The sequence below is a fragment of the Spirillospora sp. NPDC000708 genome (genome assembly GCF_040299565.1).
Taxonomy (GTDB): domain Bacteria; phylum Actinomycetota; class Actinomycetes; order Streptosporangiales; family Streptosporangiaceae; genus Spirillospora.
In genome coordinates this window covers 56,588-99,320 of record NZ_JBEPCJ010000032.1, presented here as the reverse complement: position 1 = coordinate 99,320, position 42,733 = coordinate 56,588, and the positions used below count along the sequence as shown (strand labels likewise).

General features: G+C 72.6%; 34 protein-coding genes and 1 tRNA gene (1 of these 35 only partly in view). 12 read left to right on the top strand and 23 right to left on the bottom strand.

From position 1 onward, the window contains the following. Nucleotides 1-783: 783 nt before the first annotated feature. Together ABT299_RS23295 and ABT299_RS23290 are read left to right on the top strand one after the other, a co-directional pair. On the top strand, nucleotides 784-1,401 hold the full coding sequence (locus ABT299_RS23295) for a TetR/AcrR family transcriptional regulator (protein ID WP_500251968.1): 618 nt from the start codon (nucleotides 784-786) through the stop codon (nucleotides 1,399-1,401). 10 nt (nucleotides 1,402-1,411) lie between these two features. Further along, nucleotides 1,412-2,317 (top strand): SDR family oxidoreductase, encoded by a 906-nt coding sequence (locus ABT299_RS23290; RefSeq protein ID WP_433237721.1) that lies wholly within the window; start codon nucleotides 1,412-1,414, stop codon nucleotides 2,315-2,317. On the opposite strand, the gene ABT299_RS23285 is transcribed toward ABT299_RS23290, so the two are convergent. Beyond that, nucleotides 2,314-3,282 (bottom strand): CapA family protein, encoded by a 969-nt coding sequence (locus ABT299_RS23285; RefSeq protein ID WP_387030015.1) that lies wholly within the window; start codon nucleotides 3,280-3,282, stop codon nucleotides 2,314-2,316. The two genes, ABT299_RS23290 and ABT299_RS23285, sit on opposite strands and share 4 nt — an antisense overlap. Before the next feature lie 23 nt (nucleotides 3,283-3,305). Continuing rightward, entirely contained in the window at nucleotides 3,306-3,884 is a 579-nt protein-coding gene (locus ABT299_RS23280; protein ID WP_433137956.1) for a dihydrofolate reductase family protein, read from the bottom strand. Nucleotides 3,885-3,954: 70 nt separating this feature from the next. Here ABT299_RS23280 and ABT299_RS23275 point away from each other — a divergent pair, with 70 nt between their 5' ends. Beyond that, the gene (locus ABT299_RS23275) at nucleotides 3,955-4,536 is read left to right on the top strand and encodes a TetR/AcrR family transcriptional regulator (protein WP_190866158.1); all 582 of its coding nucleotides are present in this window, start codon (nucleotides 3,955-3,957) and stop codon (nucleotides 4,534-4,536) included. A 56-nt stretch (nucleotides 4,537-4,592) separates the two neighbouring features. Here ABT299_RS23275 and ABT299_RS23270 read toward each other — a convergent pair whose 3' ends face one another. The 3 genes from ABT299_RS23270 to ABT299_RS23260 all read right to left on the bottom strand — a co-directional run bounded on the left by ABT299_RS23270 (nucleotide 4,593) and on the right by ABT299_RS23260 (nucleotide 7,218). Then, on the bottom strand, nucleotides 4,593-5,363 hold the full coding sequence (locus ABT299_RS23270) for a chymotrypsin family serine protease (RefSeq protein ID WP_500251967.1): 771 nt from the start codon (nucleotides 5,361-5,363) through the stop codon (nucleotides 4,593-4,595). A 171-nt stretch (nucleotides 5,364-5,534) separates the two neighbouring features. After that, the gene (locus ABT299_RS23265; protein ID WP_387030028.1) at nucleotides 5,535-6,578 is read right to left on the bottom strand and encodes an SGNH/GDSL hydrolase family protein; all 1,044 of its coding nucleotides are present in this window, start codon (nucleotides 6,576-6,578) and stop codon (nucleotides 5,535-5,537) included. Nucleotides 6,579-6,705: 127 nt separating this feature from the next. Continuing rightward, nucleotides 6,706-7,218: a GNAT family N-acetyltransferase gene (locus tag ABT299_RS23260; RefSeq protein WP_500251966.1), complete on the bottom strand. Its 513-nt coding sequence runs from the start codon at nucleotides 7,216-7,218 to the stop codon at nucleotides 6,706-6,708. Nucleotides 7,219-7,395: 177 nt separating this feature from the next. Here ABT299_RS23260 and ABT299_RS23255 point away from each other — a divergent pair, with 177 nt between their 5' ends. After that, complete coding sequence (locus ABT299_RS23255) at nucleotides 7,396-7,878, top strand: GNAT family N-acetyltransferase (protein ID WP_190866166.1); 483 nt, start codon at nucleotides 7,396-7,398, stop codon at nucleotides 7,876-7,878. Nucleotides 7,879-7,882: 4 nt separating this feature from the next. On the opposite strand, the gene ABT299_RS23250 is transcribed toward ABT299_RS23255, so the two are convergent. From ABT299_RS23250 to ABT299_RS23240, 3 genes are all read right to left on the bottom strand, one after another. After that, nucleotides 7,883-8,656 carry an alpha/beta fold hydrolase gene (locus ABT299_RS23250; RefSeq protein ID WP_500251965.1) on the bottom strand — a complete coding sequence of 258 codons (774 nt, stop codon included), beginning with the start codon at nucleotides 8,654-8,656 and terminating at the stop codon, nucleotides 7,883-7,885. A gap of 151 nt (nucleotides 8,657-8,807) precedes the next feature. Then, nucleotides 8,808-10,925, bottom strand: coding sequence for an excinuclease ABC subunit UvrB (uvrB, locus tag ABT299_RS23245; RefSeq protein WP_190866172.1), 2,118 nt, complete (start codon nucleotides 10,923-10,925; stop codon nucleotides 8,808-8,810). A gap of 105 nt (nucleotides 10,926-11,030) precedes the next feature. Then, on the bottom strand, nucleotides 11,031-12,182 hold the full coding sequence (locus ABT299_RS23240) for a sensor histidine kinase (RefSeq protein WP_190866174.1): 1,152 nt from the start codon (nucleotides 12,180-12,182) through the stop codon (nucleotides 11,031-11,033). Between the two features lie 203 nt (nucleotides 12,183-12,385). Between ABT299_RS23240 and ABT299_RS23235 the strand changes: the two genes are divergently transcribed. Genes ABT299_RS23235 through ABT299_RS23225 form a run of 3 tightly spaced genes read left to right on the top strand, consistent with a single transcriptional unit; the run spans nucleotide 12,386 to nucleotide 15,113 of the window. After that, a complete protein-coding gene (locus tag ABT299_RS23235; RefSeq protein ID WP_241756354.1) occupies nucleotides 12,386-13,411 on the top strand; it encodes a hypothetical protein in 1,026 nt (341 codons plus the stop codon). A 43-nt stretch (nucleotides 13,412-13,454) separates the two neighbouring features. Then, entirely contained in the window at nucleotides 13,455-14,219 is a 765-nt protein-coding gene (locus ABT299_RS23230) for a hypothetical protein (RefSeq protein WP_387030036.1), read from the top strand. A 30-nt stretch (nucleotides 14,220-14,249) separates the two neighbouring features. Continuing rightward, on the top strand, nucleotides 14,250-15,113 hold the full coding sequence (locus ABT299_RS23225; protein ID WP_190866178.1) for an inositol monophosphatase family protein: 864 nt from the start codon (nucleotides 14,250-14,252) through the stop codon (nucleotides 15,111-15,113). A gap of 67 nt (nucleotides 15,114-15,180) precedes the next feature. Here the strand turns inward: ABT299_RS23225 and ABT299_RS23220 are convergent, their stop codons facing one another. Then, nucleotides 15,181-16,404 carry an ArsB/NhaD family transporter gene (locus tag ABT299_RS23220; protein WP_347257047.1) on the bottom strand — a complete coding sequence of 408 codons (1,224 nt, stop codon included), beginning with the start codon at nucleotides 16,402-16,404 and terminating at the stop codon, nucleotides 15,181-15,183. Between the two features lie 91 nt (nucleotides 16,405-16,495). Here ABT299_RS23220 and ABT299_RS23215 point away from each other — a divergent pair, with 91 nt between their 5' ends. After that, entirely contained in the window at nucleotides 16,496-22,429 is a 5,934-nt protein-coding gene (locus ABT299_RS23215) for a WD40 domain-containing protein (RefSeq protein ID WP_500251964.1), read from the top strand. A 223-nt stretch (nucleotides 22,430-22,652) separates the two neighbouring features. Here the strand turns inward: ABT299_RS23215 and coaE are convergent, their stop codons facing one another. The 6 genes from coaE to polA form a co-directional block, all read right to left on the bottom strand. Then, complete coding sequence (coaE, locus tag ABT299_RS23210; RefSeq protein ID WP_190862414.1) at nucleotides 22,653-23,273, bottom strand: dephospho-CoA kinase; 621 nt, start codon at nucleotides 23,271-23,273, stop codon at nucleotides 22,653-22,655. A 35-nt stretch (nucleotides 23,274-23,308) separates the two neighbouring features. Beyond that, nucleotides 23,309-23,824 carry a GNAT family N-acetyltransferase gene (locus ABT299_RS23205; RefSeq protein WP_190862412.1) on the bottom strand — a complete coding sequence of 172 codons (516 nt, stop codon included), beginning with the start codon at nucleotides 23,822-23,824 and terminating at the stop codon, nucleotides 23,309-23,311. A 7-nt stretch (nucleotides 23,825-23,831) separates the two neighbouring features. Beyond that, on the bottom strand, nucleotides 23,832-25,784 hold the full coding sequence (locus tag ABT299_RS23200; protein WP_500251963.1) for an endonuclease/exonuclease/phosphatase family protein: 1,953 nt from the start codon (nucleotides 25,782-25,784) through the stop codon (nucleotides 23,832-23,834). A 450-nt stretch (nucleotides 25,785-26,234) separates the two neighbouring features. Continuing rightward, nucleotides 26,235-27,713 (bottom strand): 30S ribosomal protein S1, encoded by a 1,479-nt coding sequence (gene rpsA / locus ABT299_RS23195; protein ID WP_151597584.1) that lies wholly within the window; start codon nucleotides 27,711-27,713, stop codon nucleotides 26,235-26,237. Between the two features lie 244 nt (nucleotides 27,714-27,957). Next, nucleotides 27,958-29,103, bottom strand: a complete 1,146-nt coding sequence (locus ABT299_RS23190; RefSeq protein WP_190862407.1) for a polysaccharide deacetylase family protein — start codon at nucleotides 29,101-29,103, stop codon at nucleotides 27,958-27,960. A 243-nt stretch (nucleotides 29,104-29,346) separates the two neighbouring features. Then, nucleotides 29,347-32,037, bottom strand: a complete 2,691-nt coding sequence (polA, locus tag ABT299_RS23185) for a DNA polymerase I (RefSeq protein WP_500251962.1) — start codon at nucleotides 32,035-32,037, stop codon at nucleotides 29,347-29,349. Nucleotides 32,038-32,145: 108 nt separating this feature from the next. Here polA and ABT299_RS23180 point away from each other — a divergent pair, with 108 nt between their 5' ends. Continuing rightward, nucleotides 32,146-32,529 carry a PaaI family thioesterase gene (locus ABT299_RS23180; RefSeq protein WP_190862433.1) on the top strand — a complete coding sequence of 128 codons (384 nt, stop codon included), beginning with the start codon at nucleotides 32,146-32,148 and terminating at the stop codon, nucleotides 32,527-32,529. 290 nt (nucleotides 32,530-32,819) lie between these two features. Next, on the top strand, nucleotides 32,820-33,377 hold the full coding sequence (locus tag ABT299_RS23175) for a DUF4352 domain-containing protein (protein ID WP_500251961.1): 558 nt from the start codon (nucleotides 32,820-32,822) through the stop codon (nucleotides 33,375-33,377). A 42-nt stretch (nucleotides 33,378-33,419) separates the two neighbouring features. Here ABT299_RS23175 and ABT299_RS23170 read toward each other — a convergent pair whose 3' ends face one another. The 6 genes from ABT299_RS23170 to ABT299_RS23145 form a co-directional block, all read right to left on the bottom strand. Beyond that, nucleotides 33,420-34,286 (bottom strand): ABC transporter ATP-binding protein, encoded by an 867-nt coding sequence (locus ABT299_RS23170; protein ID WP_190862403.1) that lies wholly within the window; start codon nucleotides 34,284-34,286, stop codon nucleotides 33,420-33,422. Beyond that, on the bottom strand, nucleotides 34,276-35,085 hold the full coding sequence (locus ABT299_RS23165; protein ID WP_190862400.1) for an ABC transporter ATP-binding protein: 810 nt from the start codon (nucleotides 35,083-35,085) through the stop codon (nucleotides 34,276-34,278). Before ABT299_RS23165 ends, ABT299_RS23170 begins: the two co-directional genes overlap by 11 nt. Then, the gene (locus ABT299_RS23160; RefSeq protein WP_190862398.1) at nucleotides 35,082-36,239 is read right to left on the bottom strand and encodes a branched-chain amino acid ABC transporter permease; all 1,158 of its coding nucleotides are present in this window, start codon (nucleotides 36,237-36,239) and stop codon (nucleotides 35,082-35,084) included. The genes ABT299_RS23165 and ABT299_RS23160 overlap by 4 nt, the downstream gene beginning before the upstream one ends. Then, complete coding sequence (locus ABT299_RS23155; RefSeq protein WP_190862396.1) at nucleotides 36,236-37,204, bottom strand: branched-chain amino acid ABC transporter permease; 969 nt, start codon at nucleotides 37,202-37,204, stop codon at nucleotides 36,236-36,238. The genes ABT299_RS23160 and ABT299_RS23155 overlap by 4 nt, the downstream gene beginning before the upstream one ends. Before the next feature lie 95 nt (nucleotides 37,205-37,299). Beyond that, nucleotides 37,300-38,451 (bottom strand): branched-chain amino acid ABC transporter substrate-binding protein, encoded by a 1,152-nt coding sequence (locus tag ABT299_RS23150; RefSeq protein ID WP_500251969.1) that lies wholly within the window; start codon nucleotides 38,449-38,451, stop codon nucleotides 37,300-37,302. A gap of 302 nt (nucleotides 38,452-38,753) precedes the next feature. Next, the gene (locus ABT299_RS23145; RefSeq protein ID WP_347256922.1) at nucleotides 38,754-39,383 is read right to left on the bottom strand and encodes an ANTAR domain-containing response regulator; all 630 of its coding nucleotides are present in this window, start codon (nucleotides 39,381-39,383) and stop codon (nucleotides 38,754-38,756) included. Nucleotides 39,384-39,479: 96 nt separating this feature from the next. On the opposite strand from ABT299_RS23145, the gene ABT299_RS23140 reads away from it, so the two are divergent. Together ABT299_RS23140 and ABT299_RS23135 are read left to right on the top strand one after the other, a co-directional pair. Next, nucleotides 39,480-39,552, top strand: a tRNA-Leu gene (locus ABT299_RS23140). 341 nt (nucleotides 39,553-39,893) lie between these two features. After that, a complete protein-coding gene (locus tag ABT299_RS23135; RefSeq protein ID WP_500251960.1) occupies nucleotides 39,894-40,673 on the top strand; it encodes a helix-turn-helix domain-containing protein in 780 nt (259 codons plus the stop codon). 116 nt (nucleotides 40,674-40,789) lie between these two features. Here the strand turns inward: ABT299_RS23135 and pyk are convergent, their stop codons facing one another. Together pyk and ABT299_RS23125 are read right to left on the bottom strand one after the other, a co-directional pair. Beyond that, complete coding sequence (gene pyk / locus ABT299_RS23130) at nucleotides 40,790-42,208, bottom strand: pyruvate kinase (RefSeq protein WP_190862392.1); 1,419 nt, start codon at nucleotides 42,206-42,208, stop codon at nucleotides 40,790-40,792. 107 nt (nucleotides 42,209-42,315) lie between these two features. Further along, a protein-coding gene (locus tag ABT299_RS23125; RefSeq protein WP_190862390.1) for a type 1 glutamine amidotransferase domain-containing protein crosses the window boundary here: on the bottom strand, nucleotides 42,316-42,733 show its 3' portion. The gene runs 137 nt beyond the window's last position; the window shows 418 of its 555 coding nt (coding positions 138-555); its start codon lies off the right edge, out of view — the gene reads right to left on this strand; it ends in the stop codon at nucleotides 42,316-42,318.

Sequence of the window (42,733 nt, the reverse complement as noted above, 5' to 3'; positions counted from 1 at the left end):
TGGACGAAGTCCATCGCGAAGCGACGCCGAAGGCGCCCTTGACTTTGGAGGGGCGGCCCCGTACGCAAGCGCCACCCCACCACCCGAACACCCCGCCTGCCGATCTCCCAGACACCCACCTCGCTGCACACCCCCTAGCGCCGCCGTTCACCCATAGCGCCGCTGTTCAGCCCAAGGACCCTCTGAACACATCCCCACCACACCCTCACGCCCCCAAGCACTCCTCGCTCGCCCACACCGCGCCGGGCACGCACTTCCGTCCCACCAAACGCCAAGGCCCCTGAACGGACTGCTGCTGCCGCTCGCCCTACGCCCGAACATCACTCCACCCACCACGCCGAATACTCGCCGCACGCCCACCCCCTACAACCACCGACTCTCCTCCAGGCGTTCCTGCTGCTCGCCGCCGCCCTGTTCTGCGTCGGCCTCTACGGCGCCCTGTCGCAGCGGTCGATCGTGTGCCTCGTGCGTGAGCGCTACAAGCTCTCCCCTACGAACTCCTTCTGCGCGCTCCCGAGCCAGCCCTTCACCACCACGGCCCCGCCCCACCCGCAACAGCGCACCTCCCGCCACGCTCATCGTTCCTCTCCCCCGGCCGCCCCACCCCCACTACCTCACCCTTACAGCCCCACCCTCACTGCCCTACGGTCACGGCCTCCAGGAGAAACCCCAGTTCAGACCACAAAGCAGCCCCCTCCGCAGCCACCCGCGCAAGGCCCAACTCGCGCAAGGCACAGCCCACGTGCTTTAATAAATGCACAGTCATTTATTAATGGAGGTGCGATGGCGGGGCGGCCGCGGGGTGTGGACGACGCGGTGATCCTGCGGGCGGCGGTCGAGGTGATCGGCCGGGTCGGTCCGGCGAAGCTGACGCTCGCGGCGGTCGCCGACGAGGTGGGCCTTGTGCCGGGCACGCTCGTCCAGCGGTTCGGGTCCAAGCGCGGGCTGCTGCTGGCGCTGGCCGAGCAGGCGGCGCGGGACGCGGAGACGCTGCACGAGCGCGTGCGGGCCGGGCAGGGCGACCAGCCGGACGGCCAGGCGGGGCGCGAGCCGGCGCTGGCGACCTTGCGGGCGTTCGTGCGGCGGTCGTGGTCGGCGATGTCCACTCCGGAGCAGTACGCCAACCATCTGGCGTTCCTCTGCATGGACCTGACGGATCCGGAGTTCCACGCGCACGCGCTCGCCGTTCACGAGGCGAACGGGCGGGTCATCGCGATGCTGCTCGGCGAGGCGGTGGCAGACGGCGTGCTGCGGGAGGAGACGGACGCCGAGGCGCTCGCCGCGTCGCTCCAGACCGTCATCGCGGGGGCCGGGCTCTGCTGGGCCCTGGACCGGTGGGGAACGCTGGCCGAGCGGCTGGAACGCGAACTGGACGGCGCTCTCGCACCGCATCTGGCATGAAGGAGGGGTCATGGATGATCGTCCGCTGACCGGCAAGGTCGCACTGGTCGCCGGGGGCACGCGGGGCGGCGGTCGGGGCATCGCCGTCCAGCTCGGCGCCGCCGGCGCGACGGTGTACGTCTCCGGCCGCAGCAGCGCGTCCGGCGGGTCCGGTCTCGGGCGGCGGGAGACCATCGAGGAGACCGCGGACCTGGTCACCGAGGCGGGCGGGACGGGCGTGCCCGTCCGCACCGACCACGCCGACCCGGATCAGGTCCGCGCGCTGGTCGAGCGGATCGCGGCGGAGCGGGACGGGCGGCTCGACGTGCTGGTCGACTCGGTGTGGGGCGGCGACCCGCTGACCGACTGGGAGCGTCCGCTGTGGGAGCAGGACCTCGGCACGGGTCTGCGGCTGCTGCGGCAGGCCGTGGAGACCCACGTGATCACGAGCCGGTTCGCGCTTCCGCTGATGGTGGCGCGCGGGCGGGGCCTGGTGGTGGAGGTGACGGACGGGAACACCGCCCGGTACCGGGGCTCGTTCTTCTACGACCTGGCGAAGTCCGCGGTGATCCGGCTGGCGTTCGCGCAGGCCGCCGAGCTGCGGCCGCACGGGGTCGCGGCGGTGGCGGTCACGCCCGGTTTCCTGCGGTCGGAGGCCGTCCTGGACCATTTCGGCGTCACGGAGGGCACCTGGCGGGACGCCGCGGCGAAGGACCCGCACTTCGCCTACTCCGAGAGTCCCGCCTATCTGGGGCGGGCCGTCGCGGCGCTGGCCGCCGACCCGAACATCATGGACAAGTCGGGCCGCGCGCTGGCCACCTGGGGGCTGTACGAGGAGTACGGGTTCACCGACGCCGACGGCACCCGGCCGGACTGGGCCGCGCACTGGGCCGAGGCGCTGGCGGACGAGTACGGGCCGCTGGGCGACCCGCTCTAGGACGGCGCGGCGACGACGAGCCGGTCGTCCTCCACGGTGACGGCGGTGCCGAACTCGGCGCAGGCGGCGGTGAACCGCTCGAAGATCCAGGCGCGGTCGGCGGGGCCGGCGAGGCGGGTGCGGGCGAAGTCCAGGCGCAGCGGGACGGCCTCGGCGCGGGACGGCCCGTCCGGCCCGAAGGTGACGAGGAACAGCAGGCCCAGGTCGTTGCGCAGCAGGTCGGACACCACGTAGTCGTCGATGAAGTCGCCCATGTCGAACAGGACCGGCCAGGCGACGCCGTGGAAGACGTGCGCGGAGCTTCCCGCGACGAGCGACGCGCCCGCGTCCACCAGGTCCTTCGCGGCCCGGCGGACGTAGCGGAGCGGTTCGCCGGTCATGTTGGGGCCCCAGTGCGGCATGACCAGCACGGCGTCGTTCGTCCGGGCGAGCGCGCCGATCTCGTCGCGGAGCCAGGCGGGGACGCCGTGCTCGAGATCGGCGAGCGCGACGCCCGGGCGGCCGGGTCCGGCGGCGAAGTCGGCGGGGTGGTCGGTGAAGCCGGCGACGGCGATGCGGAGGCCGCCCGCCTCCAGGATCACCGGCGCGCGCGCCTCGTGGACGCCCGGCCCCGCGCCGACGCTGCGCACGCCCGCGGCTTCGAGGTGCGCCAGGGTGTCGGCCAGGGCGTCCGGGCCGAAGTCGAGGGCGTGGTTGTTGGCGAGGGTCACGCAGTCGACGCCGAGGTCGAGGAGCGCCTCGACGGCGTCCGGGGGCGCGCGGAAGTGGAACGGCTTGCCGGGCGCGTCCCACGGCCGCCCTCGGGTGGACACGCAGCATTCGAGGTTCAGCAGGGCGAGATCGGCCTCGTGGAAGACCTCCCGCACGTCCCCGGCGAACAGGCCGTGCGGGCCGGACACGGCGACCTCCTCCCCTACTCCGCGTCCGAGCATCGTGTCCCCTGCGAGGGCCACTGTGACGGTCATCGGCACCACCCCCCGATCCCGTCCTACCCCTTGCGGGAGAACCAAGTGATCTGCGTGCCGCTGGGGAGGGTCTCGCGGCGGTCGGGGGTGAACAGGGTCGGGTCGAACCGGCCGGAGAACGCCGGGACGCCGTCGCCCGCGACGACGGGGTAGCTCTTGACGATCATCTCGTCGATCTCCGGGAGGAGCGCGGCGGCGAGCCTGCCGCCGCCGCAGAGCCAGACGTCCCTGTCGCCGTCCTCGGCCTTGAGGGCGCGGACGAGGCCGAGGGGCTCGCGGACGAGTTCCACGGCGGGGTCCTCGATCGCGGGCAGGGTGGTGGACGCCACGTACTGGCGCATGTGCGCGTACGGGCTGGTGACGCCGATGTCGAGCGCCGGCTGGTAGGTGCGGAGCCCCATGACGAGGGTGTCGAACCGCCGTCGGGGGGCGTCCGCGTCCACGCCGAGGTGGGGGCGGACGTGCGTCGGCAGCGTCTCGGGGAGGTTGTCCTTGATCCAGTCAGTCATGTCGTCGCCGAGGGGGTAGAAGTCGACCTCCCCGCCGGGACCGGCGATGTAGCCGTCGATGCTGACGCCGACGTAGTAGACGAGCTTGCGCATAAATTGAACTCCGTTCGTAGTACTCTACTTGAAGTGGTTTGAACTTAGTACTACGGATGGAGTGGTGTCAATGCGGAGGAACGAGGAGCGGCGCGCGGCGCTGGTGGACGCCGCGATCGAGGTCCTGGCCCGGGACGGGGCGCGCGGCCTGACGTTCCGCGCCGTGGACGCGGAGGCCGGCGTGCCCGTCGGGACCGCGTCGAACTACTTCGCCAAGCGGGACGACCTGTTCACTCAGGCCGGCGGACGCATCTACGAGCGGCTCCAGCCGGACGCCGCGACCATGGCGGGCGGTCTGCAGGGCCCGCGTGACGCCGCCAAGGTCACCGGGCTGCTCCAGGACGCGGTCGGCCGGATCTCCGAGTTCCGCACCGGCTACCTGGCCCTGCTCGAACTGCGCCTGGAGGCGACGCGGCGGCCCGAGCTGCGCACCGTCCTCACCGAGCGGGTGCGCCGGGACCTGGACGCCAACATCGCCTATCACGTGGAGGCGGGCCTGCCCGGCGACGCCGACACCGTGCGCCTGCTCTACTTCGCGCTGAACTGGCTGATCGTCGAGAGCCTGACGCTGCCGGGCGTCCTCGCCGAGCACGACCTGAAGGACCTCGTGGCCCTCGCCGTCGAGCGCGCCCTCCCCCGCGAGGGGACGTGAGCCGAAACGGCGGCGCCTCCCCGCGGCCGCGGGGAGGCGCCTGGAACCGGAGGTCGTCAGCCGACGTGGAAGCCCGCCCCCACGCCGCCGTGCGCGTTCATGTCGTCGAGGATGCTCGTGATGGGCGTGAAGTGCTGGGCGCCCCACGCCGAGCCGGTCAGGGCCGTCCCGTTGACGACGGGTGCCCCGGAGTCGCCGGCCCACGTCCAGATCAGCGTCCAGTACCAGGGGGCGTCGGCGCCGAGCGTGGCGCCGCAGGTGAGGCCGGTGGTGTGCCCCTGCTTGCACATCCGGGTGCCGGACGCGGGGACCTGGCCGACGGAGTCGATCGTCGTCGAGCCGTTGGGGGCGCCGACGGTGGCGGCCGGGGCGACCTTCGCCGGGTCGAGCTTGATGACCGCGTAGTCCAGGCCCCGCGGGCCGCCGGAGGCGTAGTTGTTCGGCCCGCTGACGTAGGTGACCTTGCCGATCGGGCCGATCGCCATGGTCGCGTCGAAGTCGAAGGTGGCCGGGGCTGGCGAGCCGGGCGTCCCGGCGGGGATGGTGTTGGCGTAGACCGTGTCGCCCACGAGCTTGTTGCCGTCGGCGTCGATGAAGCAGTGCGCGTTGGTCAGGCCCACCAGGTTCCCGTCGGCGTCGTGGCCGATGGCGGTCAGCGTGCACAGCTCGAAGCTGTAGCCGCCGCCGGAGACCTGCTTGACCTGCTGGACGATCCCGGAGCCGCCGCCGAGCGGTACCGGCGAGTCGGCGTGCGCGGGGAGCGCGGGCACAGACAGGCCCGCGGCGGCGAGGGCGGCGGCGAGGGTCCTGCGCAGGAGCTTGGGCATCGTGGCTCTCTTCCAGGAGTCGGGCGACCGGACACCGCACAGCTAAACAGACAGCAGTGTCTTTCTGAAAGTCGGACCGGCGCTCCGGCGCACGGCACGCCCCTCCCGCGGGCATGCCGGAGGGGCGTCACCGCACGTCAGAACCGGGACGTACGTCGCATCGTGGCCGTTTCAGGACAGCGGGCGGCCCGGGCCCTTCTGGATCTGCGCGAGGAACAGCTGCGCGAGCGCGTGCTGCCCGGCGGCCGTCGGATGGAAGCTGCGCGGCTCGGCCTCCAGCGCCGACAGGTTCAGCGCCAGGCCGTTCATGTACGGCACCGCGCTGCCCGCCTCGTGGCCGGCGAACGCGCTGTAGGCGTCGACGAACTCCACGCTCCCCCGGCCGTGCCGCGCCACGACCCGCGCGTCCGCCTCGGCGACCGACTGCCGGACGATCTGCCCGAGATCGTAGGCGCGGGCGTTCAGCCAGCGCTGGTCCGAGACCGTGATGTTGTCCCCGCCGACCCCCGTGATCTCGGAGAACGCCTTCGGGTACCCCATCACGATCACCCGCGCGGACGGCGCCCGGTCGGTGATCTTCTCCAGCAGGGCGGGCAGGTTCCCGCGGAGCTTCGCCATCCGGGCGGCGATGTCCGCGCCCTGGCCGGTGCAGCTGTGGCTCCACGGCAGGTGCACCACGCAGCCGCCCAGCACCTTGGAGAACCCGACGTCGTTGCCACCGATGCTGATCGTCACCAGGCTGGTGCCGGCGTCGACGCGGCCGAGCTGCGGGGGCTCGCCGTACCGCCCCTTGAGGACGTCGGCCGTCGTGGCGCCCGAGCACGCCCAGAACGAGGACCCCTTGGCGAACCGGAACGCCGTCGAGACCTCGTGGTAGTACGCCTTCGACGTGCGACGGCACCGGTTGAGCGGGTTGTTGTCGGCGACCGTCGCCTCGGCCCCGACGCCCGCCGAGTACGAGTCGCCGAGCGCGACGTACGCGCCGCGCGTGGCCGCCTCGACCGGCGTGACCTGGTGCTCCTTCGCGACGACCGGATCGGCGCGGACCGGCGGCCTCGGCCGGTGGCACCCGCTCCCGAACGCCTTGCACCGCGCGGCCGGCATCGCCACCAGCGGAACCACCGCGAGGGCCAGCAGCCCCACCAGGACGAGGACGGCGAGCCCGCGCTCGCCCAGGCGCTCCCGCAGCCGACGCGGCCAGGACCCGGGGGTCAATCGTCCTCCTCGCGCAACCGGGACGCCGGGCGCCCCCGACCGTCCGCCTTTACGTTGTAGATCTTGTAATGGGACGCGGGCGGGGCGTCGCGCGTTCCCGGAGAACCACCATACGTGCGGCCGCGCCTCATCCGGTGCCGGGCGCGGGCAGCGGGAGCCACATCACGACGCGCGGCACGAGGTCGTGCAGGCCGGCCGCGATCTCCGCGTCCCAGTAGGCGCGGATGCCCGGTCCCCAGCGCTCCTCGGGGAGTTCGGCGAAGCCGTGCCGGGCGTACCAGGGGCCGTTCCACGGGACGTCTCGGAACGTCAGGAGGCTCACTCCCGGGGAGCCCCGCCGGGCCGCGCCGTCCACCACCGCGCGCAACAGGCGGGTGCCGATCCCCCGGCCGGCGAGGTCCGCGTGGACGGAGATCTGCTCCAGATGCGTCGCGCCGTCCACCTCCTCGACGGTCGCGAACCCGACCGGCGGGTCCCCGGCCACGAGGAACTCGGCGCCCTTCGCGATCATCTGCTCGGCGATGGTCGGCCCGGGCGGGAACACGATCCCGAGCGGCCGGAACAGGCGGTCGCCGGAGTCCTCGATGGACGGCAGCCCGGCCAGGTCCCCGGGCCGGGCGGGTCGGACGTCGTACTCCATCCCGCGAGCCTAGGACGCCGCGCGGGCGCACGGCCTCCCCTTTTTCACCGGACACGCGTCGCCCCCGAAACGCGTCCCCCCGAAACGCGTCGCCGCCGGCAACGCGTCGCCTTCGGAAACGCGTCGCCGCCGGAAACGGGTTGCCGGCGGCTCGAGGCGGATGCGACCGTGTCCGCCATGGCGACGGTGCGGCTGCTGGAGGTCGGGGACTGGGCCCTGTACCGGTCGGTCCGGCTGGCGTCCCTGGCCGAGTCACCTGACGCCTTCTGGTCGTCGCTCGCCCGCGAGGAGGCGTTCGCGCCGAGCGTGTGGCAGGACCGGCTCGCCGCCCGCAACACCTTCCTCGCCGAGAACGGCGACGGCCCGGCCGGCCTGGCCGCCGTCGTTCCCGACGAGGGCGCGGCGGCCGAGCTCGTCGGCATGTGGGTGGCGCCGTCCGCGCGCGGCCAGGGCGTCGGCGACCTCCTGGTCCGCGCCGCCCTGGACTGGACCGCCGAACGGGGCTTCGCCGAGCTGAGGCTCTGGGTCTTCGAGGGGAACCATCGCGCGGAGCGCCTCTACGCCCGGCACGGCTTCGCCAGGACGGGCCCCGCGAAGCCCGGCCGCCCCGGCAAGGACGAGCTTCAGTTCGAGATGGCCCGCGCCGCGCCCGCGCGGTAGCGCCTCACGCCGCCGCGTACCGCCGCAGGAACGGCCGGACCACCGGCAGTGCGAGGTCGAGGCGCAGGAACGCGTCCATATGGGAGCAGCCCGGAAGCTCCACCAGCGAGGCGTCCGGCACGGCCTCGGCGGTGCGGCGGATCCCCGGCAACCGGCGGTCGCGGTCCCCGGTGAGCAGCAGCACCGGCACGCCCGCCGCCGCCACGGCGCCGTCGACGCCGGGCCTTGCGGAGGCCCCGAGGGTCTGCGCGGCCAGCACCTCCGGGTCGACCGCGAGCATCGCGTCGCGCATCCAGCCGGGCAGGAAGCCCTGCCTCTCCGCCGCCTCGACGAACGGCGCGGCGCCCTTCTCGCGGCACAGCGCGGCCTCCTGCTCGACCTCCGCACGGGCGAACCCGACCTCGCCGCCGTGGGCGCCTCCGGCGATCAGGCAGGTGAGCCGTTCCGGGCGGCGGGCCAGCAGGTGGAGTCCGACGATGCCGCCCATCGAGGCGCCCCAGAAGGCCGACCGGCCGATGCCCTCGGCGTCCAGCACGGCGGCGACGTCGTCCGCCTGCCGCTCGACGCGGTAGGCGTCCGGGTCGAGCGGCGCGTCGCTCTCGCCGTAGCCGATCGCGTCGATGAGGACGAGCCGGTACTCCCCCGCCAGCGCGTCGACGTGGCCGCCGGAGCGCCAGACGCCGCGGTGGCCGAAGGATCCGTGCAGGAGCACCAGGGGCGGGCCGCTTCCCACGGTCTCCCAGGCGATGCGGCGTCCCTCGGGTCCGGTTCTGCGCATGCCCCGATCGTCCGCGCGGCCGCCGGTGATCGCCAGCCGTTTTCCCGCGGCGCGCGGCCCGCGCGGGCCACCTGAGACTGGCCGCGGCCCACCGGACGCCGGCCGCGAGCCACTGGGCCTCGGCCGCGGGCCACCCGGCACCGGGCGCGGGCTACCGGACGCCGGCCTCCTTCATCTCGCGGAGCTCGCGCTTGAGCTCCTTGATCTCGTCGCGGAGCCGGGCGGCGAGCTCGAACTGCAGGTCGGCGGCCGCCTGGTGCATCTGCTCGGTCATCTGCTCGATGAGGCCCTCCAGCTCCTCGCGGGGCCGGTCGCCGACCAGGTCGGCGGCGTGCCGGCCCACCTCCTTCGTGCGGGACGCGAGGCCGGGGACGGGCGCCTTGCCGCGGCTCTGCTGGCGGCCGGCGCCGCCGATGAGCGTCTCGGTGTCGGCGTCCTCGCGGGCGAGGGAGTCGAGGATGTCGGCGATCCGCTTGCGCAGCGCCGTCGGCTCGATGCCGTGCTCCTCGTTGTAGGCCTGCTGCTTGGCGCGGCGCCGGTTCGTCTCGTCGATCGCGCGCTCCATCGACGGGGTGACGGTGTCGGCGTACATGTGGACCTGGCCGGAGACGTTGCGGGCGGCGCGGCCGATCGTCTGGATGAGGGAGGTCTCCGAGCGCAGGAAGCCCTCCTTGTCGGCGTCCAGGATCGACACCAGCGACACCTCGGGCAGGTCGAGGCCCTCGCGCAGCAGGTTGATGCCGACCAGCACGTCGAACTCGCCGGCGCGCAGCTCGCGCAGCAGCTCGATGCGGCGCAGCGTGTCGACCTCGCTGTGCAGGTAGCGGACCTGGACGCCGAGTTCGAGGAGGTAGTCGGTGAGGTCCTCGGCCATCTTCTTGGTGAGGGTGGTGACGAGGACCCGCTCGTCGCGCTCGGTGCGCAGCCGGATCTCGTGGACGAGGTCGTCGATCTGCCCCTTGGTCGGCTTCACGACGATCTCCGGGTCGATCAGGCCGGTGGGGCGGATGACCTGCTCGACGACGTCGCCCTTGACCCGGTTCATCTCGTAGGGGCCGGGCGTCGCCGACAGGTAGACGGTCTGGCCGATGCGGTCGAGGAACTCCTCCCACTTCAGCGGCCGGTTGTCCATCGCGGACGGGAGCCGGAACCCGTGCTCGACCAGCATCCGCTTGCGGGACGCGTCGCCCTCGTACATCGCGCCGATCTGCGGGACGGTCTGGTGCGACTCGTCGATGACGAGGAGGAAGTCCTCGGGGAAGTAGTCGAGGAGGGTGTTGGGGGCGGTGCCGGGGCCGCGGCCGTCGATGTGCCGGGAGTAGTTCTCGATGCCGGAGCAGGTGCCGACCTGGCGCATCATCTCGATGTCGTAGGTGGTGCGCATGCGCAGCCGCTGCGCCTCCAGCATCTTGCCCTGCCGCTCCATGTCGGCGAGGGTCACCTCGAGCTCGGCCTCGATGTCGCGGATGGCGCGCTCCATGCGCTCCGGGCCGGCGACGTAGTGCGAGGCGGGGAAGACGTACAGCTCCTCGTCCTCGGTGATGACCTCGCCGGTGAGCGGGTGCAGGGTGGCGAGCTTCTCGATCTCGTCGCCGAACATCTCGATCCGGACGGCGAGCTCCTCGTACTGCGGGATGATCTCGATGGTGTCGCCGCGGACCCGGAACGTGCCGCGGGTGAACGCGAGGTCGTTGCGGCTGTACTGCATGCCGACGAGCTGGCGGAGCAGGTCGTCGCGGTCGATCTCCTGGCCGACGCGCAGCCGGACCATCCGGTCGACGTACTCCTGCGGGGTGCCGAGGCCGTAGATGCACGACACCGACGCGACGACGATGGTGTCGCGGCGGGTGAGCAGCGAGTTGGTCGCCGAGTGCCGCAGCCGGTCGACCTCGTCGTTGATCGAGGAGTCCTTCTCGATGTAGGTGTCGGTCTGCGGGATGTACGCCTCGGGCTGGTAGTAGTCGTAGTACGAGACGAAGTACTCGACGGCGTTGCCGGGCATCATCTCGCGCAGCTCGTTGGCGAACTGCGCGGCCAGCGTCTTGTTCGGCTGCATGACCAGGACGGGCCGCTGGAGCTTCTCGACCAGCCACGCGATGGTGGCGGTCTTGCCGGTGCCGGTGGCGCCGAGCAGCACCGAGTCCTTGTCGCCGCGCTCGACGCGCTCGGTCAGCCCGGCGATCGCCTGCGGCTGGTCGCCCGACGGCGTCATCTCGGTGACGACCTCGAACGGCGCCACGCGGCGCCGCAGGTCCGTGATCGGCCGCATGATCGCCCTCCCCCTGGTCTTTTCTTCGCTTGCCGCCCACTCTATGCAGCAGGTACGACAATCGCGGACCCCACGATATTTCCGCAGGTCAGCCCCGTGAAACGATCAGGAGGCGGGCAGCGGGAGGCGGGCCTTGACGGCGTAGCCGCCGCCGCGCGGCCCGGCCTCGAAGCTGCCGCCGAGGGCGGTGACCCGCTCCCGCAGGCCGACCAGGCCGTGCCCGCCGCTCGGCAGGTCGTGCGCGGGCGGCGCGGTGGGCGGGTCGTTGGCGATCTCCACCTCGATCGCCTCGGGGAGCAGGCCGAGCTCGACGCGGGTGTCGGCGGCGCCGGCGTGCTTGTGCACGTTGGTCAGGGCCTCCTGGACGAGCCGGTAGAGCGTCCGTCCCACCGCGCTGGGCATGGGGCGTTCCGCGCCGCGGACGGACAGGGCGACCCGCAGGCCCGCCGCGCCGGACTGGCCGATCAGCTCCCGCACGTGCTCCAGGGTGACCGCCTCCTGCGGGAGGGCCTCCTCGCCCTGCCGCAGGACGCCGATCACGTGCCGCAGCTCCTCCAGGGCCTGCCGGCCCATGTCGCCGATGACGGCGGCGGTCTCGGCGGCCCGCCCGGGGTCGCGGGCGGCGACGGCCTTGAGGGCGCCGGCGTGGACGACCATGACGCTGATCCGGTTGGCGACCACGTCGTGCATCTCGCGGGCGATGCGGGTGCGCTCCTCGCCCCGCGCGCGCTCCGCCAGGAGGTGCTGCTCGCGTTCCAGGCGTGCCGTGCGTTCCTGCAGCGAGGCCAGGAGCTGCTTGCGCGCGCCCATGTAGAGCCCCAGCAGGACGGGGACACCGGTGAACGTGATGCCGAAGATCGCCTGCGCGAGGAAGCTGTCGTTGCTCGACGTGGGCGGAGGGAAGGCGAGGCCGACGGCGTAGTTCAGGGCCGCGACCCCGAGGACGATCCGGCGGGACGCCGCGTAGGCCGCCAGCGAGTAGAGGATCACCAGGACGACGAACGCGCCGCCCCCGGTGACGGCGCTGAACACCATCGCGAAGACGGCCAGCGCGACGGGGTGCCTGCGCCGCACGACGATGCAGAGGCCGAGGACGACGCTGCACGCCGACGTGACGGTGTGCGGCAGCCAGAAATGCTGGGGGGAGAACCAGAGGAAGAGGCCGTCCAGAACCGCGAAGGACACGGCCAGGGTGACGTCCAGCGCGCGTGAACGCCGCGTCGGCCACGCCGCCGACCACCAGCCCCGCAGGTGCATGCGACGAGCCTATAGGCAGGCCAGGGGACCCGAACCGGCTCCGCAGGGCGGAGCCGGTTCGACCGGTCTTCGCCCAGGTGGCGGCGCAGGCGGGGGTCCCGGTGACGGGGGTGTGGCCCGGCGGTGCCCGCGACGCCCCGCCCGCAGGGCTTTCCCGCCGTCCCCGTGCTGTGGTTACGATGACGGCGCCGACTAGGACGGGGATGTCGCACACCATGACCCGCTTCGCCAACTGGCTCGGGAAGAACGCCGACGCCTTCATCGCGCTGCTGCTGGCGATCACCGTCGCGGTGCTCGGGCTCGGGGTGAACCTGCCGCACGAGGCGGAGATCACCAACAGCGCCATCCTGGCGGTGATCGCGCTGCTGGCCACCTCGGTGCTGCGCGACCGGGGCCGCCGCATCCCGGTGGAGGCCGAGGTCCGCGACACGCTGCGCGCGTCCGCGTCCACGCTCGACGAGCTGAGCGGCCGGCTGGCGCACATCGAGGAGTTCGAGAGCGTGCTGGCGGGCACCAAGCGGGCGCTGGACGAGACGGCGGTCGTGCGGGTGATCGGCGGCGGGCAGGTCGCGCAGGTGCTGGAGGAGGCGCGCCGCGACACCGACCGGTGGTTCTTCAAGGGCGGCACCGGGACCTACATCCGCGCCAAGACGCTGCCCGAGTGCGTGGCGGCCGCCCGCAGGGACCGGCGCACGCTGCTGTTCCGGCTGGAGATCCTCGATCCCACGAACGTGGAGGTGTGCGAGGCGTACGCGCGGCACCGGCGCTCGGTGTCGGACTCGCCGGACGCGACGGGCGAGAAGTGGACGCTGGAGCGCACCCGCAAGGAGGCGTACGCGACGCTCCTGGCGGCGTGCTGGCACAAACAGCGCTTCGGGATGCTCGACATCGACATCGGCCTGGCGCGAACGATGACGACGCTGCGCTACGACCTGGCGTCGTCGCGGCTGGTGGTGACCCGCGACGACCCGCGCGGCGAGGCGCTGGTGGTCGACAACGACAAGTTCTACTACAGCTGGGTGAGCGCCGAGCTGCAGACGAGCCTGGACCAGGCGCGCCGGGTGCCGGTGGAGCAGGCGCGGCTGGCGCCGCTGGACGACGAGCCGACCGTCGAGGAGGTCCGCAAGCTCTTCGAGGTGATCGGGATCGAGCTGGCGCACTCCTACACCGACCGGGACGTCATCGAGATCATCCGGAAGGCGCTGCGCGCGAAGGACCCGTACGAATGACCGGGCCGCGTCCCCGGCCGCGGGGAGGACGTGGCGGGCCGGGATGAGGTACGAGGAGATCCGCGGGGAGATCCGCGCCGGCCGGGCCGCGCGGACGCTGCCGGCGTGGGCGGAGCGGGTCCTGGAGGACGTCGTCGCGGGCCGCTCGCCGGTCGCGGCGGTGCGCCACCCCCTGGGCTTCCTGTGCCTGCCGGTGGAGCGCAGCGGCGATCTCGGCGTGTGCCTGCACATCTGGACGCCGGAGGTGCGGCCCGCCCCGTCGACGACGTCGCCGGTGCACTGCCACAGCTGGGACCTGCTCAGCTTCGTCCTGTACGGGACGGTGCGGAACGTCCGGATGGACGTCCTCGACGAGCCGGGCGCGGCTCCGGGCGGCGCCGCGGCGGCGGAGAGCGCCGGGCAGGTGTTCGAGGTGGTGAGCAGCGGCGACGTGGACGAGCTGCGGGCGACGGGCCGCGCCGTCCGCTACCGTCCGGGCCCTTCGACGACGCACCGCACCGGGGAGTCGTACACGCTGCCCGCGGGGGTGTTCCACAGCACGCTGATCGAGGACGGCCTGGACGCGGCGACGGTGGCGCTGGGGCGGCAGACGCCCGGCGGCGGGGACCTGTCGCTCGGTCCGCTGGACGTCCCGACGCACCGGGTGCGGCGCTCCCGGTCCGATCCCGGCGACACGGTGCGGGCGCTGCGGCGCTCGGCGCACCGGATCGCGACCGCGCATCCCGGTCCCGCCGGGGTCGCGCCCCTGCCCGACGAACCGCCGTCCTCCGGCCCGTACGGGCGCCGGCACCGCTCGGCCCGCCGGTAGGCGGGCCCGTCAACGACTGGAGAGGCCCCGATGAGAACCGGCACCCCGTCACCGGCCCTCCCGGTCGATCTCTCGGAGGCCCGCCGGGTGGCGGTCGAGGCGGCGGAGGCGGCGGGGACGCTGCTGCGGTCGCGGGTGGACGGGCCGGTGGAGGCCCGCCCGAAGGGCACGGCCGGGGACGTGGTGACGGAGCTGGACACGGCCGCCGAGTCGCTGATCCTGGAGCGGCTGCGCGCGTCGTATCCGGGGCACCGGATCATCGCGGAGGAGTCCGGGATCCTGGACGGCGCGCCGGGCGAGGAGATGGTGTGGCTCGTCGATCCGCTGGACGGCACCAACAACGTCGCCATCGGGATGCCGGTGTACGCGGTCGGCCTGGCGCTGTGTGCGCGCGCGGAGCCGGTGTTGGGCGTCGTCCATGACCCGGTGACGGGGCGGACCTGGTCCGCGCTGAACGGCGGGGGCGCGCAGGGCCCCGACGGGGCGCCGCTCACGCTGCCGGAGCGCCCGCGTCCGGGGCGGGAGCGCAATCCGGTGCTGGCGTGGACGCAGGGCCACCAGGTGGGGCCGGGCGACGCCGAGGCGTTCGGGCTGCGCTCGCGGGTGGAGGCCGGGTGCGCGCGGATGCTGCAGCTGTGGGCGCCGCTGGTGGGGTGGGCGATGCTGGCGCGCGGCGACATCGACGGGTTCGTCGGCTACCTGCCGGAGATCGTGGACCTTCCGGCGGGGGCGCTGCTGGCGGCGGAGGCGGGCGCGGAGCTGCGCCGCCTGGACGGGGCGCCGTACGAGCTGGGCATCGACCGGCCGCCGTCGGAGCTGAGCTTCGTCGCGGCGCGTCCGGAGCTGCTCGACCGCCTGCTGGAGACGGCCGCCTGGAGCGTCCCCTCCCCTTGAGCAGCCCCTCCCCTTGAGCAGCCCCTCCCCCTGAGCCTGCCCTCCCCCTGAACCTCACTGGGGCGCGTCAGCGGGTGAGCAGCAGCGTCCCGACGGCGGCGGCGCAGCCCAGGACCGCGAGGGCCGCTCCGGTCAGGACGAACTTGCGCATCGGGACCCGGACGTCCCAGCGGCGGCACCACTCGAACCACAGGAGCGTGGCGAGCGACCCCCACGGGGTGATGACGGGCCCCACGTTCGTGCCGGCGAGCAGCGAGAGCAGCTGGTCCTTGTTGGCCGCGGGCACGGCGGACTCGCCCGCGACGTAGGCGGGCAGGTTGTTCAGGACGTTCGACAGCCCCGCCCCCGAGAAGGCGGCGCGGAACGCTCCCGAGGCGCCGTCGTCGGTGCCGACGAGCGCGCGCATCGCGTCGTCGAGGCCGTAGCGCTCCAGCGTGGGGACGACCAGGAACAGCCCGGTGACGAACACCATCAGCTGCCACGGGATCAGCGCCGGGCGCAGCGCCGAGCGGTCCCGCACGGCGAACGCCGCGACGGCCACCGCGGCGGCCACCGTGGTCGCTATGCCGAGCTGGATCCCGGTGTGGACGCCCGCCAGGATCGCGCCGATGAACAGCAGGCACGCGACGCCGGTCGCGGAGAACAGCACCCGGTCGCGCACGGGGACGGGTTCCGGCGGGTCGTAGGCGTCCTCTCCGCGCATGCGGCGCCGCCAGTAGAACACCCACAGCAGCGCCATGGTGACGGCCAGGACCGCCGCCTGCGGCAGCCACATCCGCGCGGCGAACGCGGGGGTCTCCAGGGCCACGCGGTCGGAGGCGAGCAGGTTCGTCAGGTTGGAGACCGGCAGCAGCAGGCTGGCGGTGTTGGCGAGCCACACGGTCGTCATGGCGAGCGGCAGAGCCGCGATCCGCGCGCGCGCCGCGAGCGCCAGCATGACGGGCGTGAGCAGTACCGCCGTCGTGTCGAGGTTGAGGAAGATGGTGTTGACCGACGCGAACGCCACGCACAGCAGGAACAGGGCGGCATAGCGGCCGCGCCCGGCGCGCGCCACCCGCTGGGCGATGGCGTCGAAGACGCCGGCCTCCTTGGTCAGCTCCGCGAGCACGATGATCGCGAACAGGAACAGCAGCAGCGGCGCGATGCGCCCGACGCTGGAGCGCGCGGTCTCGGCGGGCAGCGCACCGGTCGCGACGAAGACGAGGCCGAGCGCGAGGACGCCGATGCGGATCCAGTCGAGAACGCCCAGCGAGCGGGCCGCGCGGCGGACGGTCTCGATCGGGGGCGACACGCGCGCCATGATCCCATAACCCGGCCGGTGCGCCGGCGGCTCACCGGGCCGATGCGCTCGAGATCGCCTTCCCAGGCGCGATACTGGCGGCATGACTCCCCCCGGCGGCCGTCCACGGCAGGAGCGTCCCACCGACTTCTTCATCAGCTACTCCCCCGCGGACGAGCGGTGGGCGTCCTGGATCGCCTGGCAGCTGGAGGCGGCCGGGCACCGGACGATGATGCAGGCGTGGGACTTCGTGCCCGGCACGAACTTCATCGACTTCATGGACCGGGGGCTGTCGGAGGCCAAGGCCGTGGTGGCGGTCCTGTCGCGCAACTACCTGCGCTCGCGGTACGGCCGGCTGGAATGGATGGCGGCGCTGCGGGCCGACCCGGACGACCCGGCCCGCAAGCTCGTCACCGTCCGGATCGAGGACTGCCCCATCGACGGGCTGCTGTCGACGATCACCTACGTGGACCTGGTCGGCGTCGACGACCCCGACGAGGCGCGCGGGCTGCTGATGCGGCGCATCCAGGAGGCGCTGGTCGGCCACGCGCGCCCCTCGGACGGCCCGGGCTTCCCGGGGGGCGGGCGGGGGGCCGCGGGCGGCCCCGCGGCGATCGTGGGCCGCCTGGAGGGCGACGGTCCCGCCGGGGACGGGCTCGCCGGGGACAGGCTCGCCGGGCCGGGGCGCCCGGAGCCGGTCGGCGAGCGCCCGGCGCGCCGCGCGCCGGTGGCGGCGCCGGCGTTCCCCTCCGCGCGCGGCGGTGAGGAGCGCCGCGAGCGGCTGAGCGTGCTGCACGTGTCGGGCCCGCGGTTCGGCCGGACCCTCGCCGAGCCGGGCGAGCCGACGACGGCGGCGGAGCTGCAGGACCGCATCTGGAGCGACGTGACCCGGCTCGCCGACGCCGGCGTCCCCCGCCCGGACCTGCTGGTCGTCACCGGCAACCTCACCCACTCCGGCAGCCGCAAGGAGTTCGCCGAGGCGCTGTCGTTCCTGACGAGCCTGCGCGCCCTGCTCGGCCTGGAGGCGCAGCGCGTCGCGGTGGTGCCGGGCACGCACGACGTGACCCGCGCGGCCTGCCAGGCGTACTTCTCCAGCTGCGAGGCCGACGACATCGAGCCGCAGCCGCCCTACTGGCCGAAGTGGCGGCACTTCGCGAACCTGTTCAAGGAGTTCTACCAGGGCCTCGACGCGCTGATCTTCGACAGCGCGCAGCCCTGGACGCTGTTCCCCGTCCCCGACCTGAAGGTCGTCGTGGCGGGGCTCAACTCGACGCTCCCGCAGTCGCACCGCGAGGAGGACCGGTACGGGCGGGTGGGGCAGGCGCAGGCGGCCTGGTTCAACGAGCGGCTCCGCCACTTCGAGGACGAGGGATGGCTGCGGCTCGGCGCGGTGGAGCACACGCCCATCGCCGGGGAGCCGGGGGCGCTGCGCGACCCCGAGACGGTGGAGACGCTGCTGAGCGGCCACGTCAACCTGTTCTTCCAGGGCACCGAGTCCGATTTCGGCGCCGTGCCGCTGCTCGGCTCCGGCGTCCCGTCCGTCCCGGCGCTCGGCCCCGGCCGGCACCAGACCGTCGTGCTGCGCCCGGACGGCCTGGAGCGGTGGATCCCCGAGGACGCCGCCAGGCGCGGCCCCGAGCGCCTCGCCGTCGCCTGGTCGAAGACCGCGGGAACGTTCCCGCCCCGGGCGGAGGCGGCGGGACCGGCCGGCCCCCTCCCCGGGCTCGGCGCCGGCGAGGTCCCGGACCGCCCCGCCGACCCGGCGCCCGACCCCACGGCCCGGCTGCTGGACCGGCTCACCGAGGCGTGCGAGACCCGGTTCGAGCGCGCGACGATCCGGCGCGTCGTCCCGCCGCCCCGCGAGGACGGCCGCGCCGACCCGCCGCACCTGCTGCTCACCCACCTGGAGGACGGGTTCGTCCGGCAGTACCGGATCGGCGCGCACGTCGGGCAGGTGACCGCGGAGGACGTGGACGCGTTCGTCCGGCACGTGCACGCCGACGGCGCCGACCACGGGTCGGAGCTGGTCTACCTCGGTCCGGCGCCGCCGCGGTCGCTGCGCGAGGACGCGCTGCGCCGCGGCATCCGGGTCCGCAGCCTCACCGAGTTCCAGGGGCTCCTCGACCTGTCGGAGTACGTGTCGGCGCAGACGGCGCGGCTGTCGGCGGGCGGGCTGTACCCGCCGTCGCTGTACGTCCCGCAGCGGTACCGGGAGCTGGACCGGTTCCGCCCGGACGCGCCGTCCGCCGAGACCTCCGGTGCGCCCGCCGCCGAGACCCCCGGCGGGGCGTCCGGCGGGGCGTCCGGAGCCGGCGTCGGCGTCGAGGAGGACGTCGTCGGGGAGATGCTGCGGCTGCTGGCCGCCGACCACGGCCGGTTCCTGCTGCTGCTGGGCGACTTCGGCCGCGGCAAGACGTTCGCGCTGCGCGAGCTGGCCCGCCGCATCCCCGAGGAGCTGCCGCACGTCGTCCCGATCCTCATCGAGCTGCGCGCCCTCGACAAGGCGCACTCGGTGGACGGTCTCGTCGCCGCGCACCTGGCGAACCACGGCGAGGAGCTGATCGACCTCAAGGCGTTCCACTACATGCTGCGGCAGGGCCGCATCGTGCTGCTGTTCGACGGGTTCGACGAGCTGGTCACCCGGGTGACCTACGACCAGGCCGCCGACCACCTCGACACCCTGCTCCAGGCCGCGCAGGACAAGGCGAAGATCGTCGTGGCGAGCCGCACCCAGCACTTCAAGTCGCAGGCGCAGGTGCTCACCGCCCTCGGCGAGAAGGTCGGGGTGCTGCCGCACCGGCGCGTCCTCGGGCTGGAGGAGTTCACGCCCCGGCAGGTCCGCTCGTACCTGGTCAACCGGTACGGCGACGAGGAGGCCGCCGACGCCCGCCTCGGCCTGCTGTCGGGCATCGAGGAACTGCTCGCGCTGACCTCCAACCCCCGCATGCTCAGCTTCATCGCCGACCTCCCCGAGGACCGGCTCCGCGCCGTCGCGCAGGCCCGCACCACGGTCAGCCCCGCCGACCTCTACCAGGAGATTTTGTCGTCGTGGCTGGCGTACGAGGCCGAGCGGGTCCGCGGCACCGGCGGGCCGTCCGGGCTCGCCGTCGACGACATGTGGGAGGCGGTCGGCACGCTCGCGCTGCGGCTGTGGGAGGGCAACGAGCAGTTCCTGCGCCTCGCCGAGCTCGCCGACGTCGCCGACACCCTCACCGGCCTCGCCGAGGGACGCCTGTCGCCGCACCAGGTGACGCACGCGGTCGGCGCCGGCAGCCTGCTCGTCCGCACCGACGAGGGCCTGTTCGGGTTCATCCACGGCTCGGTGGTGGAGTGGCTCGTCGCCCGGCACATCGCCGACGCGTTCGCCCGCGGCGCCGTCCCCGCCGCGCTGAGCCGCCGCGCGCTGTCCCAGCTCACCGTGGACTTCCTCTGCGACCTCGCCGACACCCGCGCCTGCCAGGACTGGGCCGCCGGCGTCCTCGCCGACCCCGGCGCCGACGACACCGCCCGCGCCAACGCCATCCGCGTCACCACCCGGCTGCGCACCCCCGCCCGCACCGACCTGCGCGGCGCCCGCCTGCAGGGCGAGGACCTGTCCTACCGCGACCTGCACGAGGTCGACCTGACCGGCGCCGACCTCACCGACGCGCAGCTCGTCGGCGCGAACCTGTCGCGCGCGGTGCTGCGGGACGCCTCGCTCGCCGGGGCGCGGCTCGACGAGGCGAAGCTGACCGGCGCGGACCTGCGCGGCGCCGACCTGTCCCGGGCCCGGCTCGCCCGCGCCGACCTGCGCGACGCCGCCATCGAGGGCAGCCGCTGGACGCGCGCCGCGCTCGTCGACGCCGCCCTGCCCGACCGGATCGCGACCGCGCCGGAGCTGCGCGAGGCCGCCATCGCGCCCGGCCGCCCCATCGACATCCAGGTCGCGCCCGCCGCCGTCGGCGTCCCCTACGGCTTCCACTTCCAGACCAGCCGGCTGCCGCAGCCGCTCGCCTACAGCCCCGGCGGGTCCGTCCTCGCCGTCGGCAGCGAGGACGGCGGCGTCCTCGTCTGCGACGCCGTCACCGGAACCCCGCTGCGCACCCTCCAGGGCCACCGCGACCGCGCCTACGCGGTGGCGTTCGACCGCGACGGCGACCTCCTCGCCAGCGGCTCCGCGGACGGCACCGTCCGCATCTGGGACCTCGCGAGCGGACGCTGCCGGCACACCCTCACCGTCCACCCCGAAGGCGTGTGGCCCGTCGTCGTCGGCGGGCACGCGCCCGCCGGCGGGAGCCTGGTGGCGGCGGGCGCCGCCGACGGCACGATCCGGATCTGGGACGCCGCCACCGGCGAGCACCTCCACGACCTGTCCGGGCACACCGCGCCCGTCTACACCGCCGTGTTCGACCCCGCCGGCTCCCTCATGGTCACCGGCGACGCGGGCGGCACCCTGCGGGTCTGGGACCTCGCCACCGGCGCGCTGCGGCGCGAGCTGACCGGCCACCGCGGCGCCGTGTTCCGCGCCGTGTTCCACCCCGGCGGCTCGGTGCTGGCGGCCGGCGACGAGGCCGGCGTCGTCCGGCTCTGGGACATCCGCACCGGCGAGATCCGCCAGGAGCTGCTCGGCCACACCGGCCGCGTCTACGCCATCGCGTTCCACCCCGGCGGCGACCTGCTGGTCACCGGCGACACCGACGGGTCCGTCCGGCTCTGGGAGGACGGCCGGCCCCGCGCCGCCCTCACCGGCCACGGCGGCGGCATCTACCAGGCCGCCTTCAGCCCCGACGGCGGCCGCCTCGCCACCGCCGACAGCGCCGGGTCCGTCCGGCTGTGGGACCCCGCGACGGGCCGGCAGCGCCTGGAGCTCGCCGGGCACCGCGGCGCCGTCTGGCCGTTCGCGTTCCGCCCCGACGGCCACCAGCTCGCCACCAGCAGCAACGACGGCACCGCCCGGCTGTGGGACGCCGAGACCGGCCAGTGCCGGACGGTGCTGCGCGGCCACGGCCGCCGCGTCACCGGCGTCGCGTTCAGCCCGGACGGCGGGCTGCTGGCCTCCAGCGGCAACGACGGCCTCGTCCGGCTGTGGGAGCCGCGGACCGGCCGGATGGTCCGGGAGCTGCGCGGCGCCGCCGACAATCTCACCTCCGCCGCGTTCAACGGCCGCGACTCCCAGCTCGCGACCGCCACCAACGACGGCGGCGTCCACCTGTGGCAGGCCGGCACCGGCACGTTCGAGCGGGAGCTGAACGTCGAGACCGACCACGTGTGGGCGCAGGCGTTCGCGCCCGACGGCGACGTCCTCGCCACCGCCAACGACGACGACAGCGTCCGGCTCTGGTACTGGACGAGCGGCCGCGAGATCGTCAACCTCGCCGACCACCGCGGCCGGGTCCGCTCCATCTGCTTCCACCCCGGCGGCGACGCCGTCGCGACCGGCTGCGACGACGGCGTGGTCCGGCTGTGGGAGCCCCGCACCGGCGAACTCCTCCGGATGCTGCGCGGCCACGCCGACCGCGTCTACCAGGTCGCGTTCGCGCCGTCCGGCGACGTCCTCGCCAGCGCCAGCAACGACGGCACCGTCCGGCTGTGGGACCCGTCATCCGGCGAGGCGCTGCACGAGCTGCGCGGCCACGTCGGCCGCCTGTGGACGACCGCGTTCCACCCGTCCGGGGAGATGCTCGCCAGCGCCGGCGACGACCTCGTCGTCCGGCTCTGGGACCCCGCGACCGGCCGGCCGCTGCACACCCTCACCGGCCACACCCGGCGCGTCTGGTCGGCGGCGTTCAGCCCCGACGGGACGCAGCTCGCCACCGCCGGCGACGACGGCGCCGTCATCCTGTGGGACGTCTCCGACCGCGCCGCCCCGGTCCGCCGCGCGACCCTCCTCGGCCTCGCCGAGGGCTGGGCCGCGCTCGCGCCCGACGGCCGCTACAAGTGGGAGGGCAACGCCACCGCCGAGTTCTGGTACGCCGTCGGCATGTGCCGCTTCGAACCCGGCGAGCTCGACGACTACCTCCGCGAGGTCCGCCAGCTCCCCATGGACGCGGTGTTCTAGCAAGCTCGGCCCAAGAGCCTCGCCTGGGGCTCGGCTCTTGACCGTGCTTGTGCGAGCGCGAACTCGCTTCGCGAGCTTCCCGGTGGGGGCTCGCCTTCGGCATCGCCCCCACCGGTCAGATAGCGCGCTCGCGTGACGGCTCAGGTCTGGCTCGTGACGGGTCAGGGGTGCTCGTGACGGCTCAGGGCCGCTGGTGACGGGTCAGGGCCGCTCGTGTGACGGGTCAGGGCCGCTCGCTTGCGGGCTTGTCGGCGGCCTGGCGGGTGAGGGTCTCCCAGAGGGCGTCGACCTGGGACTTCAGGTCGTCCAGGGTGCCGGAGTTGTCGATCACGTGGGTGGCGACGGCGCGGCGCTGCTCGCGGGTGGCCTGGTTCGCCATGCGGGCGCGGGCGTCCTCCTCGGTCATGCCGCGCCGGGACGTCAGCCGGTCCAGCTGGGTCTCCTCGGGCGCGTCCACGACCACCACCGCGTCGTACATGCCGGCGAGGCCGTTCTCCGCCAGCAGCGGGACGTCGTAGACGACGATCGCGTCGGCGGGCGCGGCGTCCATGAGCTCCTGCATCCGCTCCCCGACCAGGGGGTGGACGATGGCGTTCAGCGCGGCGAGCCGGTCCGCGTCGGCGAACACGATCCTGCCGACGCGCTCCCGGTCGAGGGCGCCGGACGGCAGCAGCACCTCCTCGCCGAACTCGGCGACGACCGCGGCGAGACCCGGCGTGCCCGGCTCGACCACCTCGCGGGCGATCTTGTCGGCGTCGATGACCACCGCGCCGCGCTCGTCCAGCCGCGCGGACACCTCGCTCTTGCCCGACCCGATTCCGCCGGTGAGTCCCACTTTCAGCACGCGCCCACCCTAGCGCCGGCGGGCCCGGCCGCGGATCAGGGGGTTTCGGCGGGGACGAGGGTCTTGCGCATGTGCACGAGCGTCAGGTGCGCGGCGACCCGCTCGCGGTGCGTCTCGGCGTAGCCGAGCCGCCGGTACAGGCGCAGGTTGCCTTCGCTGAGGTGCCCGGTGAACAGCACGCACGCGTCGGCGCGGCCCGCGACGCGCTCCTCCAGCTCCCGCATCAGCCGCCCGCCGATCCCGCGGCCCTGCAGGTCCGGCGCGACGACGAGCCGCCCGACCAGGCAGGTGTGGTCGCTGAACTGGGCGCGGACGGCACCGGCCATCCGGCCGCCGAGCACCGCCTTCAGCACCACGGCGTCGCCCTCCAGCACCTTGCGGAGCTGCTCCAGCGACTCCACCAGCGGCGGGATGAACGGGTCGCCGTACAGCTGCGCCTCGGAGACGTAGGCGGCGCGCTGCAGCGTCAGCAGCTCGCCGGCGTCGGCGGGCACCGCCGCCTCGACCGTCGCCGTGCTCGCGTCCCCGCTCCCGGGCCCCGCGTCCCGCATGGTCGCCTCACTTCCCGATCCGGAGCGTCACCGCGACCGGATAGTGGCCGGACGCCCCCGAACGGGGAACGTCGTAGTCGGTGAACATCACCCCGTCGGAACCGAAGACGTAGTCGGTGCGGTCGCCGTCGACGGAGGTCGGGGACGCGTCGCCGCCGAGCGCGGCGTTCCGCAGGTCCGTCCCGTCGGTCATGCCGGCGACCTCGGGGCTTCCGGGCCCGGCGCCGAAGTCGCCGCCGATGACGGTCCGGGGCGCGCCGCCCCAGGCGCGCAGCAGCGCCGCCACCTCGCGGGACCGCTCGCCGCTCTGCCCGTCGCCGCCCTGCAGGCGGGTCGACCAGACGTCCATCGTGCTGCCGCCGACGGCCAGCCGCGCCCACACGTACCCGCGGATCTGCGACCAGTCGCCCTTCTGCATCCGGCCCGTGCCGGAGCTGCGGACGGGCAGCGAGGTCAGGATCGCGTTGCCGAACTGGCCGTCCGCCGCGGGCCCCCAGATCAGCTTCATGCCGAGCCGCCGCGACAGCCAGACGCCGAGGTCGGCGGTGCCCGACAGCAGCGACCCGCGGCTCGCCTCCTGCAGCAGGACGACCTGGGCGCGCTGCCCCTCGATGGTGCGGGCGACGCCCTCGGGGTCCAGCCGCCCCTTCTGGTTGATGGCGTCCTCGATGTTGTAGCTGAGCAGGCGGACCTGGCCGGGGACGGGCCCGGCCTTCGCCGTCCCGTCCGGCGCGGCCACCGTGAACACCACGGTGCCGAGCAGCAGGGCGAGCGCGGCGGCGCCGCCGGTCAGCGCGCGCAGCGGCGCGCGCGCGGGCAGCGGACCGCCCCGGGCCGCCGCGGCGGCCGCGAGCCCGCCGAGGGCGATGCCCGCGACGCCCGGCAGGACGTTGTTCGGGAACGGCAGCGGCGACAGCGCGCTGACCTGGTACGGGACGAGCAGGACGAGGATCAGGAAGCCGCCGAGGGCGGCGCCCACGTCGATCCGCCAGACCGGCCCGCCGGTCCCGGCGCGGCGCAGCGGCGCCCGGCACGCCACCGCCAGCAGCCACGCCGACAGCACCTGCCCGAGGACGACGATCGGCACGACCTCGATGCCGGTGACCGCGTACGTCCCGGCGACCGCGCCGGCGCCGACGCCGAGCACGGTGCCGCCGAGCACGCAGACCCCGCCGGGGACGGCGCGGACGGCGAGCCCGGACGCCAGGAACGCCAGCGCCAGGCCCTGCCCGACGACGATCGCGATGTGCGCGGCGGTCAGCGACTGCCAGCCGGACGAGGCGACGAACGCGGGGCTGGCCAGCACCAGCACCTGCAGCGCGAGGAACGGCCCGAACGCGGCGGCGCCCATCGCGTCCCGCCAGGACAGGCCCGGCGCCGTGACCGGCCCGGACGACAGCTCCCGGTACAGGGCGGCGGCGCCGAGCGCCACGAACGCCAGGCACGCCGCCCACGGCCCGATCCCGCTCCGCCACACCGGGTCCCAGGTGGCGAAGCACATCCGGACCGCGGTGTCGGCGGACAGGCCCGCGACGGTCGCGGTGGCGAACCCGACGCCGGACAGCCCGCGCGCCCCCTCGAACAGCGCCGCGACCGCGATCATGCCGATGGCGGTGCCGACGAACGCCAGCCAGGTCTGCGGGCCGATCGCCTGGGCGAGCAGCCGGACGGCGAACAGCCCGCCGACGCCGGCCAGCAGCAGCCCGCTCGGCCCGGCGGCGCGGCGCACCAGCGGCGCGGCGAACCCGGCGAGGTAGACCGCCAGCACGGCGATCGCGGCCACGCCCATGCCGGCGTCGTCGGCGAAGTGGTCGAGCTGGGGAAGCGAGAAGCGCAGGGTCTGCGCGAGCACCGCGACCGTGATCGCGATGAGCGTCAGCCGGGCGGGCCCCTGCGGGACGATGGACGGCCCCTGCGCCGCCGGGCCGCCGATCTTCGTGCCTACTTCTGTGCTGGCCAATTGAACGAGTGCTCCCGGGGGACGAGCGGACCTTCGGGGGTGGCGGCGGCGCGGCACTGCGCGGCCCCTGCGGACTCTACGGCCCCGGCGGGCGCTTCGCGGGCGAAACCCGCCGGGAGCGGAACCGATCACACCACCGGACGATCATACGGGCCCGCGCGGGGCCGGCGGGACGGGCGGGACGGGGTCCCGCCGCACGATCCCGCGGTCGGCGCGGTCGGCGCGGTCGGCGCGGTCGGCTCTGCGGAGGACGCCGCCGGGCTCGGTCGGCGGCGCCCGGTCCGCGGGACGGTGCCGCCGGGGCCGGGCGAGGACGTCCGGGCGCGGGCGAGGCCGCCGGGTCCGCGGGCGCAAAAGCGGCCACGGCCGGGGGCGATCCAGGGATCGCGCTCCGGCCGTGGTCGTGGCGGCCCGCCGGGCCGCCGCCGTCAGTGCGGGGTCAGTGACGGATCACTGGCCGCCGGACAGCTTCTCCCGCAGCGCGGCGAGGGCCTCGTCGGTGGCCAGCGCGCCACCGCCCGACTCGCTCTCCCCGCCGCCGGAGTAGGAGGTCTCGCCGCCGCCGGTCGCGGGGCCGGTCTCGGCCTCCGCCTCGGCCTTGCGGGCCTCCTCGATCTGCTTGCGGTGGGCGTCGAAGCGGGCGCGGGCCTCGGCGTACTGCCGCTCCCAGGTCTCGCGCTGCTCGTCGAAGCCCGGCAGCCACTCGCCCGTCTCGGCGTCGAAGCCCTCGGGGTACTTGTAGTTGCCCTGCTCGTCGTACTCCGCCGGCATGCCGTACAGGGTCGGGTCGAAGTCCTCTTCCTCGATCCCCGCGGCGCCCTCGTTGGCCTGCTTGAGCGACAGGCTGATCCGCCGCCGGTCGAGGTCGATGTCGATGATCTTCACGAAGATCTCGTCGCCGACCTGGACGACCTGCTCGGGGATCTCCACGTGGCGCTCGGCCAGCTCGGAGATGTGCACCAGGCCCTCGATGCCCTCCTCGACCCGGACGAACGCGCCGAACGGCACCAGCTTGGTGACGCGGCCCGGCACGACCTGGCCGATCTGGTGGGTGCGGGCGAACTGCTGCCACGGGTCTTCCTGGGTCGCCTTGAGCGACAGGGAGACGCGCTCGCGCTCCATGTCGACGTCCAGGACCTCGACCGTGACCTCCTGGCCGACCTCGACGACCTCGGAGGGGTGGTCGATGTGCTTCCAGGACAGCTCGGAGACGTGCACCAGGCCGTCGACGCCGCCGAGGTCGACGAACGCGCCGAAGTTGACGATCGAGGAGACGACGCCCTTGCGGACCTGGCCCTTCTGCAGGGTGTTGAGGAAGGTCTGGCGGACCTCGCTCTGCGTCTGCTCCAGCCAGGCGCGGCGGGACAGGACCACGTTGTTGCGGTTCTTGTCCAGCTCGATGATCTTCGCCTCGAGCTCGCGGCCGACGTACGGCTGCAGGTCGCGGACCCGGCGCATCTCGACCAGCGACGCGGGCAGGAAGCCCCGCAGGCCGATGTCGAGGATGAGACCGCCCTTGACGACCTCGATGACCGTGCCGGTGACGATGCCGTCCTCGTCCTTGATCTTCTCGATCGTGCCCCAGGCGCGCTCGTACTGGGCGCGCTTCTTGGACAGGATCAGCCGGCCTTCCTTGTCCTCCTTCTGGAGGACGAGGGCCTCGACGTGATCGCCGACGGCGACGACCTCGTTGGGGTCGACGTCGTGCTTGATGGACAGCTCGCGCGAGGGGATGACGCCCTCGGTCTTGTAGCCGATGTCGAGGAGGACCTCGTCACGATCGACCTTGACGACGGTGCCTTCGACGATGTCGCCGTCGTTGAAGTACTTGATGGTCTCATCGATCGCCGCGAGGAAGGCTTCCTCGGACCCGATGTCGTTGACCGCTACCTGCGGGGTGGTCGAGGTGGCCTCGGTGCTACTCGTCATGTGTCGGCTGGCTCCGGTACGGACATGGAAGTCGTTATGGGTTGTGCGCGGAGGGCCGTCCGCCCTGCCGAGAACCGGAAGGAACGCGGTGCTGACCGCGTCAGTGAACCGAACCGATGTCGCCGACCTGACCGAGCGCGAGCCTGCTCCGTCCGAAGCGCGCGCAGGCCCACAGCGCAGCGATCAGAATATGGGACGCGGCGCGCCTGGTCAATCCGGTGCGTACGCCGCCCGCCCGCGCGCATCAGTAGACCCGCGCCCAGGCCCGGTACGGCTTGCCCAGCCGGTCCTCGAGCATATTGGGAAACGTCACCGTGTTCGGGTCACCGTCAGATGTGTACCGCTCATCGGGGTGCTTGTCCAGATAGTCGAGCCAGGCCGTCGAGCAGAACTGCTTGCAGTCGTCCTCTTTGATCTTGCCCTCGGACCGCACCCGGTCGATCGCCCACCGGTCGAACTTCGCGTCGAACGGCGACACCGACGGCCGCCACCCCGCCAGGAAGATCCCCTGGAAGGCGTACGAGCCGTCCTTCTTCTCCGCCCACGCCGTCTTGTGCGGGGCGACCCCGAACGGGTAGGCGAACGTCGTCGTGTGCGTCCCCGTCATCTTGACGATCTCGTCCTCCATGCCGCCGATCTCCTTGTACACCTGGTCCTTGGACAGGTGCGACAGGTCGGGGTGCGACAGGGTGTGGTTGGCGATCTCGTACCCGTGCTGGGTGAGCCACTTCAGGCCCGCGGCGGCCTGCACGCCGCTCATCCCGAACAGGTCCTTGTTCAGGTAGAACGTCGCCGTCGGGCGGAACCCCGGGTTCTCCCGCGCCACCTGCTCGATGACGCCGACCGCCGTGTCGGGATTCGGGTTGCCCTGCGGGTCCAGCCCGAAGTGCCCGGGCGTGCTGTCGTCGAAGGTGAGCACGACCGGGTGCTTGCCGGCCGGGACGTCGATCCGCCCGCTGACGAACTGCGCCGCGGTGATCGGCACGTAGCCGTCCTTGGCGAGCCGCGTCAGCTCGTCGTGCAGCTCCTTGGTCGAGCGGTCCAGCGACTGCTCCGGCTTGACCATGATCCGGTGGTACATCAGCACCGGGATCTGGCCCAGCTCGTCGGCCTTCGCCTGCACCGCCGCGGGCGTCGCGGCCGCGAGCCGGACGGGCTCCGCCGCCGCCGCGCTCGCCGACGCGCTCGGGGACGCCGCCGCACCGGGCGGCGGGGGCCCGGACGGCTTGGCCGCCTCGGCCGGCCGGCCGTCGCGCGCGGCCCGCTCGGTCGCCCCGGCCTGCGCCGCCGCGGCGTCCTCATCGCGCCCGCGCCGCTCCCCTGGCAACGTCAGCCCCAGGATCACGGCGCAGACGACCACAACTCCAGCGATCTTGTGAAGGAGAGGCACGTTTCCCCCGCCGGTAGACCCGAACAGGACCAGGGGGACAGCGTACGACCCCCCGGACATCAACGGACACCGACCGGCGTACCCGAATGATCTCCACAGACCACTCCAGTGCCGCCCCGCATCGCACCAAGCGCGAAACCCCCTGGTAAACCCGGATACCCCGCCCGCAGGACCCCGGGAGCGGGCATGAAAAAATGCCCCGCGCCCAAACGGACGCGGGGCACCCGGACCGGGCGGAACCGGCTAGTGCGCTGCTTCTTGCCAGGTGCGGCCGGTGCCCATGGAGACGCTCAGGGGCGCGCGGAGGGCGTAGGCCCCGGCCATCTGGTCGCTGACGAGGGACTTGAGGTCGTCGAGCTCGCCCGGGGCGACCTCGAACACCAGCTCGTCGTGGACCTGCAGCAGCATCCGGGAGGTCAGGCCCGCCTCGCGCAGGGCGCGGTCGACGTTCAGGCTCGCGACCTTGATGATGTCGGCGGCCGAGCCCTGGATGGGCGCGTTCAGCGCCATCCGCTCGGCCATCTCGCGGCGCTGCCGGTTGTCGGAGTTGAGGTCGGGCAGGTAGCGGCGGCGGCCGAGGATGGTCTCGGTGTAGCCGTCCTGGCGGGCCTTGGCGACGATGTCGCGCAGGTAGTCGCGGACGCCGCCGAACTGCTGGAAGTACTCCTCCATCAGGCCGCGCGCCTCGTCCGGGGAGATCCGCAGCTGCTGCGACAGCCCGTACGCCGACAGCCCGTACGCCAGGCCGTAGTTCATCGCCTTGATGCGGGCGCGCAGCTCGGAGTCGATCTGCTCGGGCGGCAGCCCGAACACGCGGGACGCGGTGATGGTGTGGAAGTCGGCGCCGGTCCCGAACGCCTCCAGCAGCGCCTCGTCCTCCGACAGGTGCGCCATGATCCGCAGCTCGATCTGGGAGTAGTCGGCGGTCAGCAGCGACTCGAACCCGCCGCCGACGACGAACGCCTCCCGGATCTGCCGGCCCTCGGCGGTGCGGATCGGGATGTTCTGCAGGTTCGGGTCGGTGGACGACAGCCGCCCGGTCGCGGCGATCATCTGGTTGAACGTGGTGTGGATGCGGCCCGCGTCGTCGGCCATCGGGATGAGCGAGTCGACGATGCTCTTCAGCTTGGCGACCTCGCGCCAGCGCAGGATGTGCTCCAGGACCGGGTGGCCGTCCTTCTCCAGCAGCGTGGTGAGGGCCTCGGAGTCGGTGGTGTAGCCGGTCTTGGTCCGCTTGGTCTTCGGCAGGTTCAGCTCGTCGAACAGCACCTGCTGCACCTGCTTGGGCGAGCCGAGGTTGAACTCGTGCCCGACGGCGGCGTGGGCCTGCTGCTCCTGCTCCTTCACCTGGCCGCCGAGCGACGCCGACAGGCCGGCGAGGTGGTCGGCGTCCACGGCGATGCCCGCGCGCTCCATGTCGGCCAGCACCCGGACGAGCGGCAGCTCCACCTCGTGCAGCAGCCGCGTCGCGCCGCGCTTGTCGAGGTCGCGGTCGAGGACGTCGGCCAGCTCGGTGACGGCGCGCGCGCGGACGGCGAGGGCCTCGGCGGCCTCCTCCTCGCCCGACCCGTCCAGGGTCAGCTGCCCGGAGTCCTCGGTCTCGCTGCGCAGCTCCCGGTGCAGGTAGCGCAGGACGAGGTCGGCGAGGTCGAACGTGCGCTGCCCCGGCAGCGCCAGGTAGGCGGCCAGCGCGGTGTCGCTGGTGACGCCGTCGAGGCGCATGCCGCGCGCGGCGAGCGCCAGCATCGGGCCCTTCGCCTCGTGGATCGCCTTGGGGCGGGACGGGTCGGAGAGGAACGCGGCCAGCGCGCGCTCGTCGTCCTCGATCAGCTCCGCCGGGTCGAGGTGGACGGCGGGCCCGTCCTTGGACGCCAGCGCGAGCGCGGTGACCTCGCCGGTGCCGCGCCCCCAGGAGCCGGTGACGGCGAGGCCGAGCCGGGTGCCGCCGTTGGCGTCCAGCCAGGCGCCGAGCGCGCCCGGCTCCAGCGCGTCGACCTGCACCTCGAAGCCCTCGTCGGCCTCCGGCTCGGCCGCGGACAGCGAGGAGTACAGCCGCTCGCGCAGCACCCGGAACTGCAGCGAGTCGAACAGGGTGTGGATCTCGTCGCGGTCCCACTGCCCCATCGTCAGCTGCGGCGGCGTCAGCTCCAGCCCCACGTTGGTGTCGAGCTTGTTGATCTGCTGGTTGCGCAGCACCCCGGCCAGGTGCTCGCGCAGGTTGTCGCCGGCCTTGCCCTTGATCTCGTCGACCTTGGCGACGAGGGTGTCGAGGTCGCCGTACTTGGTCAGCCACTTCGCGGCGGTCTTCGGGCCGACGCCGGGCACGCCCGGCAGGTTGTCGCTGCTCTCCCCGACCAGCGCGGCCAGCTCCCGGTACCGCTCGGGCGGCACCCCGTACTTGGCCTCGACCGCGGCCGGGTCCATCCGGGCCAGCTCCGACACGCCCTTGACCGGGTACAGGATCGTGACGTGCTCGTTGACGAGCTGGAACGCGTCGCGGTCGCCGGTGACGACGAGGGTGTCCAGCCCGGCCTCGGTGGCCTGCACCGACAGCGTGGCGATGATGTCGTCGGCCTCGAACCCCGCGACCGACATCCGCGGGATGCGCAGCGCGTCCAGCACCTCGAAGATCAGGCTGACCTGGCTGCGGAACTCGTCGGGCGTCTTCTGCCGCCCCGCCTTGTACTCCACGTACTGCTCGTGCCGGAAGGTCGGCTCGCTGCGGTCGAACGCCACCGCGATGTGGGTGGGCTGCTCGTCGCGCAGGACGTTGATGAGCATCGAGGTGAAGCCGTACACCGCGTTCGTCGGCTGCCCGTCCGTGGTGGAGAAGTTCTCCACCGGCAGCGCGAAGAACGCGCGGTAGGCCAGGGAATGCCCGTCGAGCAGGAGGAGCCGGTCACGCTTGTCAGGGGTCGCTGGTTCGTTCGCCACACCAGGACTCTAGTCTGCGCGTACGACAGTTTTGTGGAGGCGTAAGTGAGCGACACCGACGGCCTGAGCCGGGACGACCTGGCCGCGAAGATCCTTTCCGGTGAGGGGATGGAGTCCCGCGGCGACCTGGCCAAGGCGATGGGCGTGGAGTACCTGGAGGTGTCCGCCGAACGGGTCGTCGGCCGCATGCCGGTCAAGGGCAACACCCAGCCGTACGGGCTGCTGCACGGCGGCGCGTCCTGCGTGCTCGCCGAGACCCTCGGGTCCGCCGGGTCGGCGATGCACGCCGGACCGGGCCGCATCGCCGTCGGCATCGAGATCAACGCCACCCACCACCGGTCCGCGACGGACGGCTACGTCACGGGCGTCGCCACCCGCGCCCACGGCGGCCGGACGCTCGCCACCTACGACATCGTCATCACCGACGAGCAGGACCGCCGGGTGTGCACCGCCCGCCTCACCTGCATGCTCCGCGACGCCCCCGCCTCCTGACCCCGGCGGGGCCGCGCCGGGGCGCGGACCTCGGCGGACGCCGCGCCGCCCCGCGTCCGATCCGCGGCTTTCTTTGCGATCGACCGGCCGGGGTCTGTAGCGTGGATCGGAACGGCCTGGGATCACCGAGTAGACAACGCACGCGCCCGCGAGGGCCGTACGGCCCCAAAGGTGATCCCAGGCCCGGTACATCTCCGGGACGCCCCCACGGCACGGCGCAGATCACGGGACGGTCCCAGGACACCCCATGATCTGGCGGGCGCCCGAGACGCCGCCCTACCGTGCGGATCATGCGGCCCTTACCGGCAGGACGCCCGCGCGCCGCCGCGGCCCTCCTGCTCCTCGCCCCGCTCCTCCCGCTGGCGTCCGCCTGCGGCGGCCACGGCGACGCCCACTACCGCGTCCCCGCCCGCGCCGTCCGCGACGACGAGAGCCCCCTCCCCTACCGCGAGGCCACCGACGGGCGGATCGCGTTCGCCGCGATCGGCCTCAGCTCCGGCCTCACCACCATCACCGGCAGCCACGCCGACCTGCCGTCGCGGCTCGGCGGCTTCGCCCGCGTCCGCATGATCGCTGAGAACCGCTACGCCACCTTCCACAAGATCGACCTCGACCGGCAGCTGCTCGTCACCTCGCGCGGCGCCTACCCGCCCGACGTGAACGCGATGCGGGTCAAGCGCCAGCCCACCGACATCGAACTCGGCTCCCACGACCGCATCGAGTTCGACCTGATGTACGACATCCCCAAGGACGCGCGGATCCGGGCGCTGCGGCTCTACTCCTCCCCCACCGACGACCTCGGCGTCCCGCTACAGCACGACCCCGGAGCGGAACTGCCGTTGCGGTGAACGGCGGCCCCGCCCCGGGGTCGTGTCAGACCTCCGGGCCCTCTACTTGCCGTCGGGCGCCTCCGCACCGTCCGGCTCCCCGGCCGCGGGCGCCCCGCCGGCCTTCGCCTCGCCGGACCCCGACCCGGCCCCGGGCTCGCCCGGCGCGGCCTTGCCCAGCGCGACCGCACCGTCCTCGCCCGCCGCCTCAGCGGGAGCCCCGCCGACGTCGCCGCCCAGATACGCCGCCCGCACCTGCGGGTCGTCCAGCAGCTCCGCCGCCGGCGCCGACCGCACGATCCGGCCCGTCTCCAGCACGTACGCGCGATCCGCCAGCCGCAGCGCCTGCTGCGCGTTCTGCTCCACCAGCAGGATCGTCGTCCCGCGCCGGTTGATCTCCTCGATGATCGAGAAGATCTGCTGCACCAGCATCGGCGCCAGCCCCATCGACGGCTCGTCCAGCAGCAGCACCTTCGGCTTCGACAGCAGCGCCCGGCCGATCGCCAGCATCTGCTGCTCGCCGCCCGACATCGTGCCCGCCGCCTGCGAACGCCGCTCCGCCAGCCGCGGGAACAGCTCGTACGCCTCCGCCAGCTCCTTGGAATGGTCGTCCTTGCGGGCGTACGCGCCCATCAGCAGGTTCTCGTGCACCGACATGCCCGGGAAGATCCCCCGGCCCTCCGGCGCCTGCCCGATGCCCGCCAGCACCCGCTTGTGCCCCGGCATCGACCCGATGTCGGCGCCGTCGAAGAACACCGACCCCGACGAGCAGGACCGCAGCCCCGAGATCGTCTTCAGCGTGGTGGTCTTCCCCGCGCCGTTCCCGCCGATCAGCGAGACGATCTCACCCTCGTCCACCTGCAGCGACACGCCCTTGAGCGCCTCGATCTTGCCGTAGTGGACGTGCACGTCCCTCAGTTCAAGAAGCATCGGCCGGAGCCCCCAGGTACGCCTCGATCACCTTCGGGTCGTTCTGCACCTCGGCAGGCAGCCCGTCGGCGATCTTCTGTCCGAAGTCCAGCACCGCGACGCGGTCGCTGATCCCCATCACCAGGCCCATGTCGTGCTCGATCAGCAGCACCGTCCGGCCGTTGTCGCGGATCTTGCGGATCAGCTCCATCAGCGCGTTCTTCTCCGCCGGGTTCATCCCGGCGGCCGGCTCGTCCAGCAGCAGCAGCTTCGGGTCCGTCGCCAGCGCCCGCGCGATCTCCAGCCGCCGCTGGTCGCCGTACGGCAGGTTCTTCGCCATGTCGTGCGTGCGGTGCGACACCCCGACGAAGTCCAGCAGCTCCCGCGCCAGCGCCTTGCCCTCGCGCTCGGCCCGCCGGTGCCGGGGCAGCCCGAACGTCACGCTGATCAGCCCGGCGTTGTGGTGCGCGTCCGCGCCCACCTGCACGTTCTGCTCCGCCGTCATGTTCGGGAACAGCCGGATGTTCTGGAACGTCCGCGCGACGCCGCGCTTGGTGACCTGGTACCGCTTCAGGCCGTTCAGCCGGCCGCCCGCGAACCTGATCTCGCCCGACGTCGGCCGGTACACCCCGGTCACCGTGTTGAACACCGTCGTCTTGCCCGCGCCGTTCGGCCCGATCAGCGCGAAGATCTCGCCCTCGCGCACCGCCAGGTCGACCGCGTTCAGCGCGACGACGCCGCCGAAGCGCATCGTCACCTGCGACAGCTCGAGCAGTGCGCCGCCGGTCTTGCCGCCCGCGGCGCCGGACACCTCGCTCATCTGCTCCCCACCTCGGCCTCCGAACCGGACGCGGTGTCGATCTCCGCGCCCAAATGGCCCATCCCTCCGCCGCCCTCGGCCATCTCGGCCTTGCGCTGTCTCGACGGGATCAGCCCCTCCGGACGGAAGATCATCATCGCCACGAGGATCGCGCCGAACGCCAGGTCGCGGTAGTCGGCCAGGCCGCGGAACCGCTCCGGCAGCCACGCCACCAGGAACGCCCCCACGATCACGCCCGGGATGTTGCCCGCGCCGCCCAGCACCACCGCGGCCAGGATCGTCGCCGACAGCAGGAACGGGAAGTTCGCCGGCGCGACGTAGCTCGTCTTCGCCGCGAACACCACGCCCGCCGCCCCGCCGATCGCCGCGCCCGTCGCGAACGACAGCAGCTTGAACTTGAACGTCGGCACGCCCATGATCTCGGCCGCGTCCTCGTCCTCCCGGATCGCCGTCCACGACCGCCCGATCCGGCTCGCCTCCAGCCGCTTCGAGAAGATGATCACGACCACGATCACCGCGACCAGCAGGTAGTAGTAGGGCCGCGCGTCCCTGATCTTGTACGTGAACAGGTCCACCCCGGCGAACCACACGCCCTCATGGCTCGGCGGGTGCGGGATGTTGTTGATCCCTCGCGTGCCGCCCAGCCAGTTCGTGTTCTCCGCGACCTTCCGGACGATCTCCCCGAAACCCAGCGTCACGATCGCCAGGTAGTCACCGCGCAACCGCAGCGTCGGAGCGCCCAGGATCACCCCGGACACCGCCGCCAGCACGATCCCGCACGGCAGCAGCGGCCAGAACCCGATCCCGTGCTTCACCGCCATCGTCGCCATCGTGTACGCGCCGATCGCCCAGAACGCCACGTACCCGAGGTCGAGCATCCCGGCGTACCCGATCACCACGTTCAGGCCCAGCGCGAGCAGCACGTAGATCCCGATCGGATAGAACAGGATCGTGGACCACGCCGACTCCGGCGACATCACCGGCGCCAGACCCTCGTACGGCAGGAACAGCGCACCGATGACCAGCAGGACGTAGACCGCCCAGCGCTCCCAGCCCGGTGCCCCGTCCCAGTGCGTGCGGACGGCCTCCAGGGGGCCGGTGAACGCACCGCGCCACCCCGCCGTGTTCGCTGTCTTGTTCGTGTTGTCGCTCATGCGCGCGCCTGCTGGAGGGACTCACCGAGGATGCCGGTGGGACGGAACAGGAGGATGACCACGAGAAGCGTGAACGCGATGACGTCCTTCCACTCGGAGCCGAAGATGGAGCCACCGTAGTTCTCGATGAGCCCCAGCGTGAACCCGCCGACGAGGGCGCCGCGCAGGTTCCCGATGCCGCCGAGCACCGCGGCCGTGAACGCCTTGATGCCGAGGATGAAGCCGATGTTGAACATCGTCTGCTGGTAGAGCAGCGCGAAGAAGAAGCCCGCCGCCCCCGCCATCAGCCCGCCGACCACGAAGGTCACGACGACGACCCGGTCGATGTTCACCCCGAGGAGCACCGCCGTCTCGGGGTCCTGCGCCGTGGCCCGGATGCCGCGGCCGAGCTTGGAGGCGTTCACGAACCGGTCCAGGACGACCATCATCACGATCGCCGCCACGAAGATCAGCAGCTTGTCGTTGCGGACGTCCCCCGAACCGATCGAGAACAGCGTCTCCTTCTTCAGCAGGTCCGGCACGTGGATCGGGTCGCGGCCGCCGCCGTGCCCGAAGAAGTGCGGGATCACGGTCGTCGCGAACAGCTCCTGCAGGAACAGCGACGCGCCGATCGCCGAGATCAGCGCCGCCAGCCGCGACGCCCCCTTGCGGCGCAGCGGCCGGTAGGCGACCAGCTCCAGCAGCAGCGCCGCCCCGCCCGAGGCGACCATCGACGCCACCAGGCACGCCAGCAGCACGCCCACCAGGGCGATGCCGGTGTAGGGGCCGTTGTCGAAGCCGACCACCTGGATCAGGGTCAGCCCGCCGAACGTCCCGATCATGAAGATTTCGGAGTGGGCGAAGTTGATGAGCCGGAGCACGCCGTAGACCATCGTGTAGCCGAGCGCGACCAGCGCGTAGATCGAACCGACGGTCAGCCCGTCGACCGTGTTCGCCCAGAACTGGGATGTGAAGTCGTGGAGCACAGAGGGTTCCTCAAGAAAGAGGGGGCGGGAGCGCTGTGGCGCTCCCGCCCCGCGCCGGAGGACCGGCGTCCGTCCTGCGTCGTGGCGGGCCTAGCTCACTCGGGCTTGACCTTGGCGGCGTCGCCGAGGAACTTCAGCTTCCCGCCGACCACCTGGAACATGTAGATGGTCTTGACCTGGATCTCGCCGTTCGCCTCGAACTTGACCGGCTTCGACACGCCCTGGAAGTTCACCGTCTTGAGGTAGTCGTTGACGTCCTTGGTCGAGGTCTTGCCGGCCTTGAAGGCGCCCAGGATGGCGTTCGCGGCGTCGTAGCCCTCGGCCGAGTACGTGCCCTGGTCCTTGTGGAACGCGGCCTTATAGTCGTTGATGAACTTCGCGACGGCCGGGTTGTCGGCCGTCGGGTTGATCGACTGGCACGCGCACGAGACCAGCGCGCCCTCCGCCTGCTTCGTGCCGGCGCCGTCGACCAGCTTCTGGTCGAGCGCGCCGTCGTCGGAGACGAACTTGGCGGTCACGCCGCCGTCGCGGAGCTGCTTGAGCAGCTTGTCGCCGCCGTTGTAGTACCCGCCGAAGAAGATCGCGTCCGGCTTGGCCGCCTTCACCTTGTTGACGGTGCTGGAGTAGTCGGTCGCCTTCGGGTCGATCTTGTCGCGCTGCGGCGTGACGCCCTGCGCCTGCACCGTCGAGAACACCTTGTCGGCCAGGCCGACGCTGTACTCCTGGTTGTCGTCGATGACGAAGACCTTCTTGGCGGCCAGCGTCTTCACGATGAAGTCGCCGTCGACCTGGCCCTGCGCGTCGTCGTTCGAGATCAGCCGGTGCCAGAACTTCCAGCCGTTCTTGCCGAGCGCGGTGGAGGTGGCCGAGGGGGAGATGTTCGGGATCTCCGCCTCCTCCAGGCTCGGCACCGTGGCCTTGGACTCGCCGGAGAACACCGGGCCGACGACCGCGGTGACGTTGTCGTCGATCGCCTTCTGGACCTGGCCTGGCGCGACGGCCGGGTCGCCCTTGGTGTCGTAGATCTTGAACTTGACCTTCTTCTTCGGGTTCGTGGCGTTGTACTGGTCGATCGCCAGCTTCACCGCGTTGGAGATGTTGATCCCGAGCTCAGGGGAGTTGTCGCCGGTCTGGACACCGATGTAGGCGATCGTCAGATCCTTGCCACCGCCGCTGTCTCCCGAACCGCAGGCGGCGGCGCCCAGCGCCATCGCCGCTCCCAGCGCGATAGCGCCGGTCACCCTCATCCTGTTGCGCCGCAAGGTGCCCAACCTTTCACATCCGGATCCGCACCGGATCGGGTACGAGTCATGCCCCGACGCCGACCGCTCCCGGGAGGAGATATCGGTCACTCGGGGACCAGCTATGTCGTACACCGTGGACCCGACCCAGATCAGCACCCCCGGATCGAAGGGTTATTGGTTCGTTACGCCCCCGTGCCCATCGGTTCCCCCGTTTTGCCAGGCACGATTACGGAGCGTGCCGACCATGGCCGGTCCGGCACGGGCGCATTGGACCTTGACAACGCGCCGGATGACAGGGCAGGCGGTCAGCCCGCGGAGGGCTCGCCCTCGCCGTTCGCGGCACCGCCCGCGGTGCCGGTGGCGCCCGCCACCACGGCCTCCGCCACGGCCCTCATGGTGAGCCTGCGGTCCATCGAGGTCTTCTGGATCCACCGGAACGCCTCGGGCTCGGACCAGCCGTTCGCCTCCTGCAGCAGCCCCTTCGCCCGGTCCACCACCTTGCGGGTCTCCAGCCGCTCCTGCAGCCCCGCGACCTCGGCCTCCAGCGCCCGCAGCTCGGTGTACCGGCTCACCGCCATCTCGATGGCGGGCGCGAGGTCGGTCTTGGCGAACGGCTTGACGAGGTAGGCCATCGCGCCCGCCTCGGTGGCCCGCTGGACGAGCTCGCGCTGGGAGAACGCCGTCAGGATCACCACCGGCGCGATCCGGTCCGCCGAGATCCGCTCCGCCGCCGAGATGCCGTCCAGGACGGGCATCTTCACGTCCAGGATCACCAGATCGGGCTTGAGCTCGCCGGCCAGCCGGACCGCGGTCTCCCCGTCCCCGGCCTCGCCCACGACCTCGTAGCCGTCCTCCTGAAGCATCTCCTTCAGGTCCAGCCGGATCAGGGCCTCGTCTTCCGCGATCACAACTCGCCGAGCGCTCTCCACGCGCACGAGCCTACCGAACCCGCTACCCTGGTCACCGTCACCCCTCCCCCAGGCCGCCTGGGGGTCAATGCCACAGAAAATGTCCAGTTTATCCGGACAAATGCCCCGATAGCCCAATGGCAGAGGCAATGTGCTCAAACCACATCAAGTGTGGGTTCGAATCCCACTCGGGGCACTTCTTCCATAACGGCCAGGTCTGACATCACTCGGCACAATGCGGCGCCTGAGCCCCCGAGGACGCCTACGCGCCTCTTCCAGTTGCCGCTCGGCCGCGACGACTCGCCGACCGTCAGGCCACGGAGCCCCCATGGCGAGCCGCACGGAACGGCGGCGTTAATGCAGGCTTGTGGCGATTTGCACCCGGTGACACTCGGCATCCTTCCGCCCGAAGACTCGATCATGTGCAGGCCCGCTCACACTTGGCAGCACGAACCGCGTCGCGACCCCCGCACTCACCGAGAGCTCACTGTGTGAGGTCGAACCGAAACTGTCGGTGGCGGATGCGACAGTGCCGCCATGCTCGACGAAGAGATCGTCCGACGAGCCTGGGGGCTGAAACAGCAGGGTCTGACAGATCACGCCGTGGCCCGCGCCTGCGGTGTTTCCGTCGGCGCCATCCGCAAGTGGCGCTCCGGGAGCCGGCGTCCCGAACTCCACCCGGACCGCCCAGGAGGCAAGCAGCCCAGAAGCGACTGCCCTCGGTGCTCCGATCGGCCGTTGGACAAGCGGCAATACGCCTACCTGCTAGGTCTTTATCTGGGTGATGGCCATATCGCCCGGCAGGCCAAAGGCGTCTACAAGCTCGAGATCGCCTGTGCTGACGCCTGGCCCGGTCTCATCGACGCCGCCGCCGAGGCGGTGGGCTCCGTATTGCCCGGCTCCCGCGTCGGACGCCGCCAGAGGACCGGCTGCACCATGGTCGGTTCGTACTCCAAGCACTGGCCGTGCCTGTTCCCCCAGCATGGGCCTGGGCGCAAGCACGAGAGGAAGATCGAACTCGCCGGGTGGCAGCGAGAGATCACGGATCAACGCACCGAGGAGTTCGTCCGGGGGCTGATCCACTCGGACGGTTGCCGGAGCATGAACCGGGTGCGGAGGCCGCTCCAGGACGGGGATCGGTGGTACGAGTATCCGCGCTACACCTTTACGAACGTCTCGGTGGACATCCAGCGGCTCTTCACCGACGCGCTCGATCGGTTCGGGATCGCGTGGACGCAGATGAACGCGAAGAACGTCTCCGTGGCGAAGCGGGAGGCGGTGGCTCGGCTGGACGGGTTCGTGGGGGCCAAGTATTGATGGTTGACGTGGTGGCCGGAGCGTCGTGCAAATGAGACCCGGCGGTGATCAACGCCTGGGGCGGCGCGCGGCCGGCCGGGCCGGCCCTTGCGGGTCGGCGGCCGGTCGGCGCCGGGTCAGTGGCCCTCGCCGATGTTGAGGACCTGGAGGGCGTTGGTGGAGCCGGGGGTGCCGGGGGGCGAGCCGGCGACGACGACGACCTTGTCGCCCTTCTGGCAGCGGCCGAGTTCGAGGAGGGCCTGCTCGACCTGGCGGAACATGGCGTCGGTGTGGTCGACCTGGGGGACGATGAAGGTCTCGACGCCCCAGACGTGCGCGAGCCGTCCCCGGACGGCCGGGACCGAGGTGAAGGCGAGCAGCGGGATCGGGGAGCGGTAGCGGGACAGGCGGCGGGCGGTCTCGCCGGACATGGTGAAGGCGGCGAGGGCCTCGGCGCCGACGATCGCGCCGACCTCGGCGGCGGCGCGGGCGATGGCGCCGCCGACGGTCTCGGGCATGCGCTGCAGGGTGTGGGTGGCGTGCAGGGTGGCCTGCTCGGCGGTCTCCACGATGCGGCTCATGGTGCGGACGGACTCGATCGGGTACTGGCCGACGCTGGTCTCGCCGGAGAGCATGACGGCGTCGGCGCCCTCGAAGACGGCGTTGGCGACGTCGGAGGTCTCGGCGCGGGTGGGGCGCGGCGCGGAGATCATGGATTCGAGCATCTGGGTGGCGACGATGACGGGGCGGGCCTTCTCGCGGCAGAGTTCGATGGCGCGCTTCTGGACCATCGGGACCTGTTCGAGGGGGAGCTCGACGCCGAGGTCGCCGCGGGCGACCATGATGCCGTCGAAGGCGGCGACGATCTCGGGGAGGAGTTCGACGGCCTGCGGCTTCTCGATCTTGCCGATGAGGGGGACGCGGACGCCCTCCTCTTCCATGATCTGGTAGCAGATGTCGGCGTCGGCGGGGGTGCGGACGAAGGAGAGGGCGACGAGGTCGACGCCGAGGCGCAGGGCCCAGCGCAGGTCGGTCTCGTCCTTCTCGGTGAGGGCGGGGACGCTGACGGGGACGCCGGGCAGGTTGAGGCCCTTGTTGTCGGAGACCATGCCGCCGACCGTGACGGTGGTGCGGACGCGGGGGCCGTCGACGGCGGTGACCTCGAGGGCGACGCGGCCGTCGTCGATGAGGACGGTGTCGCCGGGGCCGACGTCGCCGGGCAGGCCCTGGTAGGTGGTGGAGACCTCGCGGCGGGTGCCCGGGACGTCCTCGGTGGTGATGGTGAACTCGTCGCCGAGCGTGAGGCGGACGGGGCCGTCCGGGAACCGTCCGATGCGGATCTTGGGGCCCTGGAGGTCCGCCAGGATGCCGACGCCGCGTCCGGTGGCCTCGGCGGCCGCTCTGATCCGGTGGTAGACCTCTTCGTGGACGGCGTGCTCGCCGTGGCTCATGTTGAGCCGGGCGACGTCGATGCCGGCTTCGACGAGGGCGTGGATCTGCTCCGTGCTGGAGCAGGCGGGACCGATGGTGCTGACTATCTTCGCTCGACGGGTCACGTCACAACCGTACTTAGTTACCCGTTGGTACGGATATTCGTGCAGGATGCGGTCGCCCAAGGTTCACCGAATGGTCTAGGTCAGAGGTCTAGACCATGGCCGCCCGGTCACCGTCCGAAGGCGTCGACGGCGGCCTGGCAGAAGGCCTTGAGATCGCCGGGCTTGCGGCTGCTGACGAGCACGTTGGGGCCGGCCTCGCAGACCTCGACCTCCTCGTCGACCCATGTCGCGCCGGCGTTGCGCAGGTCCGTCTGGAGGCTGGGCCAGGACGTCATGGTGCGGCCCCGGACGACGTCGGCCTCGATGAGCGTCCACGGCCCGTGGCAGATGACGGCGACGGGCTTGCCGGCGTCGAAGAACGACTTGGCGAACGCGACGGCCTTGGGCTGGGTGCGGAGGAAGTCGGGGTTGGCGACGCCGCCGGGCAGCAGGAGGCCGTCGAACTCGGTGTGGTCGGAGACGTCCACGGTGGTGTCGACGGGGAAGGTGTCGGCCTTGTCGAGGTGGTCGAAGGCCTGGAGGCGG

Excerpts from the sequence above, each read along its gene's own strand:
- ABT299_RS23235 (WP_241756354.1), top strand. The coding sequence starts at position 12,386 with ATGTCGCACACCATGACCCGCTTCGCCAACTGGCTCGGGAAGAACGCC.
- ABT299_RS23150 (WP_500251969.1), bottom strand. The coding sequence starts at position 38,451 with ATGAGGGTGACCGGCGCTATCGCGCTGGGAGCGGCGATGGCGCTGGGC.
- ABT299_RS23175 (WP_500251961.1), top strand. The coding sequence starts at position 32,820 with ATGCGGCCCTTACCGGCAGGACGCCCGCGCGCCGCCGCGGCCCTCCTG.
- ABT299_RS23295 (WP_500251968.1), top strand. The coding sequence starts at position 784 with ATGGCGGGGCGGCCGCGGGGTGTGGACGACGCGGTGATCCTGCGGGCG.
- ABT299_RS23260 (WP_500251966.1), bottom strand. The coding sequence starts at position 7,218 with ATGGAGTACGACGTCCGACCCGCCCGGCCCGGGGACCTGGCCGGGCTG.
- ABT299_RS23280 (WP_433137956.1), bottom strand. The coding sequence starts at position 3,884 with ATGCGCAAGCTCGTCTACTACGTCGGCGTCAGCATCGACGGCTACATC.
- ABT299_RS23160 (WP_190862398.1), bottom strand. The coding sequence starts at position 36,239 with ATGAGCGACAACACGAACAAGACAGCGAACACGGCGGGGTGGCGCGGT.
- ABT299_RS23285 (WP_387030015.1), bottom strand. The coding sequence starts at position 3,282 with ATGACCGTCACAGTGGCCCTCGCAGGGGACACGATGCTCGGACGCGGA.
- ABT299_RS23205 (WP_190862412.1), bottom strand. The coding sequence starts at position 23,824 with ATGCGGGACGCGGGGCCCGGGAGCGGGGACGCGAGCACGGCGACGGTC.
- ABT299_RS23270 (WP_500251967.1), bottom strand. The coding sequence starts at position 5,363 with ATGCCCAAGCTCCTGCGCAGGACCCTCGCCGCCGCCCTCGCCGCCGCG.
- ABT299_RS23255 (WP_190866166.1), top strand. The coding sequence starts at position 7,396 with ATGGCGACGGTGCGGCTGCTGGAGGTCGGGGACTGGGCCCTGTACCGG.
- ABT299_RS23225 (WP_190866178.1), top strand. The coding sequence starts at position 14,250 with ATGAGAACCGGCACCCCGTCACCGGCCCTCCCGGTCGATCTCTCGGAG.
- ABT299_RS23230 (WP_387030036.1), top strand. The coding sequence starts at position 13,455 with ATGAGGTACGAGGAGATCCGCGGGGAGATCCGCGCCGGCCGGGCCGCG.
- ABT299_RS23275 (WP_190866158.1), top strand. The coding sequence starts at position 3,955 with ATGCGGAGGAACGAGGAGCGGCGCGCGGCGCTGGTGGACGCCGCGATC.
- ABT299_RS23165 (WP_190862400.1), bottom strand. The coding sequence starts at position 35,085 with ATGAGCGAGGTGTCCGGCGCCGCGGGCGGCAAGACCGGCGGCGCACTG.
- ABT299_RS23290 (WP_433237721.1), top strand. The coding sequence starts at position 1,412 with ATGGATGATCGTCCGCTGACCGGCAAGGTCGCACTGGTCGCCGGGGGC.
- ABT299_RS23250 (WP_500251965.1), bottom strand. The coding sequence starts at position 8,656 with ATGCGCAGAACCGGACCCGAGGGACGCCGCATCGCCTGGGAGACCGTG.
- ABT299_RS23170 (WP_190862403.1), bottom strand. The coding sequence starts at position 34,286 with ATGCTTCTTGAACTGAGGGACGTGCACGTCCACTACGGCAAGATCGAG.
- ABT299_RS23215 (WP_500251964.1), top strand. The coding sequence starts at position 16,496 with ATGACTCCCCCCGGCGGCCGTCCACGGCAGGAGCGTCCCACCGACTTC.
- rpsA (WP_151597584.1), bottom strand. The coding sequence starts at position 27,713 with ATGACGAGTAGCACCGAGGCCACCTCGACCACCCCGCAGGTAGCGGTC.
- ABT299_RS23180 (WP_190862433.1), top strand. The coding sequence starts at position 32,146 with ATGGAGTCCCGCGGCGACCTGGCCAAGGCGATGGGCGTGGAGTACCTG.
- ABT299_RS23240 (WP_190866174.1), bottom strand. The coding sequence starts at position 12,182 with ATGCACCTGCGGGGCTGGTGGTCGGCGGCGTGGCCGACGCGGCGTTCA.
- ABT299_RS23135 (WP_500251960.1), top strand. The coding sequence starts at position 39,894 with ATGCTCGACGAAGAGATCGTCCGACGAGCCTGGGGGCTGAAACAGCAG.
- uvrB (WP_190866172.1), bottom strand. The coding sequence starts at position 10,925 with ATGCGGCCGATCACGGACCTGCGGCGCCGCGTGGCGCCGTTCGAGGTC.